This window comes from Janthinobacterium sp. LS2A (assembly GCF_036543145.1).
Taxonomy (GTDB): domain Bacteria; phylum Pseudomonadota; class Gammaproteobacteria; order Burkholderiales; family Burkholderiaceae_D; genus Janthinobacterium; species Janthinobacterium aestuarii.
The window spans coordinates 227,075-271,901 of the sequence record NZ_JAZHPB010000009.1 but is presented as its reverse complement, the minus strand read 5'-3'; the positions used below and the strand labels follow the sequence as shown (position 1 = coordinate 271,901).

Annotated in this window: 48 protein-coding genes and 1 rRNA gene (1 of these 49 only partly in view); 29 read left to right on the top strand and 20 right to left on the bottom strand. The window is 63.0% G+C overall.

Annotated elements, in window-relative coordinates; genetic code table 11:
• Positions 1–303: 303 nt before the first annotated feature.
• Positions 304–416, top strand: a 5S ribosomal RNA gene (gene rrf / locus V3C40_RS23835).
• A 62-nt stretch (positions 417–478) separates the two neighbouring features.
• On the opposite strand, the gene V3C40_RS23830 is transcribed toward rrf, so the two are convergent.
• The 4 genes from V3C40_RS23830 to V3C40_RS23815 form a co-directional block, all read right to left on the bottom strand.
• Positions 479–823, bottom strand: a complete 345-nt coding sequence (locus V3C40_RS23830; RefSeq protein ID WP_034749443.1) for a DUF1840 domain-containing protein — start codon at positions 821–823, stop codon at positions 479–481.
• Positions 824–1,004: 181 nt separating this feature from the next.
• Positions 1,005–1,550 (bottom strand): hypothetical protein, encoded by a 546-nt coding sequence (locus tag V3C40_RS23825; protein ID WP_034749440.1) that lies wholly within the window; start codon positions 1,548–1,550, stop codon positions 1,005–1,007.
• A 63-nt stretch (positions 1,551–1,613) separates the two neighbouring features.
• Positions 1,614–3,134, bottom strand: a complete 1,521-nt coding sequence (locus V3C40_RS23820; RefSeq protein WP_331778686.1) for a YifB family Mg chelatase-like AAA ATPase — start codon at positions 3,132–3,134, stop codon at positions 1,614–1,616.
• Positions 3,135–3,245: 111 nt separating this feature from the next.
• On the bottom strand, positions 3,246–3,494 hold the full coding sequence (locus V3C40_RS23815; RefSeq protein ID WP_331778685.1) for an accessory factor UbiK family protein: 249 nt from the start codon (positions 3,492–3,494) through the stop codon (positions 3,246–3,248).
• A gap of 270 nt (positions 3,495–3,764) precedes the next feature.
• Here V3C40_RS23815 and V3C40_RS23810 point away from each other — a divergent pair, with 270 nt between their 5' ends.
• The 13 genes from V3C40_RS23810 (at position 3,765) to V3C40_RS23750 (ending at position 16,539) form a co-directional block, all read left to right on the top strand.
• Positions 3,765–4,532 carry a TorF family putative porin gene (locus V3C40_RS23810; RefSeq protein WP_034749431.1) on the top strand — a complete coding sequence of 256 codons (768 nt, stop codon included), beginning with the start codon at positions 3,765–3,767 and terminating at the stop codon, positions 4,530–4,532.
• A gap of 11 nt (positions 4,533–4,543) precedes the next feature.
• Complete coding sequence (locus V3C40_RS23805) at positions 4,544–4,882, top strand: P-II family nitrogen regulator (protein WP_010393464.1); 339 nt, start codon at positions 4,544–4,546, stop codon at positions 4,880–4,882.
• A gap of 11 nt (positions 4,883–4,893) precedes the next feature.
• Complete coding sequence (locus tag V3C40_RS23800; protein WP_034749427.1) at positions 4,894–6,429, top strand: ammonium transporter; 1,536 nt, start codon at positions 4,894–4,896, stop codon at positions 6,427–6,429.
• Between the two features lie 203 nt (positions 6,430–6,632).
• On the top strand, positions 6,633–7,931 hold the full coding sequence (gene gshA / locus V3C40_RS23795; protein WP_034749425.1) for a glutamate--cysteine ligase: 1,299 nt from the start codon (positions 6,633–6,635) through the stop codon (positions 7,929–7,931).
• A 97-nt stretch (positions 7,932–8,028) separates the two neighbouring features.
• Positions 8,029–8,985, top strand: a complete 957-nt coding sequence (gene gshB, locus V3C40_RS23790) for a glutathione synthase (RefSeq protein WP_070301591.1) — start codon at positions 8,029–8,031, stop codon at positions 8,983–8,985.
• Between the two features lie 14 nt (positions 8,986–8,999).
• Positions 9,000–9,404, top strand: a complete 405-nt coding sequence (locus V3C40_RS23785; protein WP_070301592.1) for a PTS sugar transporter subunit IIA — start codon at positions 9,000–9,002, stop codon at positions 9,402–9,404.
• Between the two features lie 90 nt (positions 9,405–9,494).
• A complete protein-coding gene (locus V3C40_RS23780; protein WP_034749416.1) occupies positions 9,495–9,764 on the top strand; it encodes an HPr family phosphocarrier protein in 270 nt (89 codons plus the stop codon).
• A 44-nt stretch (positions 9,765–9,808) separates the two neighbouring features.
• Positions 9,809–11,551, top strand: coding sequence for a phosphoenolpyruvate--protein phosphotransferase (gene ptsP, locus V3C40_RS23775; protein ID WP_219330371.1), 1,743 nt, complete (start codon positions 9,809–9,811; stop codon positions 11,549–11,551).
• Positions 11,552–11,685: 134 nt separating this feature from the next.
• Positions 11,686–12,885, top strand: coding sequence for a homoserine O-succinyltransferase MetX (gene metX / locus V3C40_RS23770; RefSeq protein WP_331778684.1), 1,200 nt, complete (start codon positions 11,686–11,688; stop codon positions 12,883–12,885).
• Positions 12,882–13,493, top strand: coding sequence for a methionine biosynthesis protein MetW (gene metW / locus V3C40_RS23765; protein WP_034749410.1), 612 nt, complete (start codon positions 12,882–12,884; stop codon positions 13,491–13,493). Before metX ends, metW begins: the two co-directional genes overlap by 4 nt.
• Positions 13,493–14,752, top strand: coding sequence for an AmpG family muropeptide MFS transporter (locus V3C40_RS23760; RefSeq protein ID WP_034749407.1), 1,260 nt, complete (start codon positions 13,493–13,495; stop codon positions 14,750–14,752). The genes metW and V3C40_RS23760 overlap by 1 nt, the downstream gene beginning before the upstream one ends.
• A complete protein-coding gene (locus V3C40_RS23755; RefSeq protein ID WP_070301595.1) occupies positions 14,733–15,635 on the top strand; it encodes a M48 family metallopeptidase in 903 nt (300 codons plus the stop codon). Before V3C40_RS23760 ends, V3C40_RS23755 begins: the two co-directional genes overlap by 20 nt.
• Position 15,636: 1 nt before the next feature.
• On the top strand, positions 15,637–16,539 hold the full coding sequence (locus V3C40_RS23750; protein ID WP_070301596.1) for a pseudouridine synthase: 903 nt from the start codon (positions 15,637–15,639) through the stop codon (positions 16,537–16,539).
• Between the two features lie 136 nt (positions 16,540–16,675).
• Here the strand turns inward: V3C40_RS23750 and V3C40_RS23745 are convergent, their stop codons facing one another.
• The gene (locus tag V3C40_RS23745) at positions 16,676–17,452 is read right to left on the bottom strand and encodes an exodeoxyribonuclease III (protein WP_100875496.1); all 777 of its coding nucleotides are present in this window, start codon (positions 17,450–17,452) and stop codon (positions 16,676–16,678) included.
• A 109-nt stretch (positions 17,453–17,561) separates the two neighbouring features.
• On the opposite strand from V3C40_RS23745, the gene pyrE reads away from it, so the two are divergent.
• Positions 17,562–18,224 carry an orotate phosphoribosyltransferase gene (gene pyrE / locus V3C40_RS23740; RefSeq protein ID WP_010393161.1) on the top strand — a complete coding sequence of 221 codons (663 nt, stop codon included), beginning with the start codon at positions 17,562–17,564 and terminating at the stop codon, positions 18,222–18,224.
• Here the strand turns inward: pyrE and V3C40_RS23735 are convergent.
• Together V3C40_RS23735 and V3C40_RS23730 are read right to left on the bottom strand one after the other, a co-directional pair.
• Positions 18,221–18,463, bottom strand: coding sequence for a GNAT family N-acetyltransferase (locus tag V3C40_RS23735; protein WP_157808878.1), 243 nt, complete (start codon positions 18,461–18,463; stop codon positions 18,221–18,223). The two genes, pyrE and V3C40_RS23735, sit on opposite strands and share 4 nt — an antisense overlap.
• On the bottom strand, positions 18,463–19,206 hold the full coding sequence (locus tag V3C40_RS23730; RefSeq protein WP_331778683.1) for a sulfite exporter TauE/SafE family protein: 744 nt from the start codon (positions 19,204–19,206) through the stop codon (positions 18,463–18,465). The genes V3C40_RS23735 and V3C40_RS23730 overlap by 1 nt, the downstream gene beginning before the upstream one ends.
• A 124-nt stretch (positions 19,207–19,330) precedes the next feature.
• Between V3C40_RS23730 and V3C40_RS23725 the strand changes: the two genes are divergently transcribed.
• From V3C40_RS23725 to V3C40_RS23705, 5 genes are all read left to right on the top strand, one after another.
• Positions 19,331–20,224, top strand: coding sequence for a LysR substrate-binding domain-containing protein (locus V3C40_RS23725; protein WP_034749390.1), 894 nt, complete (start codon positions 19,331–19,333; stop codon positions 20,222–20,224).
• A gap of 21 nt (positions 20,225–20,245) precedes the next feature.
• Positions 20,246–21,112: an alpha/beta fold hydrolase gene (locus V3C40_RS23720; protein WP_331778682.1), complete on the top strand. Its 867-nt coding sequence runs from the start codon at positions 20,246–20,248 to the stop codon at positions 21,110–21,112.
• A 95-nt stretch (positions 21,113–21,207) separates the two neighbouring features.
• Complete coding sequence (locus tag V3C40_RS23715) at positions 21,208–21,399, top strand: YqaE/Pmp3 family membrane protein (protein ID WP_034749384.1); 192 nt, start codon at positions 21,208–21,210, stop codon at positions 21,397–21,399.
• Between the two features lie 65 nt (positions 21,400–21,464).
• Positions 21,465–21,935: a carboxypeptidase regulatory-like domain-containing protein gene (locus V3C40_RS23710; RefSeq protein ID WP_331778681.1), complete on the top strand. Its 471-nt coding sequence runs from the start codon at positions 21,465–21,467 to the stop codon at positions 21,933–21,935.
• On the top strand, positions 21,935–22,264 hold the full coding sequence (locus tag V3C40_RS23705) for a hypothetical protein (protein ID WP_319993447.1): 330 nt from the start codon (positions 21,935–21,937) through the stop codon (positions 22,262–22,264). The genes V3C40_RS23710 and V3C40_RS23705 overlap by 1 nt, the downstream gene beginning before the upstream one ends.
• Positions 22,265–22,272: 8 nt before the next feature.
• Here V3C40_RS23705 and V3C40_RS23700 read toward each other — a convergent pair whose 3' ends face one another.
• From V3C40_RS23700 to gatC, 6 genes are all read right to left on the bottom strand, one after another.
• Positions 22,273–23,310, bottom strand: coding sequence for an oxidoreductase (locus V3C40_RS23700; RefSeq protein ID WP_331778680.1), 1,038 nt, complete (start codon positions 23,308–23,310; stop codon positions 22,273–22,275).
• A gap of 97 nt (positions 23,311–23,407) precedes the next feature.
• Positions 23,408–24,655: a M56 family metallopeptidase gene (locus V3C40_RS23695; protein WP_331778679.1), complete on the bottom strand. Its 1,248-nt coding sequence runs from the start codon at positions 24,653–24,655 to the stop codon at positions 23,408–23,410.
• Complete coding sequence (locus tag V3C40_RS23690) at positions 24,652–25,035, bottom strand: BlaI/MecI/CopY family transcriptional regulator (RefSeq protein WP_319993444.1); 384 nt, start codon at positions 25,033–25,035, stop codon at positions 24,652–24,654. Before V3C40_RS23690 ends, V3C40_RS23695 begins: the two co-directional genes overlap by 4 nt.
• 190 nt (positions 25,036–25,225) lie before the next feature.
• Positions 25,226–26,701, bottom strand: a complete 1,476-nt coding sequence (gene gatB / locus V3C40_RS23685; protein ID WP_331778694.1) for an Asp-tRNA(Asn)/Glu-tRNA(Gln) amidotransferase subunit GatB — start codon at positions 26,699–26,701, stop codon at positions 25,226–25,228.
• A 38-nt stretch (positions 26,702–26,739) separates the two neighbouring features.
• Positions 26,740–28,224, bottom strand: a complete 1,485-nt coding sequence (gatA, locus tag V3C40_RS23680) for an Asp-tRNA(Asn)/Glu-tRNA(Gln) amidotransferase subunit GatA (RefSeq protein WP_331778678.1) — start codon at positions 28,222–28,224, stop codon at positions 26,740–26,742.
• A gap of 53 nt (positions 28,225–28,277) precedes the next feature.
• Positions 28,278–28,580 carry an Asp-tRNA(Asn)/Glu-tRNA(Gln) amidotransferase subunit GatC gene (gene gatC / locus V3C40_RS23675; protein WP_034749369.1) on the bottom strand — a complete coding sequence of 101 codons (303 nt, stop codon included), beginning with the start codon at positions 28,578–28,580 and terminating at the stop codon, positions 28,278–28,280.
• A gap of 351 nt (positions 28,581–28,931) precedes the next feature.
• Between gatC and V3C40_RS23670 the strand changes: the two genes are divergently transcribed.
• The 6 genes from V3C40_RS23670 (at position 28,932) to V3C40_RS23645 (ending at position 35,795) form a co-directional block, all read left to right on the top strand.
• Complete coding sequence (locus V3C40_RS23670; RefSeq protein WP_010393186.1) at positions 28,932–29,975, top strand: rod shape-determining protein; 1,044 nt, start codon at positions 28,932–28,934, stop codon at positions 29,973–29,975.
• Positions 29,976–30,083: 108 nt separating this feature from the next.
• A complete protein-coding gene (gene mreC / locus V3C40_RS23665; protein WP_331778677.1) occupies positions 30,084–31,130 on the top strand; it encodes a rod shape-determining protein MreC in 1,047 nt (348 codons plus the stop codon).
• Positions 31,127–31,639 carry a rod shape-determining protein MreD gene (gene mreD, locus V3C40_RS23660; RefSeq protein WP_034749354.1) on the top strand — a complete coding sequence of 171 codons (513 nt, stop codon included), beginning with the start codon at positions 31,127–31,129 and terminating at the stop codon, positions 31,637–31,639. The genes mreC and mreD overlap by 4 nt, the downstream gene beginning before the upstream one ends.
• Positions 31,640–31,651: 12 nt before the next feature.
• Positions 31,652–33,619, top strand: coding sequence for a penicillin-binding protein 2 (gene mrdA, locus V3C40_RS23655; RefSeq protein WP_034749351.1), 1,968 nt, complete (start codon positions 31,652–31,654; stop codon positions 33,617–33,619).
• 8 nt (positions 33,620–33,627) lie between these two features.
• Positions 33,628–34,743 carry a rod shape-determining protein RodA gene (rodA, locus tag V3C40_RS23650; RefSeq protein ID WP_034749348.1) on the top strand — a complete coding sequence of 372 codons (1,116 nt, stop codon included), beginning with the start codon at positions 33,628–33,630 and terminating at the stop codon, positions 34,741–34,743.
• A complete protein-coding gene (locus tag V3C40_RS23645) occupies positions 34,743–35,795 on the top strand; it encodes a septal ring lytic transglycosylase RlpA family protein (protein WP_051990990.1) in 1,053 nt (350 codons plus the stop codon). The genes rodA and V3C40_RS23645 overlap by 1 nt, the downstream gene beginning before the upstream one ends.
• A gap of 196 nt (positions 35,796–35,991) precedes the next feature.
• Here the strand turns inward: V3C40_RS23645 and V3C40_RS23640 are convergent, their stop codons facing one another.
• From V3C40_RS23640 to argS, 7 genes are read right to left on the bottom strand one after another with little or no spacing between them, the layout of a single operon-like run.
• Positions 35,992–36,687: an SPOR domain-containing protein gene (locus V3C40_RS23640; RefSeq protein WP_331778676.1), complete on the bottom strand. Its 696-nt coding sequence runs from the start codon at positions 36,685–36,687 to the stop codon at positions 35,992–35,994.
• Positions 36,681–37,439, bottom strand: coding sequence for a type III pantothenate kinase (locus tag V3C40_RS23635; protein ID WP_331778675.1), 759 nt, complete (start codon positions 37,437–37,439; stop codon positions 36,681–36,683). Before V3C40_RS23635 ends, V3C40_RS23640 begins: the two co-directional genes overlap by 7 nt.
• A gap of 4 nt (positions 37,440–37,443) precedes the next feature.
• Positions 37,444–38,238 carry a biotin--[acetyl-CoA-carboxylase] ligase gene (locus V3C40_RS23630; protein ID WP_331778674.1) on the bottom strand — a complete coding sequence of 265 codons (795 nt, stop codon included), beginning with the start codon at positions 38,236–38,238 and terminating at the stop codon, positions 37,444–37,446.
• Positions 38,239–38,248: 10 nt separating this feature from the next.
• Positions 38,249–39,010 (bottom strand): SDR family oxidoreductase, encoded by a 762-nt coding sequence (locus V3C40_RS23625; RefSeq protein ID WP_331778673.1) that lies wholly within the window; start codon positions 39,008–39,010, stop codon positions 38,249–38,251.
• 37 nt (positions 39,011–39,047) lie between these two features.
• Positions 39,048–39,719: a thiol:disulfide interchange protein DsbA/DsbL gene (locus tag V3C40_RS23620; RefSeq protein WP_034749335.1), complete on the bottom strand. Its 672-nt coding sequence runs from the start codon at positions 39,717–39,719 to the stop codon at positions 39,048–39,050.
• A 9-nt stretch (positions 39,720–39,728) separates the two neighbouring features.
• Entirely contained in the window at positions 39,729–40,439 is a 711-nt protein-coding gene (locus V3C40_RS23615; protein ID WP_331778672.1) for an SPOR domain-containing protein, read from the bottom strand.
• 20 nt (positions 40,440–40,459) lie between these two features.
• Complete coding sequence (gene argS / locus V3C40_RS23610; RefSeq protein WP_139091763.1) at positions 40,460–42,169, bottom strand: arginine--tRNA ligase; 1,710 nt, start codon at positions 42,167–42,169, stop codon at positions 40,460–40,462.
• A 376-nt stretch (positions 42,170–42,545) separates the two neighbouring features.
• On the opposite strand from argS, the gene rsmB reads away from it, so the two are divergent.
• The 3 genes from rsmB to V3C40_RS23595 form a co-directional block, all read left to right on the top strand.
• A complete protein-coding gene (gene rsmB / locus V3C40_RS23605; RefSeq protein ID WP_331778671.1) occupies positions 42,546–43,967 on the top strand; it encodes a 16S rRNA (cytosine(967)-C(5))-methyltransferase RsmB in 1,422 nt (473 codons plus the stop codon).
• Positions 43,968–44,064: 97 nt separating this feature from the next.
• Positions 44,065–44,571, top strand: a complete 507-nt coding sequence (locus tag V3C40_RS23600; protein ID WP_331778670.1) for a DUF4390 domain-containing protein — start codon at positions 44,065–44,067, stop codon at positions 44,569–44,571.
• On the top strand, positions 44,571–44,827 hold the 5' end (the start) of the coding sequence (locus tag V3C40_RS23595; RefSeq protein WP_070301613.1) for a sensor histidine kinase. It continues 2,041 nt past the right edge of the window; only the first 257 of its 2,298 coding nucleotides appear in the window; its start codon is at positions 44,571–44,573; its stop codon lies off the right edge, out of view. Before V3C40_RS23600 ends, V3C40_RS23595 begins: the two co-directional genes overlap by 1 nt.

Sequence of the window (44,827 nt, the reverse complement as noted above, 5' to 3'; positions counted from 1 at the left end):
TAGTAAGAGAAAAACCCGTCAAGCAATTGGCGGGTTTTTTTTCGTCTGGGGGTTTTGTTTGGCGCCGCGGGTGTTTGTCGGCTTACGCGCGCAGCGCTAAGCCGACCTACGTTTATTGGATGGCCGGTAGGTCGGATTAGCGGGGCCGCCGAGGTGCGTAGCGCGTAATCCGACAACATTGTTGACATTCGCGTGGTGATTGCTGGCTTACGCTTGTGCGTCAAGCCGACCTGGGGTATAATTCGCCTCCTCAGATCAGACGACTTGCTGCCCCGCTGGGAGCAGGTTGTTGAAAAAGTTATGCCTGATGACCATAGCAAGTTGGTACCACCCCTTCCCATCCCGAACAGGACCGTGAAACAACTTTGCGCCGATGATAGTGCTGCAACCAGTGTGAAAGTAGGTTATCGTCAGGCTTGTTATATAAAAAAAACCCCGCTAGGTGCGGGGTTTTTTTTCGTCTGCGGCATTCATCGGATCAGATGCCCCAGGTGATGCTTTCATTTTCCGCCTTGGCCGAGCGCAGCATTTCCATCAAAGGATAGGCGCGCTGCGAGAAATGCACTTTTTGCGCGCGCGCATGGGCACCCGTTTCGCCATCTTCCAGGGTTTCCGGCGTATGTGCGTCGTGTTCGATGTCATTTTCCGGATGCAATTTGCTTTCCGCGACTTCTTTTTCCAGCAGGGCCAGGGCATCGCCCGCTTCGGCTGGCGTGATGACGCCGCGCGTGGGGTTCTTGTGCAGGATGTCGAGGATACGCTGGGCATGTTCCTGGTACATCAGCACTTCAGGGGAAGATTTGGATTTGAATGAGATCAACATAAGCGCTTTCTGAAACTTGTTGTTAGTGTCGAAACAATATCACGACTTGAAATGTCGCACAGGCCGTCCGTTTGTCCCGGATTGCATATTTGCAAGCCGGATAGAGCCATCTGTTGGACAACGCACGTATTTACAAGAGCTCGCTTACCGTGAAAACACCCGTTTAAGCGATCGTTAAGTCTTAATCCAGTTTCACCGAGTCCATGAAGGTGTCGATGGTGTCACGCGACAGCTTGCTTTCCTCACCGAGAATGATGATCTGGAAGATGCGTTTGTCCTGCGCCACAAAACGCCCGACCAGCAAGACAGGCTTGCCTTGTTGCGTGCCTTTGGCCTCGATGCTGAGCGAACTGCGCTGGTGCGTTCCCGCAGCCGTGCTGCTGGCCGCCGATGCCGATTTTTCGCTGCGCACGGTCCCGTTGATATTTTTCAACAGGGCAGTCTGCATGGCGGGCAGGGCCGCTTGTGCCTGTTCCGTGCTGTCGAGCACGGCGCTGCCGATGGCGAAGGTATTGCCATCGACTTCGCTGGCCGTCATGGTCAGGCTGACTTTCTTGCCATCGAGATCGATCTCGCGTGTCAGCACGGCCGGCTTGCCTGGAAACAGGGCCGTGAACTGGGCGTCGGGGCTGCGATAGTCGCGCCAGTCGAACTTCGGACTGCAGGCGGACAGGACGCTGGCGGCCGCGAGCGTAGCCAGAAAGAAGGCAAGTGATGGTTTTTTCATCAGCAGATGGTAGCAGCGCCGCCGATCACGCGCAATCGCGCACGTGTGGGGCCACCGGCCGGCTCATATTTCACGCAGCACGCGCCGGTACTGGATCGCTTCGGCGACATGCGCTTGCGTGATGCCGGTGCTGCCCGCCAGGTCCGCGATGCTGCGCGCCACGCGCAGTACCCGGTGATACGTGCGCGCCGACCAGTGCAATCGCGCCATGGCGCCATGCAGCAGCTGTTCGCCATGCGTTTCCAGACGACAATGCTGTTCAATTTCCGTGCTGCTCAGGCGCTGGTTCGCTTTGCCCTGGCGTGCCAGCTGCAGGGCAAAGGCTGCCGCTACCCTTGTGGCGATGGCTTGCGTGCTTTCGCCGGCGCCTGCGTGCCGCCCCAGCGCCGCGGGCGGCATGGCGGCCACTTCAATCTGCAAGTCGATACGGTCGAGTAGCGGGCCGGACAGGCGACTGTGATAGCGGAGCACGGCGTCCGGCGTGCAGCGGCAACGGCCCGAAGCGTGGCCCAGATAGCCGCATGGGCAGGGATTCATGGCGGCGATCAGCTGAAAGCGGGCCGGAAACTCGGCCTGGCGGGCCGCGCGTGAAATGCTGATCACGCCCGATTCCATGGGCTGGCGCAAGACATCGAGTACCCGGCGCTGGAATTCGGCGATTTCATCGAGAAACAGCACACCGCAGTGTGCCAGCGAGATTTCTCCCGGGCGCGGCACGTTGCCGCCGCCCACCAGGGCCACACCGGACGCCGTCTGGTGCGGGGCGCGATAGGGGCGCCGTTTCCAGTGTTCCACCTTGAAGTGCCCGCCCAGCGAATGCACGGCCGCCGATTCCAGCGCTTCTTCATCGCTCATGGGCGGCAGCACGCCGGGGAAGCGGCTGGCCAGCATGGTCTTGCCCGCACCCGGCGGCCCTACCATCAAGACATTATGGCCGCCCGCAGCGGCCACTTCCAGGGCGCGTCGCGCCTGCTGCTGTCCTTGCACGTCGGCAAAGTCGGGATACGCAAAAGCGGAGACAGCCAACATGGGCTGATGGCGTTGCAGGGCGGTGTGGCTGGCGTGCGCGGCAAAATGCGCGCAGACCTCGAGCAGGCTGTGGGCGGGGTAGATGCAGGCATCGCGGACGAGAGCCGCCTCGTCCGCGTTCGCCTGCGGCAAGATGAAGGCGCGTGGCGCGCCCGACTGGCTGCGCTGCATGGCAAAGGTCATTGCCAGGGCACCGCGGATGGGGCGCAACTGGCCCGACAGCGACAGTTCGCCCGCGAATTCGTAGTGGTGTAATTGGTCGCCTGGCAACTGGCCGGAGGCGGCCAGGATGCCCAGCGCGATGGGCAAGTCGAAGCGCCCCGATTCCTTGGGCAAATCCGCCGGCGCCAGGTTGGCCGTGATGCGCCGCGCCGGCATCTCAAAGCCGCAGTTTTGCAGCGCGGCACGGACGCGGTCGCGCGATTCCTTCACTTCCGTATCCGGCAGGCCGACAATCGTAAACGAAGGCAAGCCATTGGCAAGGTGGACTTCGACACTTACCTCGGGCGCTTCCATGCCGGCCAGGGCGCGGCTTTTCAGGACGGCCAGACTCATCAGACTCCCCTGTGGCGCGGGCGCGGGCAGGATCAGTCTAGCGCGTGGAAGGCCGCCGGGCTTGAGCTATGCCAGCAAGGCCGTCAATATCGGCGCCTGGCTGGCGGCACCTTACACCTTGCTATCGTTCAGGCGCGTTTCCAACTCGATCAGGCGCAGTTCCAGTGCGTCCAGCTTGGCGCGGGTCTTGGCCAGCACTTGCGCCTGGATATCGAATTCCTCCCGCGTGACGAGGTCGAGGCGGGCGAAGCCCTGGGTCATCATCGATTTCACGTTTTTCTCGATATCCTTGGCAGGCGAGTTTTCGATGGCTTGATGGATCTTGCCTTGCAAGTCGTTAAAGAAGGTATTCATGTCCATGGTCAGTCCTTTTATGGTGCGGCCTGTGCATCGCACCATTGCGGTGCACAGCGGCGTTAATCTGGTGCGAAACTGGGCAAATTCACAATGCTTCAGCAGCCCGTACCCGCATGCCCAGAGGCTTGCAGGGTATGTATGGCCGGAAACGCACCTGTCAAGGTGGCAAGAGAGCTGGCACGTATTCTGCTAAAGAAGGTATGAACGCTTTGTGATCTCCAGCCAAGATTTTAAACCTCAACCGCTTTAAAAGTTCAATAAAAGGGAATCGCCATGAAGAATCTGTCCAAGAACATGACTTTAGCTGCAGCGTTGACGCTGGCCATGGCCGCCTTGTGCGGTAGCGCCATGGCCCAGGATGCAGTGGCGGCGCCTGCTGCAGCCGAAGCCGTACCTGATAACGTGGTGAGCTACAACGTGGCGCTGACCAGCGACTACCGTTACCGCGGCATCTCGCAAAGCCGCTTGAAACCGGCCATCAGCGGCGGTGCCGACTATACCCACAACCCGACGGGTTTGTACGTCGGCACCTGGCTGTCGAGCATCAAATGGATCAAGGACGGCGGCGGCGATACCAACCTGGAATGGGACATCTACGGCGGCAAACGGGGCGAGATCAGCAAGGATTTTACCTATGACGTAGGCGGCCTGTACTACTTCTATCCCTCGAATGGGCTGAGCACCAATGCCAACACCTTCGAGCTGTATGGCCAGCTCGGCTATGGCCCGGCCTACATCAAGTACTCGCACTCGACCACCAATCTGTTCGGCGTGGCCGACAGCAAGAACAGCGGCTACCTCGACGTGGGCGCGAATATCGATGTGCACGAAGGCTATCTGCTGAACCTGCATGTGGGCCGCCAGAAAGTCGAGCACAACGATTCCCTCAGCTACACCGATTACAAACTGGGCGTCACCAAGGATTTTGGCATGGCAACAGTCGCCCTGGCCTATGTCAAAGCCAACATCACGTCGCTGGCACCGAATGGCAAGAATCTGGCGAAATCCGGTCTCGTGCTGACCGTATCCAAAACCTTTTAAGCGAGACTGCCATGAAAATGATTACTGCAATCATTAAACCGTTCAAACTGGACGAAGTACGCGAAGCCTTGTCGGCTATCAATGTGCAAGGCATTACCGTTACCGAAGTCAAAGGTTTCGGCCGCCAGAAAGGTCACACGGAACTCTACCGTGGAGCCGAGTATGTCGTCGACTTCTTGCCAAAAACCAAAATCGAAGCGGCCGTCGATGACGCCATTGTCGACCAGGCCATCGAAGCGATCGAAGGTGCCGCGCGTACCGGTAAAATCGGCGATGGCAAGATTTTCGTCTACAACCTGGAACAAGTCATCCGCATCCGTACCGGTGAAACCGGCAACGAAGCGCTCTAAGGGGAATATTGATGCGTAAAAATATAACAAAATTGCTAGCTGGGTTTGCCTGTCTGTGTGCGTTTGGCGTCGCCGCGCCGAGCTTTGCCGATGCCCCCGCCAAGACGGAGGCGGCCACGACTTCGGCCGTCGCCGCTCCCGCCGTCACGCCGGTGCCTGACGCAGCAGCTCCGGCCGCCGCTCCGGCCCCGGCCGCTGCCGCGCCAGCCGCCGCGCCCGTTGCCAACAAGGGCGATACCAGCTTCATGATGATCAGCACCCTGCTGGTGATCCTGATGACCATCCCCGGCCTAGCCCTGTTCTACGGCGGCCTGGTGCGCTCGAAGAACATGCTGTCGGTGCTGATGCAAGTGTTCATGGTGTTCGCGCTGGTCATCGTGCTGTGGTGTATCTACGGCTACTCGATCGCCTTCACGGAAAAAACCGCCTTCTTCGGTGGCTTCGACCGCCTGTTCCTGAACGGTATCTGGGATCCGGCCAAGGGCACGTTTGCCGCCGCCGCCACCTTCAGCAAGGGCGTCGTCATTCCCGAGTTCGTCTTTGTCGCCTTCCAGGGCACGTTTGCCGCCATCACCTGCGCGCTGATCGTCGGCGCCTTTGCCGAGCGCGCCAAGTTTTCCGCCGTGCTGGCCTTCGTCGTGCTGTGGTTCACGTTCGCCTACCTGCCAGCGGCCCACATGGTGTGGTTCTGGACCGGTCCTGACCTGATCACCAACGCCGCCACTTCGGCCAGTGAAGCCCTGAAGGCTGGCTGGATCTGGCAAAAAGGCGCGCTGGACTTCGCCGGCGGCACCGTGGTGCACATCAATGCCGCCGTCGCCGGCCTGGTGGGCGCGATCATGATCGGCAAGCGCGTCGGCTACGGCCGCGAATCGATGGCGCCGCACTCGCTGACCATGACCATGATCGGTGCGTCGCTGCTGTGGGTGGGCTGGTTCGGTTTCAATGCCGGTTCCTCGCTGGAAGCGGGCGACGTGGCTGCCCTGGCCTTCGTCAATACGCTGTTGGCCACTGCCGCCGCTACCCTGTCGTGGGTATTTGGCGAGTGGATCAGCAAAGGCAAGCCATCGATGCTCGGTGGCGCATCGGGTGCCGTGGCCGGCCTGGTGGCGATCACCCCGGCGGCCGGCTTTGTCGGCCCGATGGGCGGCCTGGTCATCGGCTTGCTGGCCGGTGTCGTCTGCCTGTGGGGCGTGAATGGCTTGAAACGCCTGATCGGCGCCGACGATTCGCTCGACGTGTTCGGCGTGCATGGCGTGGGCGGTATCCTCGGTGCCTTGCTGACGGGCGTATTCGCTGCACCACAATTGGGCGGCCAGGGCATCTTCGATTATGTCACCAACAAGATGTCGGCGGATCCGTACTCGATCGGCCACCAGGTGTGGGTGCAGGCGCAAGCGGTCGGCACCACCATCCTCTGGTCTGCCATCATTTCCGTCATCGCCTATAAACTGGTCGACATCGTCATCGGCCTGCGCGTACCGGAAGAAGAAGAGCGCGAAGGCCTCGATATCACCAGCCACGGCGAGCAAGCGTATCATGGCTAAATAATCACTATCTGGCATGCCAGCGTCCCGGCGCGGCATGTCCGGTGGAAAAGGCGCCTCATTGAGGTGCCTTTTTTTCGTTGTGGGAATGTAAAAGGTCTTTAAAACAAGGCTTTTGCCCCGATTTGGGGTACTTACACGGTAATATAGTCGGCAGTTCTGTGTGCTTTTTTGAATACTGCACATAATTTAAGGATGTAACTATGGTTCCCCATCTCGTCACGGCCCTGACCGGACCGCTGCTCGACCTCGAAAAAAAGATTCTGGCCGCGACGCCGGCCATTGAGCGCTGGTTTCGCATGGAGTGGCAAGAGCACACGCCGCCCTTCTATTGCTCGGTAGACTTGCGCAACGCCGGCTACAAGCTGGCGCCCGTCGATACCAATCTGTTCCCTGGCGGTTTTCATAACCTGGCCACGGAAATGCTGCCCCTGTCCGTGCAAGCGGCCATGGCCGCCATCGACAAGTATTGCCCGGACGCCCGCAACCTGCTGATCGTGCCGGAATTGCACAACACTACGCCGCAGTACCTGCAAAACGTGGCGCGATTGATGCAGATCTTCCGCCAGACGGGGCTGCACGTGCGCTTTGGCTCCTGGTCGCCCGAGATTACCCAGCCGACACCGCTGGCGTTGCCAGATGGCAACATGCTCGTCATCGAGCCCCTCGTGCGCCTGAACAATGGCCGCCGCCTGGGCTTGAAGGATTTCGACCCTTGCACGATTCTGCTGAATAACGACTTGTCGGACGGTATCCCCGATATCTTGCAAAATATTCATGAGCAAAGCCTGTTGCCACCCTTGCATGCGGGCTGGGCCTTGCGCCGCAAGAGCAACCACTACACGGCTTACGATGAAGTGGTGAAAAAATTCGGCAAGATGATCGATGTCGACCCGTGGATGCTCAACCCCTTCCACGCCAAGTGCAGCGATGTGAATTTTCAGGAAGGCGAGGGCGAAGATGCGCTGGCCGCCAGCGTCGACGTGCTGCTGGCCAAGATCCGCAAGAAATACAAGGAATACGGCATCAAGGAAAAGCCGTTCGTCATCGTCAAGCCCGATGCGGGCACGTATGGCACGGGCATCATGACGGTGCGCGACGCCAGCGAAGTGCGCGACCTGTCGCGCAAGCAGCGCGAAAAAATGTCTATCGTCAAGGATGGCCAGCTGGTGACCGACGTGATCATCCAGGAAGGCGTGCCCACGTTTGAAAGCATCAAGGATGCCGTGGCCGAGCCCGTCGTCTACATGATCGACCGTTACGTGGTGGGCGGCTTCTACCGCGTGCATGCTGAAAAAGGCGTGGACCAGAACCTGAACGCGCCCGGCTCGCAGTACGTGCCGCTGGCGTTTGCCCAGCAGCATGCGGTGCCGGACTTGAAGGCCAAGCCGGGCACGGCCGCGCCGAACCGCTTCTATGTGTACGGTGTGGTGGCGCGCCTGGCCTTGCTGGCAGCGTCGCTGGAAATGGAGCGCACGGACCCGAATCCTGAGGTGTATTGATCCGTCAACGAGACTTGCCGGGCGCGGCGACTACCGCGCCTGGCGATCTCGGCTAGAATCAAGCATTCCTTATCCAGGCTCCCCGATTGGACGCACCATGAAAATTGCATTCCTTGCCGACCCGCTGGCAGGCTTCAAGACTTACAAAGACTCCACCTTCGCCATGATGCGCGAGGCGGCCAAACGCGGCCATGCCGTGTATGCCTTTGAACAGAAGGATATGGCGCTGGAAGAGGGCATCGTCACGGCACGGGTCAAACACATCGAGCTGACCGGCGACGAGCACGACTGGTACAAGGTCGTCTCCACCGAAGAAGTGCGCCTGTCTACCCTGGACGCCATCATCGAGCGCAAGGACCCGCCGTTCGACATGGAATACGTGTACGGCACGTATCTGCTGGAACTGGCGGAAAAGCAGGGCGCTTGCGTCTTCAACAAGCCGTCCGCCATCCGCGACAACAATGAAAAGCTGGCCATTGCCCAGTTTTCCGAATTCACTTCGCCGACCCTGGTGACGTCGGACGAAGCGCGCCTGCGCGCCTTCCACGCCAAGCACCAGGATGTCATCTTCAAGCCGCTCGACGGCATGGGCGGCACGGGCATCTTCCGCGTCAAGGCCGATGGCCTGAATTTGGGCGCCATCATCGAGACGCTGACGGACAACGGCGCGCAGACCATCATGGCGCAGCGTTTCATCGCCGACATCGCCAAGGGCGACAAGCGCATCCTCGTCATCGGCGGCAAGCCGGTGCCGTTTTCGCTGGCGCGCATCCCGCAGGCGGGCGAAGTACGGGGCAACCTGGCCGCCGGCGGCACGGGCGTGGCGCAGCCATTGACGGCACGCGACCTGGAAATCGCAGAAAAGCTGGGCCCTATCCTGGCCGCGCGCGGCCTGATGCTGGTAGGATTGGACGTGATCGGCGACTATCTGACGGAAGTCAATGTCACCAGCCCGACCTGCTTCCAGGAAATCATGCAGCAGACGGGTTTTGACGTGGCGGCCATGTTTGTCGACGCCGTCGAGCATGGCGTTGCGCAAGCGCAGCAGCGCTAGAAGGTGAAATGACTATGGTAGGGATTTTGCTCATGACACATGCACCGCTGGGACAGGCGTTCATCGCCGCCTGCGCGCATGTGTTCCGGGGGCCAACGGAACGGTTTGAAGCCATCGATGTCGTCGCCGACCAGGACCTGATGGAAGTGCAGAAACTGGCGTCGGAAGCCATCTGCCGCCTCGACGACGGTTCCGGCGTACTGGTGATTACCGACGTGAAGGGCGGCACGCCGTCGAACTGCTGCAACAAGCTGGCCGATGCGGGCAGGGTGGAAGTCATCGCCGGCATCAGCCTGCCGATGCTGCTGCGTGCCATCACGTATCGCCGCGACACGCTCGACGTGGTGGTGGAGATGGCCCTGGCCGGTGCGCAAAGCGGCGCCGTGCGCGTCGATAACCGTATTCGCGTGGGCGAGTAGAGAGTGACATGGCCGCCGCCCTGAAGGCGGCGGGTTTTATAGCAGGGCTGGCAACAATGCAGTGCATTCAGGGATAGAGACCATACAAAAATGATTCAAAGAGAACTCGAAATCATCAACAAGCTGGGACTGCACGCACGCGCCTCCGCCAAATTTACCCAGCTCGCCGCCAAGTTCAAGAGCGACGTCTGGCTGACCCGCAACGCGCGCCGCATCAACGCCAAGTCCATCATGGGCGTGATGATGCTGGCCGCCGGCAAGGGCGCGAAAGTGACCCTGGAAGCAGAGGGCGATGATGAGCAGGCATGTGTCGATGCGTTGACCGCCCTGATTAATGACAGGTTTGGCGAAGGCGAGTAATGCCCGCCGAACGCAGCCGCAGCCGCATTCCGACAGGTCAACCCATGGCATCTTTCACGCTCCACGGCATCCCGGTTTCCCGCGGCATCGCCATTGGCCGCGCGCATCTGCTGGCGCCGGCCGCCCTTGACGTCAAACATTACCTGGTCGCCCAGGAGCAGATCGAAGCCGAAGTGCAGCGCCTGCAAAGCGCCATCGCCACCGTCCACAAGGAACTGCAAACCCTGTGGAACGAGCTGCCCAAGGATGCGCCCACGGAGCTGGGCGCCTTCATCGACGTGCATGCGCTCATCTTGTCCGATCCGATGATTTCCGAAGCGCCGCTCGACATCATCCGCAAGCGCCACTACAACGCCGAATGGGCGCTGCTGACGCAGATCGATGAATTGTCGGCCCAGTTCGACGAAATCGAAGACCCGTACCTGCGCGAGCGCAAGGCCGATATCCAGCAGGTGGCCGAACGCGTCTTGAAAGTCTTGCTGGGCACGGAGCAGCTGCTGCCCAAGGCGGCCGCCGAAGATGAATTGATGGCGCAGATGATCGTCGTCGCGCACGACATCTCGCCGGCCGACATGCTGCAGTTCCGTGACCGCTCCTTCATCGGTTTCATTACCGACGTGGGCGGACAGAACTCGCACACGGCCATCGTCGCGCGCAGCCTCGATATTCCCGCCGCCGTCGGCATGTCGCAGGCATCGATGCTGATCGACCAGGATGACTGGCTGATCATCGATGGCGACGCCGGCGTCGTCATCGCCAACCCCAGCGCGCTGGTGCTGGAACAGTACCGCGAGCGCCAGGTGGCCATGCAGCGCGCGCGCAAGAAGCTGGGCAAGCTGAAAAAGACGCCGGCCGTCACCAAATGCGGCACGCCCGTCACCTTGCTGGCGAATATCGAATTACCCGAAGATTGCCCGTTTGCGCTGGAGTCGGGCGCCAGCGGCGTGGGCCTGTTCCGTTCCGAATTCCTGTTCATGGGCCGCGCCCACAAGATTCCCACCGAGGACGAGCAGTTCGAGGCCTACCGCAACACGGTGCAGTCGATGAAGGGCCGCGTGGTGACCATCCGCACGCTCGATATCGGCGCCGACAAGCCGCTCGACCAGGCCGACCATACGGCCTTGAATCCCGCGCTGGGCTTGCGCGCCATCCGTTACTGCCTGGCCGAGCCGCAATTGTTCCTGACGCAGCTGCGCGCCATTTTGCGCGCCTCCGCCTTCGGCAAGGTGCGCATTCTGATTCCGATGCTCGCGCATGCGTTCGAGATCGACCAGTCGCTGGCCATGATCGCGCAAGCGAAGGCCAGCCTGCGCGAGGAGGGCATCAAGTTCGACGACGAAGTCGAAGTGGGCGCCATGATCGAGATTCCCGCCGCCGCGCTGGCCTTGCCCATGTTCGTCAAGCGCATGGATTTCCTGTCGATCGGCACGAATGATCTGATCCAGTACACTTTGGCCATCGACCGGGTCGACTACGAAGTGGCGCATTTGTACAATCCGCTGCACCCGGCCGTGCTGCAACTGATCTCCATGACGATCGCCGCCGGCCACAAGGCGGGTATCGACGTGGCCGTCTGCGGCGAAATGGCGGGCGACGTGAAGCTCACGCGCCTGTTGCTGGGCATGGGGCTGCGCGAGTTTTCCATGCATCCGGCCCAGCTGTTGGCGGTCAAGCAAGAGATCCTCAACAGCGACCTGGGCCTGATTGCGCCACAAATGCGCAAAATTATGCGTTCCATGGAACCAAATGTGATCGCGGAAGCCGTCCAGCAGCTGCAGCTCATGTAAACTGTCACCTATCAGCATCAGGACACGTCGCGCGCGGCAAGAGGTGCCCTGATGCTAAAGTTGCAGCACCTATCATCGCGGTGCTGCATCGACCATGGCCCGTGGGGCCGCCCCCCTTTTATAAACCGACACACATGTCATCCATTGGAATCGTTTCGCCGCAAACCATGTATTTTGCGCAACCCCTGCAGCTGCAAAGCGGAGCATCGCTGCGGGACTATATGTTGATGTATGAAACCTACGGCACCCTGAACGCCGACAAATCGAACGCGGTGCTGGTCTGCCACGCCCTGAACGCCTCGCACCACGTGGCCGGCGTCTACGCGGACCAAGCAAAGAGCACGGGCTGGTGGGACAATATGGTCGGTCCCGGCAAGCCGCTCGACACGGACAAATTCTTCGTCATCGGCGTCAACAACCTCGGCTCCTGCTTCGGCTCGACGGGCCCCATGCACACCAATCCCGCCACCGGCAAGCCGTATGGCGCCGCCTTCCCCGTCGTCACGGTGGAAGACTGGGTCAGCGCGCAAGCGCGCCTGGCCGATGAACTGGGCATCACCGAGTTCGCTGCCGTGATGGGGGGATCCTTGGGCGGCATGCAGGCGCTGGCGTGGAGCATCATGTTCCCCGAACGGCTGCGCCACTGCGTGGTGATCGCCTCGACGGCCAAGCTGTCGGCGCAAAACATCGCCTTCAATGACGTGGCGCGCCAGGCCATCCTGTCGGACCCCGATTACCATGGCGGCGACTTCTATGCGCACGGCGTGGTGCCGAAAAACGGCTTGCGCGTGGCGCGCATGGTGGGTCACATCACCTACCTGTCGAATGACGACATGGCGGAAAAATTCGGCCGCAAGCTGCGCGACGCGACGCAGACGGGCGACTACAAATTCGGCTTCGGCATCGACTTCGAGATCGAATCGTATCTGCGCTACCAGGGTGACAAGTTTTCCGAATACTTCGACGCCAACACGTATCTCTTGATTACCAAGGCGCTCGATTATTTCGACCCGGCGCGCGCGCATGGCGGCGACCTGGCCAAGGCCCTGTCGGGCACGAAGGCCAAGTTCTTCCTCGCCTCGTTTTCCACCGACTGGCGTTTTTCGCCCGAGCGCAGCCGCGAAATCGTCGAAGCGCTCGTCTGCAACCGCCGCCAGGTCACGTATGCGGAAATCGACGCGCCGCACGGCCACGACGCCTTTTTGCTGGAAGACGCGCGCTACATGAACATGGTGCGCGCCTATTATGGCCAGGTATGGAACGACATCGGGGCGGGCGCGCCCGCCGCAGTACAGAACACAGCCGTCCGCCAGGGCGCGAAGGAGACCGCATGACTTTTGACGAATTGAGCGCGCTGCGCCCCGACCTGGCCTTCATCGCCCACTGGGTGCCGAACAACGCGCACGTGCTGGACGTGGGTTGCGGCGAAGGCGTGATGCTGCAGTACCTGCAAAGCGACAAGGAGTGCAGCGGCTACGGCATCGAGATCGCCGACGACAAGGTGCTGGCCAGCACCCGCCGTGGCGTGAACGTGATCCAGCAGGACATGGAAAAGGGTTTGTCGATTTTTGGCGACAACAGCTTCGACACGGTGCTGTGCCTGTCGTCGCTGCAGATGATGAAGCAGGTCGAGCCGCTGCTGCGCGACATCGTGCGCGTGGGCGCCGAGGCCATCGTCTCCTTCCCCAACTTCGCCTACTGGCCGCACCGCGTGGCGCTGCTCAAAGGCCGCATGCCCGTGTCGAAATCGCTGCCGTACCAGTGGTACGACACGCCGAACGTGCGCTGCGCCACCATCAACGACTTCCGCGAACTGGCCGAGGAATGCGGCCTGGAAGTGATCGAATGCGTGGCCCTGGCCGAAGGCAAGATGGTCTCCGTGCTGCCGAACCTGCGCGGCGACCTGGCCGTCTTCCGCCTGCGTAAAAAAGCGGTGCATTGATGAGCAAAAGCCCGGCGCCTGGCTGGCGTTCCTATGCCAACGGCCGCATGCTGGCCGTGCTGGTGCTTGGCTTCAGTTCCGGCCTGCCCCTGTTCATCCTGCTGTACCTGCTGCAGGCATGGCTGGCCAAGTCGGGCTTGAACGTCAAGGCGCTGGGGCTGTTTGCGCTGGTGCAGTTCCCGTACATCTGGAAATTCCTGTGGGCGCCCCTGATGGACCGCTACCGCATCCTGGGACTGGGACGGCGGCGCGGCTGGATGGCGCTCACGCAAGTGGCGCTGTTCTTTGCCATCGGCGGCATGGGCATGCTGGACCCGCTCACGCAGATCGGCCTGATCGCGGCGGCTGCCGGCGGCGTGGCCTTCCTGTCTGCCAGCCAGGACATCGTCATCGACGCCTACCGGCGTGAAATCCTCAGTGACAACGAGCAGGGCCTGGGCGCCGCCGTCATCGTCAACGCGTATAAAGTGGCGGGCATGGTGCCGGGCGCGCTGTCGCTGATCCTGGCCGACCGCATGCCGTGGCAACCCGTCTTCTGGATCACGGCCGCCTTCATGCTGCCGGGGTTTGTCTGCACCCTGCTGATCAAGGAGCCGACCGTGTACGGCTCGCCGCCGAAGACCATGCGCGAAGCGATCATTCTGCCGTTCCAGGAATTCATCGCGCGCGATGGCTGGCGTAACGCAATGTGGATCCTTGCCTTCGTACTACTCTACAAAATCGGCGACAGCATGGCCACGGCGCTGGCGACGAAGTTCTATCTGGACCTGGGTTTTTCCATGACGCAGATCGGCCTGGCCGCCAACACCACGGGTTTCTGGGCCAGCCTGGCCGGTGGCGTGGTCGGCGGCATATGGATGCTCAAGCTGGGCATCAACCGGGGCCTGTGGGTGTTTGGCGCGCTGCAGGCGGTCGCCATTCTCGGATTCGCCTGGCTGGCGCAGGTGGGGCCGAATACCATGCTGCTCAGCGCCGTGATCGGTTTTGAAGCCTTTGCCAGCCTGGGCCTGGGCGCGGCTGCCTTTGTCGCGTTCCTGTCGCGCAGCACGGACCCGCGCTACACTGCCACGCAATATGCCTTGTTTTCCAGCCTCAGCGCCGTGCCGCGCACCCTGATCAATGCCTCGGTGGGCTTTCTGGTCGCCGAGCTGGGCTGGTTCTCGTTTTTCATCGTGTGCTTCTTCCTGGCCTTCCCGGCCATGATGATGCTGCCTAAAATCGCTCCATGGAGGTCTGCCAATGGCACCAATATCCCTTAAACGTTACGCCGTCCTGGCCAGCCTGTGCGCGGCCACCGCGCTGTCGTCCCTGTCTGCCCACGCCCAGCAGGCGACGGTCCAGGATGGCATCAAGGTACGCCCCCTGTCGACTTCGCGCATCTTTGCCGGCGGCGCCGACTTCAATGAACAATCGAAGCAGCAATATACGCAGCTGGTCAACGAGGCGAAGGAAAAAAATGCGCTGGTGCCCGACAGCGATCCGCAAGTGAAACGCCTGCGTGCCATCGCCCAGCGCATTATCCCGTTCGCCACGCGCTGGAACGAGGCGTCGGCCAACTGGAACTGGCAGGTCAACCTGCTCAATTCCGACCAGGTCAATGCCTTTTGCATGCCGGGCGGGCAGATCGCTTTTTACAGCGGCATCATCACCAAGCTGAATCTGACCGACGACGAAGTGGCCATCGTCATGGGCCATGAGATTTCCCACGCCTTGCGCGAGCACTCGCAGGCGCAGGCCGGCAAGGGCAACCTGGCCGCCGTCGGTGCCAAGCTGGCCGGTGCCGGCCTGTCGGCCTGGCTCGGCGTCGATCCGAGCATCACCAGTACCGCCACGAATATGGCGGCGCAGGGCGTGATGCTGAAGTTTTCGCGCGACGATGAACGCGAGGCGGACCTGATCGGCATGGACCTGGCCGCGCGCGCCGGCTTCGACCCGCGCGCCGGCGTCATCCTGTGGCAGAAGATGGCCGCCGTGAGCAAGGGCGCGCCGCCGGAATTCCTCTCGACGCACCCGTCTGGCAAGGACCGCATCTCGCAGATGAACAGCCACATGGCGCAAGTGCTGCCGCTGTACGCGCGCAGCAAGGGCGTCAGCATCGACGCTTTGCCGCCTTACCGCAGCAACGCCATCGCGCAGCGCTAGGATGCCGGCCCGTCACGCCGCCGCACCCTTGCCCATGCGCGACGGCGTGGCGCCCAGCTATCTGTGGCTGCCCGAAGGGCAGTGGCCGGACATGCTGTCCTTCCTGCTCGAGCGCTATCCGCAGATCAGCGCCGCGCAATGGCTGGACCGCATGGCGCGCGGCGAAGTGGTCAACGGGGACGGCGCCGTGCTGGCGCCCGATAGCGCATACCGGCGCGGCATGCGCATTTTTTACTACCGCGAGCTGGAACGGGAAACACCGATCCCCTTCCAGGAAGAGATACTGTTTCAGGATGAACACCTGGTGGTGGTCGACAAGCCGCACTTCCTGCCCATGACGCCGGCCGGGCGCTTCGTGCAGGAGACCTTGCTGACGCGCCTGAAGAAAAAGCTGGACTGCGCCGAGCTGACGCCGATCCACCGCCTGGACCGGGAGACGGCCGGCGTGGTGATTTTTTCGCGCCAGGTAGCCAGCCGCGGCGCCTATCAGTCGCTGTTCCAGCGCCGCGAAGTGCGCAAGACCTACGAGGCGCTGGCGCCCGTGCTGGCGGGGCGCGATTTTCCATTTACCTACCGCAGCCGCATGGTCGAGGGCGCGCAGTTTTTCCTCATGCGCGAGGAAGCGGGCGAGCCGAATTCGGAAACCATCATCGAGCTGATCGAAGAGCGCGGCATTGTCGCCCTGTACCGGCTGCAGCCGCACACGGGCCGCAAGCACCAGCTGCGCGTGCACCTGGCTGCGCTGGGCATCCCCATCGTCAACGATGCGTTTTATCCCGTGGCCCTGCCGTGCAAGGAAGATGACATGTCGCAGCCCTTGCAACTGCTGGCGCGGGCCATCGATTTCACGGACCCGTTGACGGGCGAGATGCGCCATTTTGAAAGCCGGCGCATGCTCGGGTAAGCCGATGCCACCACTGGCGTATCAACCATGTTGTCGGATTACGGCCCTGCGGTCCTAATCCGACCTACGATAGAGCAGGCGTAGGTCGGCTTAGCGCGCAGCGCGTAAGCCGACACCACCCGCGACGTGTCAAAGATCAGCCCTTGATCGTGTAATCGATGATCAACGGCGCATGGTCGGAAAAACGCTCGTCCTTGTAGACGCTGACCGTGTGCGCCTGGGCTGCGATGCCGGGGGTGGCGACGTGGTAGTCGATGCGCCAGCCCACGTTTTTCGCGTAGGCTTGTCCGCGGTTGCTCCACCACGTGTACTGGTCTTCGCGCTTGTCCAGGCCGCGGTGCACGTCGACAAAGCCCACTTCGTCGAAGACGCGCGTCAGCCATGCCCGTTCCTCGGGCAGGAAGCCGGAGTTCTTCTTGTTGCCCTTCCAGTTCTTCAGGTCGATTTCATGGTGGGCGATGTTCCAGTCGCCGCAGATGACCACTTCGCGGCCCAGCGCCTTCAATTCGAGCAAATGCGGCAGGAACAGTTCCATGAAGCGGAACTTGGCTTCCTGGCGTTCGGGGCCGGACGAGCCGGACGGGCAGTACACGGAAATGACGGAGAGGTTGCCAAAATCGCAGCGTACGTAGCGGCCTTCGGCATCGAATTCAGGGCTGCCGAAACCGATGTGCACGGCGTCCGGCTCGGCCTTGCTATACACGCCCGTGCCCGAATAGCCTTTTTTCTCGGCATAGTGGAAATGGCCATGGTAGCCGTGCGGGTTGAGGAATTCCGGCGTCATGTCGGGCAGCTGCGCCTTCAATTCCTGCACGCAGATGAAATCGGCCGTCTGCGTGCCCATCCAGTTGAAAAAGCCTTTTTTGGCGGCGGAACGGATACCGTTCAGATTGGCGGAAATAATTTTTGGCATAGGTCGAGAGTGAAAAGGGCGTTGTACGGGGCCGGCGGGCGCGGCATGGCGATTGTCTCGCCGGTGCGCGCGGATTAAAATACAGGCACTTTTAAAAAATGAGGCTAATGTGAATAATTTACGCCAGCAGTTTATCGCGTTTTCAGTATCCAAGGGAGTCTTGCGGTTTGGCGAGTTCACGACCAAGGCCGGACGTCAGTCGCCGTACTTCTTCAATGCGGGCCTGTTCCATGACGGCGCCACCCTGGCCGAGCTGGCGCAGTTCTACGCGCAGACCCTGCTCGACTCGGGCGTGGAATTCGACATGCTGTTCGGCCCCGCCTACAAGGGCATCACGCTGGCGTCGGCCACCGCCGTGGCACTGGCCGGCAAGGGCCGCAACACCTCGTTCGCCTTCAACCGCAAGGAAGCCAAGGACCATGGCGAAGGCGGCACCATCGTCGGCGCCAAGCTGCATGGCAAAGTCGTCATCATTGACGATGTGATCTCGGCGGGCACTTCGGTGCGCGAATCGGTGGACATGATACGTGCCGCCGGCGCCGAACCATGCGCCGTGCTGATCGCCCTGGACCGCATGGAGCGTTCCGGCCCGGACGGCCAGCTGTCGCCAAGTTCGGCCGTGCAGGAAGTGTCGAAACAGTATGGCATTCCCGTCATCTCGATCGGCAACCTGGACGATCTGTTCGGCTACCTGAATGGCGCGGGCGCTGATCCGGAACTGCTGAAATATAAAGAAGCCGTCTCCGCATACCGCAATCGGTATGGTATTTAAGTAGTTCTCTCCAGCAGCGCCCGCAGCCGCGGGTCGCTGCAGGCAGTGGCAGCTTGCGGGTGGCATTGCAACAGCCGCCGCAACAGTGCGCCGCCGATGCCGCGCCGGCGGAATGGCGGTTTCACGAACAGCATGTTCACCGTCACTTCATCGGCGTGTCGGCTGATGTCGAGCATGGCCACCTGCTGGCCGTCGATCCACGCGCACAGCGCGCTGTCTCCTTGCCAGTCGATCTGCATCACGCCAGCCATGGTTTCAACGCCGCATGCAAGCCCAGGGCGAACAGCCCCGCAAAAAAGCACCGCTTGAATACCTGCTGCGCGATGCGCCCGCGTAGCCATTGACCGGCCAGCATGCCGGCCAGCGCGGGCAGCAGCGCATACGCGGAAGCGCCGGCCGCACCGAGGCTGAAGTCGCCGTGCAGGGCCAGGCTGGCCGCCAGCGCCACGGTCGATGCCGTAAACGCCAGGCCCAGGGCCTGCACCAGCGCATCGCGCGCCAGCCCCAGTCCCTGCAGATACGGCACGGCGGGGATGACGAAGACGCCCGTGGCGGCCGTCACCAGTCCCGTCACGGCGCCCGCCACGGGCCCCAGCCACGCTTCGTGCCGCGCCGGCACGCGCAACTGCGGCGATAACAATCCCGCCAGCGCATACAGCATTAGCGCCACGCCCAGCGCGACGACGGCCCAGGCGCCGCTGTCTTGCGGCAGCAACGCGCCGCCCGCCAGAGTGCCGGCCATGACGGCGGCCAGCATGGGCCACAAACGGTGCAGCAGGGCGCGCAGGCCGGGGCCGGCCGCCAGCTGCCAGACATTCGTCACCATCGATGGCACGATCAGCAGGGCGGCCGCCTGCACGGGCGGCATGACAAGGCTGAGCGTGCCCATGGCCACCGTCGGCAAGCCCAATCCGACTACGCCCTTGACGAAGCCAGCGGCGAGGAAGCTGGCGCCGACGGCCAGCAGGAATGAGGTCTCCATCTTTTTTATCCACAGTGAACTGCGTGGATTCTGCGCTTGCCAGACACTTTCGCCAAGGCGGATTATTTTGAGTCAGCCTTAGTCAAATACGAAGGCTGGTAAGATGGCGAAAAGGAGAGCCGCCATGCGCTTTGATCTCGTCGATTTGCAGCTGTTTGTCAACGTGGTGGAGGCGGGCAGCCTGACGGCGGGCGCCGCGCGCAGCCACCTGGCATTGGCGTCGAGCAGTGCGCGCGTGCGCGGCATGGAAGAGATGCTGGGCATGCCCTTGCTGCTGCGCGGGCGGCGCGGTGTGGAGCCGACACCCGTGGGCCAGACCTTGCTCCATCACGCGCGCCTGGTGCTGCTGCAAATGGAGAAAATGCGCGGCGAACTTGGCGAATTTGCGCGCGGCTTGAAAGGGCAGTTGCGCCTGTTGTGCAATACGGCCGCGCTCAGCGAATTTTTGCCCGAGGCGCTGGGCGCTTTTCTCGACCGCCATCCGAACCTGACCATCGACCTGGAAGAGCGCCTCAGTTACGATATCGTCAAGGCCGTCTCGGAAGGGCTGGCCGACATGGGCATCGTGTCCGACTCGGTCGACATGCGCGGCTTGCAGACGTTTTTGTTCCGCCCCGACCGGCTGGTGGTCATCGCGGCGGCCGACGGCGTGCACCACCGCGCGCTGGGCCAGGATGGCGTGGTCGACTTTGCCAGCGTGCTCGATCACGATTTCATCGGTCTGGCCGACGACAGCGCGATGCAGCAATACCTGGGCATGCATGCGGCGCGCCTGGGGCGCCCATTGAAGGTGCGCGTGCGCCTGCGCAGCTTCGATGCCGTCTGCCGTATGGTGGCCAGCGGCGTGGGCATCAGCGTGGTGCCGCTGGCGGCGGCCAGCCGCTGCCAGCAGACGATGGCGCTGCGCTGCCTGGAATTATCCGATCCCTGGTCGGTACGCAATCTCACGATCTGCGTGCGCCAGTTCAGTGAATTACCCCTGTATGCGCGCCAGTTGATCGATCATCTGAAGGCGTGACAGGGCATGACAGGAGCAGCGATGCGTTTTTCAGAAGACAAGATGGCCAGCCTGCTGTGCAGCGACCAGGTCGAGCGGCCGATCCACATCTGGCAGCCCGAGCATCCACGTGCCGTGATCCTGGCGATCCACGGCGGCATGGCGCACGCAGGTGACTACGTCACACCGGCGCTCTACTTCCGCCAGCACGGTATCGCCACCGTCAGCTTCGACATGGTGGGCCATGATGGCCAGCGCAAGGTGGACATTCCCTCGTTTGACGCCTTCCTCGACGACGCGGAGCTGTTCCTCGCCTGGGTCAAACAGACGTATCCGGGCATGCCCGTATTCGTCATGGGCCATTCGATGGGCGGCCTGATCGCCACGCACCTGGGGCTGCGGCGCTTTGCGGGCGATGCGGCCATCAAGGGGTTTGTGATTTCATCGCCGTATTACGTGAATGCGATACCCGTGCCGAAGGTGCTGCAGATGCTGTCGGGCTGGCTGGCGCGGCGCTTCCCCACGATGAAGGTGCCGCTGGGGAACCTGACCATGCTGCTCACGCACGATCAAACCATCACCGCGCGCCATTTCCAGGATGAGCGCGACGGCATCCGTGCCAGTGCCGCATCGGTGCGCTTTGCCCATGCCTTGACGTCGGCGCAAAAGGAACTGGCGGGCGGCTTGTCGGACTGGCGCTTCCCCCTGTTCGCCGTGGTGGCGGGCGACGACAAGCTGGCCGACAGCCGCGCCACGGAAAGCCTGCTGCGCAGCGTGCCCGATGGCTTGCTCGACTATCACTACTATCCGGCCAATTATCACGAGAACTTCAATGAAGTGAACCGCGATGTCATCTTCGCCGCCATCCTGGCCTGGATGGAAAAACTGCTGGCACCCGTGCCGGCGTGAGACGCCAGTATCGTTATAATCGGCTAGACTGAATTTACCGCCGGCGCATGCCGGCCCGGTCCCCGCGGCACAGGGGAATACTCAAGGAACGAACGATGCGCTTGCTGATTGCCCTGTTACTCCCGTGGCTGACCTTTTTCACGATCGGCCGTCCGATCGCCGGCATCATTTGCCTGATCCTGCAAATCACCCTGATCGGCTGGCTGCCAGCGACGATCTGGGCCGTGTACGCGCTGAGCCAGTACAAGACGGACCAGAAGATCGCCGAGGCCATGCGCCGGCGCTAACGCTGTTCTAAGGCTGTCCTAAGCTGCGCTTCCTATCTTGATTCAACCGACATGAGGAGAGTGAGATGGCATCAAACAGACGCAGACGCGGTACCCTGGGCTTGGCGGCGGCAATGCTGGCCGCCGGGCTGTTGCTGGGAAGTGCGGCGCAGGCCCAAACCGACAGCGCGCTGCCGCCCGTGCAGAAGAGCGGGGCGGTGGAATACCTGAGCGGCGGCATCGGCCTCGACGAGTCGACGGCCATCAAGAGCGCCAGCCGGCATTGGCCCTTGAGTCTCGTGTTTTCCGTGCAGGCGGCGGGCAAGGCGGAATTTGCCTCCGACGTGAAGCTGGAAATACGCGACGCCAAGGGCGCGCCGGTGCTGGAAACGACGGCCAGCGGACCGTTCCTGCTGGCGAAACTGGCCCCGGGCAGCTACAGCCTGCGCGCCACCCTGGCTGGCAAGACGCTGGAACGCAAGCTGCAAATCAAGGCTGGCAGTTCCGCGCGGGTAGAACTGATCTGGCCGGCCGGAACGAATCAAGGTAAATCCTGATGCCTGGCGACGGCAAGGCGCCTGAACAGGGCTTGTCGGCGCGGGGTTTGTCGGCGCATATCCTGCCCACGTCGGCGACCATGGTCGGCGTCTGCATGACGGTGCTGTCGATCGGGCACCTGGCGCCGCGCGGCGAGGTGCGCGTGGCCATCGACAAGCTGCTTGCTGTCGACGCCATCGTCTTTCTCGTCAGCGCCGTGCTGTCGTTCATGTCGCTGCGCCCCGGCCAGTCGCGCTTGCGCTACGAATGGTGGGGCGAGCTGCTGTTCATCTGCGGCCTGGCCCTGCTGGCGCTGGGCGCCGTGGTGCTGGCCTTTGTCATCAACTGAACCCGAGATCAACTGACCTTGAGCACGCGCCCTTCGGCGGCGCTTTGCAGCGCCAGTTCGATCAGGCGTATCGTCGCCGCCGCATCTTCGGCTGCCACGGGCGCCGCTGCGCCGTGGCGGATGGCGTCGGCCATGCCCTGGTAAAAGTCCTGGTAGCGGCCCGCCTGCATCTCCAGGTGCTCACAATGTCCGTCCGGCTGCGTGCCCAGGTGCAGCGCGCCGCGCACGGGATCCACGCCCCAGCCGGGCTGGCCCGGCCTGCCGCCCGCCTTCAGGGCGTCTTCCTGCGGGTCGAGGCCAAACTTCACGAAACTGCCCTTGTCGCCATGCACGGCGAAGCGCGCCGTCGGCGCCTTCACCAGGCAGCCCGCTTGCAATACCACGCGCAGCCGGTCGTAGTACAAAACGATGTGCATGTAGTCGACGGCTTGCGCGCCATCGCGCTGCAGGACGATATCGGCGTACAGCTTTTCCGGCTGGCCGAACAGTTGCATGGCCTGGTCCAGCATGTGCGGGCCCAGGTCGTACAGCAAGCCGCCGCCCGGCGCGGCGGACTCGCGCCAGCGCTGGCGGATCTCGGGGCGGAAACGGTCGAAGTGCGATTCGACGCTGGCGATGCGGCCCAGGGTGCCCTGCGCCAGCAGTGCTTTCAGGGTCAGGAAGTCGCCATCCCAACGGCGGTTGTGGTACACGCTGAGCACCAGCTTGCGTTCTTTCGCCAGCGCGATCAGGCTCTGCGCCTCGGCACTGGAAATGGTGAATGGCTTGTCGACCACCACGTGCTTGCCAGCCTGCAGGGCCGCCTGCGCCAGGCTGAAATGCGCTTCGTTGGGTGCGGCGATGACGACCAGTTCGATGGACGGATCGGCAAACAGCTGCGCGGGCTGTGCATACACGGTGGCGTGCGGCCAATCCTTGTGCACGAGCTCCGGCTTGCTCGAAGCGACGGCCGTCAGTTCCAGGGCATCGATGGTGGACAGGACGGGAGCGTGGAAGGTGGAGCCGGCAAAGCCGTAGCCGACGAGGCCGGTTTTGATCTTGTTCATGGCGTGTTCACAGGTGCGTGGAAGAATCCATGATCATACCCGCAAGCGGGCGGCGGCAGCGCTGCTGCGATGTTGCCGCGCTGCCGCCGCCCGGACATTACTTCAGACTCCAGACGTATTGCACCTTGACGCTGGCGCCGACAGGCTTGCCGCCAGCGAGGGCCGGCTTGAACGTGCACTTGGCGATGCCGCTGCGCGCCGCTTCGTCGAGGGCCGGATGGCCGCTGCTTTTGACCACGCTCGAGCCCATTACCTTGCCGGTGGCATCCACGTCGAAGGACATGTTGACCGTGCCCTCTTCCTTCGCCTGCCGCGATGAGGCTGGCCAGACCGGTTTGCCGCAGACGCCAAAGTCGACGATGGGGCGGCGCTCGAGCACGGGCGCGCTGTCGGCGGCGACGGCCTGGCCGTAGATGCCGAGGCAGGCGCCGGCCAGGGCCAGCAGCGGCACGGCCGCCTTCCAGTTCAGGGTTTGTGGTGCGGGGCGCAGCAATCGTTTGATACGTGACATGAGATCTCCTCCGTTGGCCGCCTGGGCCAGGTGGTGGGTTGAGAACTGGAGACGTTCCAGTTCCGAGAGTGCAAGAGCCAGACGCCGCGGTTCGCCCAGTTGTCTTGCTGCGAAATCATCTGCAATATGTTCGCGTTCGAGGCGCACGCCGCGTGAAATCCACCAGACGGCAGGGTGGAAGAACAGCAGCGCCTCGATGGCGTTTTGCAGCAGGTTGATCAGATAATCGTGGCGCCGGATGTGTGCCAGTTCGTGCGCCAGCAGCGCGTCGAGCAGGTGCGGCGGCATGCCGGTCAACAGCGCGGCGGGCACCAGCACCATGGGTCGCCAGATGCCGGCCGTGAGCGGGCTGGCGATGCCGTCGAGCACGCGCAGCCGTACGGGCCGCGTCAAGCCCGCATCGTGCGCCATGCGCGACAGCCTGGTCTGCAGTGGTCCATGCGTGGCACCCGTGTTCCTGGCGCTGCGCTCTATCCACAGCATGCCCAGTGCCATGCGCACGGCCAGCACGGCGGCGCACAGCGCCCACACGCCGACGACGGTGCGCAGCATCAGGTCCAGGTCGGGCAGGCTGTCGGGCGCCAGCAGGGCGGCCGGCAGCAAGGCGCTGGAGTACAAGGCGCCCGTGATATCGCCGCCGGCCAGGCGCAGATACAAGCCCGCCGCCGGCCATGCCAGGCATGCCAGCAGGGCGCCGCAACCGACGGCGTAGCGCGCTTCAGGACGCGCATTTCGCAGGGCTGTCCACGCCAGCGCCGTGGCGCAGCCGATCAGCAAGCCTTGCCACAGGAAGTGCAGCAGGGTCCAGCCCAGCGCCGGCACGAAGCCGCTCATGACTGGTCGTCCTTGAGCATTTTTTCGATCTCCTCGCGTTCGGCACGTGACACGCCCGTGCGCAGCGCCGCCAGCACCAGCGCCTTGGCCGAACCGGCAAAGGCCTTCTGCATCAATTCCTTGAGCAGATTCGTCTGCAGGCTGTCCTGCGCCTGGGCCGGCGCATACACGTGCGAGCGCTGGCTTTCGTCGCGGATCAGCAAGCCCTTGCCGTGCATGATCTGCATCAGGCGCAGCACGGTGCCATACGTGATGGCCGGCTTGGCCATCGCCATCGCCTCGTGCACCTGCTTGGCCGTGGCGGCGCCCAGCGGCCACAGCGCCTGCAGCAGATCGAGTTCGGCTGCCGTCGGTTTCGGGATGTCGTGCGTCTTGGCCATGCGGTTTTCCTCTTGCCTGAAATTCAATATGGCTAGATTAAACCGTGTAGACAAAAATGTATACTTTAATTTTAATAGGCCTTCAAACGCCTTTCAGCGCGGAGGAAAAGTCTAGACAAGGCTGTTTATGCGCGATGTGTACAGGCGAAAAAAAAGACGCCGCAGCGTCTTTTTTTTTTGGGCAGGTGAATTATCCCGCCAGCTTGGCCTTCAGCAGTTCCGTCAGCTGGGCCGGGTTGGCCTTGCCTTTGGAGGCTTTCATGGCCTGGCCGATCAGCGCGTTGATGGCCGCTTCCTTGCCGGCGCGGTACTGCTCTACCGACTTGGCGTTCGCCGCCAGCACTTCATCGACGATGGCTTCCAGGGCGCCAGTATCCGAAATCTGTTTCAGGCCCTTGGCGTCGATGATGGCGTCGACCAGGTTCTCGTCGCTGGACTTCGCTTCCCACATGCCGGCGAAGACTTCCTTTGCCGCCTTGTTCGAGATCGTGCCGTCGGCGATGCGCTTGAGCATGGCGGCCAGCTGCGCGGCGGAGACGGGTGCGTCGTCCAGGTCCACGCCTTCGCGGTTCAGGGTCGACGACACGTCGCCCATCAGCCAGTTGGCGGCGGCCTTGGCGTTTTCCTTGCCGGCCTTGTCGACCACGGCGACGAAATAGGTGGCCATGGCTTTCGACTGCGTCAGCACCAGCGCATCGTAGTCAGGCAGCGCGTATTCGCTGATGAAACGGGCGCGCATGGCGGCCGGCAGTTCCGGCATCGAGGCCTTGACGGTGTCGATCCACGCTTGCGAGATGACCAGCGGCGGCAAGTCAGGGTCCGGGAAGTAGCGGTAATCCTGCGCGTCTTCCTTGCTGCGCATTTCGCGCGTTTCCTTGCGGTCCGGATCGTACAGGCGCGTCGCTTGCACGACCTTGCCGCCGTCTTCGATCAGCTCGATCTGGCGGCGCACTTCCACGTGCACGGCTTCTTCGATGAAGCGGAAGGAGTTCAAGTTCTTGATTTCGCAGCGGGTGCCGAATTCCTTCTGGCCGACAGGGCGCACGGAGACGTTGACGTCGCAGCGGAACGAACCTTCCTGCATGTTGCCGTCGCAAACGCCCAGCCACATGACCAGCGAGTGCAGGGCCTTGGCGTAGGCCACGGCTTCGGCGGCGCTGCGGATTTCCGGTTCCGAGACGATTTCCAGCAGCGGCGTGCCGGCGCGGTTCAAGTCGATGCCGCTCATGCCCGCGTAGTCTTCATGCAGCGACTTGCCGGCGTCTTCTTCCAGATGAGCGCGCGTCAGGTTGACCGTCTTGGTGACGAATTCGCCATCCTTTTCATAGCCGAAGGTCAGGGCGCCGCCGATGACGACGGGGTCTTCGAACTGGCTGATCTGGTAGCCCTTGGGTGAATCAGGGTAAAAATAGTTTTTGCGCGCGAAGACCGAGTGCGGCGCGACGGTGGCGCCCACGGCCAGGCCGAAGCGGATCGCGCGGTCGACGGCCTGCTTGTTCATCACGGGCAGTACGCCTGGCAGGGCCAGGTCGACGGGACTCGCTTGTGTGTTGGCGTCGGCGCCGTACTTGATCGGCGAACCGCTGAAAATTTTGGATTCGGTCGTGAGCTGCACGTGGTTCTCAAGACCGATGACGACTTCCCATTGCATAGTGTTCTCGCTTATTTTTTGGTGGCGCCGCCTGGGCGGCGCGTCTGTTCTTATTAAATACCGGCAGGGCTGCGCGTATGCCAGTCCGTCACTTGCTGGAACTGGTGGGCGACGTTCAGCAGCCTGGCTTCGCCAAAATAATTGCCGATGATTTGCAGGCCGACGGGGCGCTTGCTGTTTTTCTCGCCTTCGCCGAAGCCGCAAGGGATCGACATGCCGGGCAGGCCGGCCAGGCTGGTCGACAAGGTGTAGATGTCGGCCAGGTAGTTCGCCACCGGGTCGTCCGTCTTGTCGCCCAGGTCCCAGGCGACGGTCGGCGCGACCGGTCCCATGATGACGTCGCAGACGGCGTTCGGGCCATTCAGGACGGCGTCGAAATCCTGCGCGATCAGGCGGCGGATCTTTTGCGCTTTCAGGTAGTAGGCGTCGTAATAGCCGTGGCACAGCACATAGGTGCCGACCATGATGCGGCGCTGCACTTCTGGGCCGAAGCCCTGGGCGCGCGACTTCTTGTACATGTCCTGCAAATCCTTGTACTCGGTGGCGCGGTGGCCGTAGCGCACACCATCGTAGCGCGACAGGTTCGACGACGCTTCGGCCGGGGCGATCATGTAGTAGGCGGGAATCGACAAGGCCGTATTCGGCAGCGAGATGTCGACCAGAGTGGCGCCCAGCTTTTCATACTGCGCCAGCGCGCCGCGCACGGCCGCTTCCACGTCCTTGGCCAGTCCTTCGCCGAAGTATTCGCGCGGCACGCCGATGCGCAAGCCCGTGAGGGGTTGATCGAGGTCGCGCGAAAAATCTTCCGCCACGCCGCCCTGTTCCGGCGACAGGCTGGTCGAATCGCGTTCGTCGAAGCCGGCCATGGCACTCAAGAGCAAGGCGCAGTCTTCGGCCGAGCGGGCCATCGGGCCGCCCTGGTCCAGCGACGAGGCAAAGGCGATCATGCCGAAGCGCGAGACGCGGCCATACGTCGGCTTGATGCCGGTGATGCCGCAAAACGCGGCCGGCTGGCGGATCGAGCCGCCCGTGTCGGTGCCGGTGGCCGCCGGCGTCAGGCCGGCCGCCACGGCGGCGGCCGAGCCGCCCGACGAGCCGCCGGGCACGGCGTGCTTGTCCCACGGATTCTGTACGGCGCCGAAGGCGGAGTTCTCATTGCCGGAGCCCATGGCGAATTCATCGCAATTGACCTTGCCCAAGGTGACCATGCCGGCCGCCTGGAATTTTTCCACCACGGTGGCGTCAAACGGGCTGGCGTAGTTGGCCAGCATTTTCGAGCCGGCCGTCGTGCGCCAGCCTTTGGTGACGAACAAGTCCTTGTGCGCGATCGGCACGCCGGTCAATGGTGTGGCCGTGCCGGCGGCGATGCGCGCGTCCGCTTCGGCCGCTTGCGCCAGGGTCAGGGCACGGTCGACGTGCAAAAAGGCGTTCGAGTTGTCCGCTTCGATGCGGTCGAGGAAATGCGTCGCCAGCGCAACGGCGGAAATTTCCTTGTTCTGCAAAAGCGTGGACAGCTGTTTGATGGATTTTGTATGCATGGCGTTTCTATTTTGATATTCGGCAAAAAGGCGGGAACAACGCAGCGGCGTGTTTATTCGATGACCTTGGGGACCAGATACAAGCCATCTTGTACCTTCGGCGCCACGGCCTGATAGGCGTCGCGGCGGTTCTGTTCCGTGGCCAGGTCTTCGCGCAGGCGCAGGGCGATATTGTCCATGTGGGCGGCCAGCGGGTGGCTCAGGGGCGCCACGCCATCGGTATTGACGGCTTGCATTTGTTCTGCCAGTGCAAAAATCTTGTTCAATTGGGCCAAAGACGTGACGGCCTGGTCGTCGGCCATTTCAAGTTGGGCCAGGTGGGCGATGCGTTTTACGTCGGAGAGTGTCAGGGACATGGCGAATGGCGCGGAGTGCCGCGCATTAGTATTAAGTTGGCGTTTTGATAAAACGCGGGTATTTACTGCTATTTTGCTCACAAAAATCGAGGAATGCCGCGTAACTCGCGGCTGCAAGAGTCGCACTTTTCCATGGTTTTTGAGCAAATCGCATTCAAATTATAAGGTAGAATGGCGGGTTAATGCGTTGCCGGCGCTGATGGACCGCTGCCGCAGCATAGAAAAGATTGCGCAAGCGCCAAGCGAAACCCGAAAAAATCGCCTCCACGGATTTTCAGGGTGCCTGAAAGCGCCCGCTTTGAAACTCCCCATAAACAGCTTTTGCGCAGCTCGATGCGCTACAGGACACTCATGTTTGGTTTTTTACGCAGGTATATCTCCACCGATCTGGCCATTGACTTGGGCACGGCCAACACCCTTATTTATGTACGCGGCCTCGGTATCGTCCTGGACGAGCCATCCGTCGTCGCCATCCGTCAGGAAGGCGGTCCGAATGGCAAGAAGACCATTCAGGCAGTCGGCAAGGAAGCCAAGCAGATGCTGGGCAAGGTGCCGGGCAATATCGAAGCAATCCGTCCGATGAAAGATGGCGTGATCGCCGACTTCACCGTGACCGAGCAGATGCTCAAGCAATTCATCCGCATGGTGCACGACTCGAAATTCTTCCGTCCATCGCCGCGCATCATCATTTGCGTGCCTTGCGGTTCGACCCAGGTCGAACGCCGCGCGATCCGCGAATCGGCCCTGGGCGCCGGCGCTTCGCAGGTGTACCTGATCGAAGAACCGATGGCAGCGGCCATCGGCGCGGGCTTGCCCGTGTCGGAAGCGACCGGCTCGATGGTGGTCGACATCGGCGGCGGCACCACGGAAGTGGGCATCATCTCGCTGGGTGGCATGGTCTACAAGGGTTCCGTGCGCGTGGGCGGCGACAAGTTCGATGAAGCCATCGTCAACTACATCCGCCGCAACTACGGCATGCTGATTGGCGAACAGACGGCCGAAGCCATCAAGAAAGCCATCGGTTCGGCTTTCCCTGGTTCGGAAGTGAAGGAAATGGAAGTCAAGGGCCGCAACTTGTCCGAAGGCATCCCGCGCTCGTTCACCATTTCCAGCAACGAGATTCTCGAAGCGCTGACCGACCCCCTGAACAACATCGTCTCGGCCGTGAAAAACGCGCTGGAACAGACGCCGCCGGAACTGGGCGCCGACATCGCCGAAAAAGGCATGATGCTGACGGGCGGCGGCGCACTGCTGCGCGACCTGGACCGCCTGCTGATGGAGGAAACCGGCCTGCCGGTGCTGGTGGCCGAGGACCCGCTCACCTGCGTGGTGCGCGGTTCCGGGATGGCACTGGAACGTATGGACAAGCTCGGCTCGATCTTCTCCTACGAATAATCTGACAGAAGGGCCGGAAACCAATCCGGCCTTTTTTTGGTTTTGGCGCCGGCGTTTGACCGGGGCCTGCACGTTGGCGCACTGCGCCTGGCCTGATCATTGGAAGTCATGGAATACAGTCCTCCGCCACTTTTCAAACAAGGCGCCTCTGCCCGCGTCAAGATGATGGTGTTCGCCGGCATTTCTATCGCCCTGCTGCTGGTCGATTCGCGCATGCACGCGCTGACGGCCGTGCGCCAGGCAGTCGGCACCGTGCTGTATCCGGTGCAGATGGCGGCCCTGGTGCCGCGCGATGTGGCGCTTGGCGTCGGCAATTACTTTTCTTCGCTGTCCGCCCTGGAAAAACAGGTGCGCGACCTGAAGCACGAACAGATCGCCTCGGCGCAGATCCTGCAGCAGGCGCAGCTCAACATCGTTGAAAACAACCACCTGCGCAAGCTGATGGAAGCGCGCGAGCGCGTCCCCGTCAAGACCATGATGGCCGAAGTGCTGTACGACACGCGCGATTCGGCCACGCGCAAGATCGTGCTCGATCGCGGCATCCAACATGGCGTGGAACTGGGCCGCCCCGTGATCGACAACCTTGGTGTGGTGGGACAGGTCACGCGCGTGTTCCCGTTCACCTCCGAAGTGACTTTGCTGACCGATGAAGAGCAGGCCATTCCCGTGCAGCTGCTGCGCAATGGCGTGCGCAGCGTGGCCATCGGGCGCGGCAAGTCCGGCACCATGGAGCTGCGCTTCACGGCCCCCAGCGCCGACATCCAGATCGGCGACATCGTCATTACCTCGGGCCTCGACGGCCTGTACCCGGCTGGCCTGGCCGTGGCGCGCGTGACCCTGGTCGAGCGCAATGCGCATGGCCCGTTCGGCCGCGTCGTGTGCCAGCCGCTGGCCGGCATCGAACGCAACACCCAGCTGCTCATTTTGATGACGTCGCCCGAGATTCCGCCGCGTCCGCCCGCTGAAGATATCAAGACGGGCCGCAAGATTGCCGGCAAGATGGCGCCGATCAAGGACCCTGCCAAGGAGGCTGCCGCTGCGGCAGCGCCTGCCGCCAAGCCGCCTGCCGCCAACGCGGCTGCGCCCGTGCCCGCAAAACCTGCGACGCCAGCGCCCGCACCTGCCGCCGTGCCACCGAAGGAAGCGACACGATGAACCGCCCGCATTACATCCTGCTGCCGGTCAGCCCCCTGTTCATCGGCTTTTCCCTGCTGTGCGCTTTTCTGCTGAACCTGCTGCCATGGGGGCAGTTCGTCGGCGTACCCGATTTCGTCGCGCTGGTGCTGGTCTTCTGGGGCATCCACCAGCCGCGCAAGGTCGGCATCGGCGTGGCCTTCTTCATGGGCCTGATGATGGACGTGCACGACTCGACCCTGCTGGGCGAGAATGCGCTGGCCTATACCTTGCTGTCGTATTTCGCCATCATGATGCACCGCCGCGTGCTGTGGTTCCCCATCATGACGCAGGCGCTGCACGTGCTGCCGCTGCTGCTGCTGACGCAGGCACTGCAATTGCTGACGCGTTTGATCGTCTCGGGCCGCTTCCCCGGCTGGCTCAATTTCATCGAGAGCTTCGTCGCCGTCGCCCTGTGGCCCATCGTCACGTGGATCTTGCTGGCACCGCAGCGCCGCGCCGTGGACCGCGACCATAACCGGCCGATCTAACGAGCGCCTGCCATGACTGAACTCAAGAACACCGAGCGCGAACTGCATTTTTTCCGCATGCGCCTGACCATTCTGGGCGCGCTCGTCTTCGTCTGCTTTTCGCTGCTGCTGGCGCGCTTCATCTGGCTGCAGGTGATCAAGCACGAGGACTATGCGACCAAGGCTGAAGACAACCGCATCGCCGTGGTACCCATCGTGCCCACGCGCGGCCTGATCCTCGACCGCAACGGCGTGGTCCTGGCGCGCAATTACTCGGCCTATACGCTGGAGATCACGCCGTCGAAACTGAGCGCCAGCCTCGATTCCGTGATCGACGAGCTGTCGACCCTGGTGCAGATCGACATCAAGGACCGCCGCCGCTTCAAGAAGCTGCTGGAAGAATCGAAGAACTTCGTCAGCGTGCCGCTGCGCACGCGTTTGACGGACGAGGAAGTGGCGCGCTTCACGGCGCAGCGTTTCCGCTTCCCAGGCGTCGAGGTGCAGGCGCGATTGTTCCGCCAGTATCCGATGGGCGAAGTGGCCTCGCACGTGGTGGGCTTCATCGGCCGCATCAACCGCAATGAAGCCAAGGGGCTGGAAGAGGGCGAGGACGCGGCCAACTACAACGGCACCGACCATATCGGCAAGGAAGGCCTGGAAAAAAGCTACGAAAAGCAGCTGCACGGCACCACCGGCTACGAAGAAGTGGAAGTGTCGGCCGGCGGGCGCGCCATGCGCACCCTGTCGCGCACGGCGGCCACCCCCGGCAACAACCTGATCCTGTCGATCGACATCGAACTGCAAAAAGTGGTCGAGGAAGCGTTCGGCGAATGGCGCGGCGCGGCCGTGGCCATCGACCCGGCCACGGGCGACATCCTCGCCTACGTGTCCAAGCCCGGCTACGACCCGAACCTGTTCGTCGACGGTATCGACCAGCAAAGCTGGAACGAACTCAATACCTCGCTGGACCGGCCGATGGTCAACCGTCCCCTGTCGGGCACCTACGCGCCCGGCTCGACTTTCAAGCCTTTCATGGCGCTGGCCGCGCTGGAACTGGGCAAGCGTACGCCGAGCCAGTCGATTTCCGATCCTGGTTTCTTCATGCTGGGCGGGCATATGTTCCGCGACGATAAAGTCGGCGGCCATGGCACGGTGGACATGCACAAATCCATCGTCGTCTCGTGCAACACCTATTATTATCAGCTGGGCCGCGACATGGGCATCGATGCCATTCACGACTTCATGAAGCCGTTCGGCTTCGGCCAGCTGACGGGCATCGACCTGAATAACGAAAAGACGGGCGTGCTGCCGTCGACGGAATGGAAGCGCAACCGCTTCAAGACGCCGCAGCAGAAAAAATGGGTGGGCGGCGACACGATTTCGGTGAGTAACGGCTCCGGCTACAATTCCTACACGCCGCTGCAGATCGCCCACGCGACGGCCAACCTGGCCAACAACGGCGTGGTGATGAAGCCGCATCTGGTGAAGATCATCGAAGACGCCGCCACGCGCGCGCGCACCCTGACGGTGCCGAAGGAAAGCTACCGCATTCCGCTCAAGCAGGAAAACATCGACACCATCAAGCGCGCCATGGTGGGCGTGACCAGCGAGCAGGGCGGCACGGCCGCGCGCATCTTCACCGGCGTGCAGTACACGGTGGGCGGCAAGACGGGTACGGCACAGGTGGTGGGCATCAAGAAAAACGAGAAGTACAATGCCAAGCTGCTGGCCGAGCGCCTGCGCGACAACGCCTTGTTTACGGCCTTCGCGCCGGCCGACAAGCCGCGTATCGCGATCGCCATCGTGGTGGAAAACGCGGGCTTCGGCGCCGGCGTGGCCGCACCGATCGCGCGCAAGGCGCTCGACTACTACCTGCTGGGCAAGCGTCCGAGCGACAAGGAAAGGGACACCACCAAGGTGCCCAAGGAAGATGTCGACGAAGTGCGCACCCTGGAAGAAATCACGGACGAGCAGGCCGCCCCGGCACCTGCCAGGCAATAAGGAAGCACATGCCCATTAACGAGAGGCGCTCGCTGTGGCGGCGCGCCAAACCCTACCTGGCGGTGTTCGATCCGCCGCTGATGATCATCATTCTGATGCTGCTCAGTACCAGCTTGCTGACCCTGTATTCGGCCAGCATCGGCATTCCCGGCAAGATCGAGGACCACTTGCGCAACATCCTGCTGTGCTTTTTTGTCATGTGGGTGGCGGCCAATGTCACGCCGCAGATGATGATGCGCATCGCCGTGCCCGTGTACACGGTATCGGTGATCCTGCTGGTGGCCGTGGCGCTGTTCGGCACCATCAAGCTCGGTGCGCGGCGCTGGCTGCATATCGGCGTGATCGACATCCAGCCGTCCGAATTCCTGAAGATCGCCACGCCGTTGATGCTGGCCTGGTTCTTCCAGCATAATGCGGGCGCCCTGCGCTGGAAGTCGTTCCTGATGGCGGCCGTGCTGCTGCTGGTGCCAGTCTACCTGATCGCGCGCCAGCCCGACCTGGGCACGGCGCTGCTGGTGGTGGCGGCCGGCTTTACCGTCATCTTCCTGGCCGGCCTGTCGTGGAAGGTGCTGGCCGGCTTGCTGATCACCTTTGTGTCCTGCCTGCCGATCGCCTGGTCGCACCTGCATGATTACCAGCGCGACCGCGTGATGATGCTGATCGACCCGACCAAGGACCCGCTGGGCAAGGGCTTCCATATTATCCAGTCCATCATCGCCATCGGTTCCGGCGGCATGACGGGCAAGGGTTGGACGCACGGCACGCAGGCCCACCTGGAATTCGTTCCGGAGCGCACGACCGATTTTATTTTTGCCGTATATTCCGAGGAATTCGGCCTGGTCGGTAACTTGATCCTGATGCTGATGTATTTGCTGCTGGTGGGACGGGGGATGATGATCGCCGCCAACGCCCCCAGTTTTTTCACTCGCCTGCTGGCAGGAGCGATAACTATGATTTTCTTTACGTATGCCTTTGTAAACATGGGCATGGTCAGCGGCATCGTGCCGGTGGTCGGCGTCCCCCTCCCATTCCTCAGCTATGGCGGCACCGCGCTGCTGACCCTGGGCGTGGCCACCGGTATCCTGATGAGTATTCAGCGCCACCGCAAGCTGGTGCAGACCTGATGCGGGCGCCTTTCGACACCTTCGCCATGCGCGGATTGAGCCTGGCGGTCTTGCTGACCCTGGCCGCCTGCGGCACCACGCCGCAAAAGTCCGCATCGAATAACGTGCCGCTGCCGTCCGGCGGCAAGGTCAAGGTGCCCGTGCGCCAGGATCCCACCTTGCCGGTATTGCCGGCGGCCGGCTCCGGGCGCGGCGGCTACTACAAGGATGACGGTCCCGGCGACAATCCGCCGGCCAACCTGCGCGACGTACCCGACGCGGAAGTGCGCAACGAGCCGTATTCGACGCGCTCGAACCGCCCGTATGTCGTCTTCGGCAAGACCTACACGCCGATCACCGACAACGAACCGTTCAAGCAGAAGGGCACGGGCACCTGGTATGGCAAGAAGTTCCATGGCCAGCGCACCTCGTCGGGCGAAATCTACGATATGTACAAGATGACGGCGGCCCACCCGACCTTGCCGATTCCATCGTATGCGCGCGTGACGAGCATCGACAGCGGCCAGCAGGTGATCGTGCGCATCAACGACCGCGGCCCGTTCCACGCCACGCGCGTCATCGACGTGTCCTATACGGCGGCGCTGAAACTGGGCTTCCTTGGCAAGGGCAGCCACCAGGTGGTCGTCGAACGCCTGCTGCCGGCCGATATCGACGCCATCCTGGCCGCTCGCGCGGCGCCGAAGCCGGTGCCGTCGGTGGTGGCCAGGTCGATCGATACGCCGGCCGACAGCGAACCGGAAATGCGCGCCGTGGTGCAGCCTGAAATCACCGCGCTGTCAGCGGTCGATGCCACCGTGGCCGCGCCCGCGCCAGCGGCGCTGGCCACCGGCTTCTACCTGCAGCTGGGCGCCTATTCGCGTGCGGACAATGCGGAAGCGGGCCGCGCGCAACTGGCGCCGTATGCGCAAACGCTGGGCAATCTCGATGTGGTGCCGGCCGGCCCGTTGTTCCGCCTGTACGGCGGACCGTTTACGAGCCGCACCGATGCGGCGCGCGCGGCGGCCAGCCTGCCGGCGTCGGCGGGTGTCAAACCGATCGTCATTGAGAGGTAAGCGTAGGTCGGATTAGCGGGGCCGCCGAGGTGTGCAAGCGCGTAATCCGACACTATGGTTGGCGTCGCTGGCGTCGTCGGATTACGCGCAAGCGCTAATCCGACCTACCTGGCTGGCATCAAGCTGATCGTCATTGAGAGATGAGCGTAGGTCGGATTAGGCGCAAGGCGCCGTAATCCGACGCGATTGTCAGCAGTTATTTACAGGAGCGCAGTTCCTGCTCCGGGAACTGCGTTTTGATTTTTTCCAGCCGCGCGCGCGTGGCCGCGTCGAGGTCGCGGAACTGGTAAGCGAATTGCTTGCTGGCGCTGTAGCGCGGCGCGATGCGGGCGCTGTGCACGCCCTGTTTGTTGAGCATTGCCAGCTGGCTTTGCGCGCTCGTTTCCGACTTGAACACGCCCAGTGAAATGCCCCAGCGCAGCGGGCTGCTTTCATTCATGATGAAGTAGTTCGTCACGCCCAGCTGCTTCAATTCGCCGGCCTTGCGGTCGGCGCCTTCCTTGCTTCCCTGCGGCGGGATATACACCATGTAGCTGGAAATGTCCTGGCCGGCCACGTTGCGGCGCGACTGGCGGTCGCCCAGGTCCAGCGCGGCCAGTTGCGCTTCGAAGCGGCGGCCGTCGGCCAGCAGGAAATTGCCCACTTCCGTACACGCATACGATGGCGGCGCCGCTGGTGCGGCCGCTGCCGGTGCCGCGCCGTCGGTGGCTGGCGGTGCGGCAGGCGCCGTGGCCTGCTCCTGCGTCAGCAAGGTGAGCTTGCTCGCCTGAAGCTGGTTTTTCAGGCGCGCCGGTTCGCGCATCTCGGTGCGAAAACTGCCCAGATAACCCTGGCCGATGGCCAGCACCAGCAGGTTGACGCCGGCCAGCAGCCAGAAGACGAATTTCAGCATACGTGGTTTCCTTGTGTTCCTGCGGCCCCGGCGCGCGCGGCCGCCTGCAGGCCGATCATGACGATATTGTCGACCAGGTGCAGCGGCACCGCCAGCGCCAGGGCCGGTGCGATGCGCGGCGCGGCGCCGCCCGACAGCAGGCAGGCGCTGGCGCCGTGCATGCGCACGGCCCGTTCGATGGCGCCCGCCTGGGCCGCCAGGCAGCCGGAGAGGATGGCGTCGTCCGTGTTGTCGGCAAAGCCGGCCGGCAGCATGGCGTCGCCGGCGATTTGCGGCAGCTGCGCCGTATTGCGCGCCAGCGAACTGGCCATCAGTCCCAGTCCCGGCAAGATCATCCCGCCGAGGAAAACGCCGTCGGCGGTGACGGCGTCGATGGTGGTGGCGGTGCCGCAATTGGCGACGATGACGGCCTGGCCAGGCGCCAGCGCCTGCGCACCGATGGCGGCGGCAAAACGGTCGCAACCCAGCTGCGACGGCGCGCGGTAGCCATTCGTCAGGCCCGCCAGCTGCGGCAGCGAGACAAAGTCACGCGGCGCGACCGGCAGCATGGCGCGCAGGCGCGTGCCGATATTGGTGCCCGCCACGTTCGACAGCAGCGCCTCATGGATGGCCAGTTGCGCCCATTGCGCGGCCAGGGTATCGATCTGCGCATGCGCGACGGCGCCGCTGGCCAGCCAGCCTCCGGCGGCACTGTCGGCGGCCACGAGTGCCCATTTGATGCGCGTATTGCCAGCGTCGATCAGCAGCAGCATGTGCTTACTCCCCCAGCAGGCGCAAGGACACGTCGCCGGACATGACTTCCTGCAGGCCGCCATCGGTGCGCAGCAGCAGCCGGCCCAGGTGATCCACGCCGGCCGCCACGCCTTGCTGCAGCAGCTGGCCGTTGTCGAGGATTTTCACGTGCTGGCCCTGCCAGGCATGCAGCAGGTTCCAGCGCTCCGTAAACGGCGCAAAGCCCGTGTCGTCGAATTCTGCCAGCACGCCGGCCAGGCGGCTGAGCAGCGCGGCCACCAGGGTATTGCGTTCCATCTGCGCCAGCCAGGGCACGGCCGAGACGCTGCGGCCGATTTGCCGTTCCAGCGCATCGGGCATCAGCAGATTGATGCCGCAGCCGATGACGGCCCACACGCCGCCGTCGGGCGCCTGCTGCGTTTCGACGAGGATGCCGGCCAGTTTATGGCCATCCTTGAGCATGTCGTTCGGCCACTTCAGCTGCACCGGCACGCCCAGCGAGGACATGGTTTCGGCCAGCGCCACGCCGACGGCCAGCGGCAATCCCACCAGTTGATGCAGCGGTCCCTTGAAGCGCCAGGCCAGCGAGAACATCAGGCTGGCGTCCGCCTGCGACACCCACGGCCGTCCGGCGCGCCCCCGTCCGGCAGTTTGCTGGCCGGCGATGCGCAGGGTGGGGCCTGCCAGGGTGGCGCAGCGCGCCAGCAAGTCGGCGTTGGTCGATCCCGTTTCGTCGACCACCTCTATGCATACGTGGGCGGCGCCCGTGGCGCAATGGGCGGCGATGGCCGCGCTGTTCAAGTCTGAGTGCTTCGTCATGGTGATAGGGTCAGTTGCGCGCCTTGTGCGGCGCATTCGCGAAGGCCCGGTCGTAGACGGCATTGGGCAGCGCGCGCAGCAGCTTGGCGACGACGCCCATCTGCCACGGGATCACGCGGTAGCTGTCGCCGTCGGCGATGGCGCGCGCGGCGCGCACGGCGAATTTTTCGGCCGGCATCAAAAAGGGCATGCGGTAGGCGTTGTGGCGCGTCATCGGCGTGTCGATGTAGCCGGGCGTGATGGTGACGACCTTGATGCCCGCCGGTTTCAATTCCAGGCGCAGCGATTCGCAGTAGCTGATGACGGCCGCCTTCGAGGCGCTGTAGGCTTCGGCGCCGGGCAGGCCGCGGATGCCGGCCACGCTGCCGATGCCCACCAGGTGTCCGCTGCCCTGGCTTTTCATGGCGGCGATGAAGGGCGCGAAGGTGGCGACGGTGGCCGTGACGTTGATGGCGATGAGGCGCGCGAAGGCGTCGAGGTCTTCCGCGTGTTCGCTCAGGGTGCCGTACGACACGCCGGCGCTGGCGATGACGATGTCGATGCCGCCGGCATGGGCGATGAAGTCATCTGCCGCGCTTTTCAGGGCGGCGTGGTCGCACACGTCGACGGCATAGGCGCGGTGGCGTTCAGGGTGGGGCAGGGAAGCGATCAGTTGCCGCAGCGTGTCGCCGCGGCGGGCCAGCAAGCCCAATTGGGCGCCCTGGCGCGCGTACTTCAGCGCCAGGGCGGCGCCCAATCCGCTCGACGCGCCCGTGATGAAAACGCGTTGCATCAGGCGATGCCCGGGCGCGCCAGGGTAGTGGCCATGCTTATTTCTTTTCCGCTTTGGCTTTCGCGACCAGCACGTCCATCACGGTGAGCGCCTGGGCGTTCAACTGCTCTTCGTTCTTGGCCGACTTGCTGCCTTGATCGGCTTGCGAAGGCGACGTGATGTAGCGGCCGTCGATGGCGATCATGGGCCAGAACGTCACGTTATAGCCCTGCATCATGGCATCCGCACGGCGCACGCGGGCCGAGATGCCCATCGAACGGTAGGTGTCGATGAATTTCTGGCGGTCCACGCCCTGCTTGGCGACGAAATCGAAGACGGCATCGTCGGTGTTCAGGCGGTTGCGTTCCACATGCATGGCGTGGAAGACGCTGGTGTGCAGCTTGTCGACCAGGCCCATGGCTTGCAGGGTGAAGAACAGCCGCTGCTGCGGCGCCACGCTCTCGTCGCGCGACACGTGCACGCGCTTGAAGACGATGTTGTCGCCCTGTTTCTTGACCCAGGCCGCCAGTTGCGGCTCGAGCACGTTGCAATGCGGGCAGTAATAGGCGAAGAATTCCGTCACTTCGATTTTCTTGCCCGATTCCGTCGCCTGCGGCGTGGGCAGGGTTTCGTATTCGACGCCGTTCTTCGGGTCGGCCGGCGAGGCCGATGCGCCCATGGCGGCGGTGCACAGTGCGGCGGCGATCAGGATGTTCTTCAGAAAACGCATGCTGGTTCCTTATTTTTGGTTGCGGACGACGGCGACGTCGATACCGTTTTCAGACAGTTTGGTGCGTGCGCGGTTCATCGCTTCGAGCTGGTTGAACGGCCCGATGCGCACGCGGTGCAGCACGCCGGCGTCGGTGCTGCGGTCGCTGATGGCCGCTTCGAAGCCGAGCAGCGCCAGTTTGCCGCGCGTGCTTTCGGCGTCCGACATGTCGTGGAAGGCGCCGGCCTGCAGATAATAAATCCATTTGTCGCTGGCTGCATCGGCCTTGGCCTCTTTCACGTCGGCCTTCGCTTGCGGTGCTGGCGTCGCTGGTGCCGCCGCTGGCGTTTTCGGCGCCGGCTTGTCTTTCAACGTACCGATCAATTCCTGCAGCGCATCCGGTGGCGGCGCCTTCGGCTGCTGCGCTGGCGCGGGCGCCGGTGCTGCCGGCTGCGTCGGCGTGACGATCTCGCGTGGCTCCTTGGAGAAGTCGCGCGCCGCTTCCTTGGCCGCTTCCTTGTTGCCGTACATCGGCTTGTTCGGGTCGGCGATCTGGCCGGCCGTCGGTTCGGCCGATTTGCCGGCCTTGCCCGACTTGTCGGTGAACGGCGAGGCGCCCTTGGTGATCACCAGGGCGACCACGACGGCGATGCCCAGGCCGATGACCAGGCCGATGATGATGCCGACCAGGGTATTGCCCTGCTGGCGCCGGGACGAAGAGAAGCGGGAAACATGATTCATTGACTGTTTGACCTTCGCGATTACATTTTGTTTGGCGCGGACACGCCGATCAGTGCCAGGCCGTTGCGCAGTACCTGGCGCGCGGCGATGACGAGAGCCAGGCGGGCCATCTTGACGGCTTCGTCCTCGACCAGCACTTTTTCGGCGAAGTAGAAGCTGTGCAGGTTGGCGGCCAGGTCGCGCAGGTAGAAGGCGACTTGATGCGGTCCCAGTTCCGCTTGCGCGCGCGCCAGCATTTCCGGATAGGCGGCCAGGGTCGCCAGCAGGGTCGCTTCCGTCGGCGCCGTCAGGGGAGACAGGTCAACGCCGGCAACCGTGCTTTCATCGCCGCCCCAGTTTTCCAGGATGCGGCAGATGCGCGCATGCGCGTACTGCACGTAATAGACGGGGTTTTCATCGGTGGTTTTCAGCGCCACGTCGACGTCGAAGACGAATTCCGTGTCGGCCTTGCGCGAGATCAGGAAGAAGCGCACGGCGTCGCGGCCCTTGGCGATGTCGCCGCCGCCCGACCATTCGATCAGGTCGCGCACGGTCACGTAGGAGCCGGCGCGCTTCGAAATCTTGACTTCTTCGCCGTCTTTCATGACGGTGACCATCTTGTGCAGCACGTAGTCGGGGTAGCCTTGCGGGATGCCCATGTCGACGGCCTGCAGGCCGGCGCGTACGCGTGCGATGGTGCCGTGGTGGTCGCTGCCCTGGATATTGATGGCCTGCACGAAGCCGCGCTGCCATTTCACCAGGTGGTACGCGACGTCCGGCACGAAATACGTGTAGGTGCCGTCCGTCTTGCGCATCACGCGGTCCTTGTCGTCGCCGAAGTCGGTGGTGCGCAGCCACAGCGCGCCATCCTGCTCGTAGGTGTGGCCGGCCTTGATCAGGGTTTCGACGGCGCTGTTGACCTTGCCGTCCGCGTACAGCGACGATTCCAGGTAGTAATTGTCGAACTTCACGCCGAACGCCTGCAAGTCGATGTCCTGTTCGTTGCGCAGGTAGGTGACGGCAAACGGGCGGATCGAGTCGATGTCTTCCACGTTGCCATTGGCCGTGGCAGGCTGGCCATCGCTGGCCGAGACGGTCTTGCCGGCCTTGAAGTCGTTGGCGATATCGGCGATGTAGTCGCCGTTGTAGGCGGACTCGGGCCATTCGGCGTCGCCGGGCTTGAAGCCGCGCGCGCGCGCCTGCACGGAATTGGCCAGGGTCTGGATCTGCACGCCCGCATCGTTATAGTAGAACTCGCGCGTCACTTGGTAGCCTTGCGCGTCGAACAGCGAGGACAGGGCGTCGCCCAGGGCCGCTTGGCGGCCGTGGCCCACGTGCAGCGGACCGGTCGGGTTGGCCGAGACGAATTCCAGGATGACTTGCTTGCCGGCGCCTGCCGTGCTGCGGCCATAGCTGTCGGCCTCGCCCAGGATGGTTTTCACGACGGCCTGCTTGGCGGCGTTTGACACGCGCACGTTGATGAAGCCGGGACCGGCTATTTCCACTGCCTCGACCAGGCCCTTGCCGGCCGGGTTGGCCAGCACGGCCGTCACGATGGTTTGCGCCAGTTCGCGGGGATTCTGTTTCAGCTGCTTGGCCAGTTGCATGGCGATATTGCAGGCGACGTCGCCATGCGATGCATCGCGTGGTCGCTCGAGCACCACGGTAGGCTCGAGCGTAGTGCCGGCCAGGACGGGAGCGAGGGCGGCCTGGAACAGGGCGATGATTTCTTGTTTCTGTTGGGCGAGCATGAGCAGGATGGCGGTGGAACCGCGTTAAGAATGAATAGAATGAATCAAAAAGCAAAACGGACGGCAAGTACACAAGCCGCCCAGACTGCGTTAATTATACTGGTTTGCCGCCGGGAACAATACGCCAGCCGGCAGTGTTCCCGTGCTGGCGCGTTTCACGATATTATCAGGACAGCATGCCCATGTTGGTGCGCGAAAACATCAGCATGGTGCATTCTGCTTGTATATATGCAGTTTTTTGCCGCAATTTACAGGTATCGCTGCAATCGCTTGGGCCAGAGGGCGCCACAAACGCTACAATCGACCCTTTATTGATGACGCGCGGCCGCGACTTTGCCTCCATGCAGCCCGCCGCGCGCAGCCACACCGGATAACTATGAACAAGCGCCCCACGCTGAAATTGAAAACCAAGCCGGCGCCAGGCCAGGCTCCTGCCGTACCGAAATTGCGTCCCAGCTACCATCCCGACCTGAAACCGGTCTTGCAGCCAGGCTTCCAACCCGATTTGCGCGCCGACTCGCTGGCGTTTTGCCTGCTGGGCGCGGCCAATGCCGTAGCGCAAGTGCGCACGGGCACGGCCCTGCCGCAGGCGCTGGCCAAAGTGTTTACGCAATCGAACGCCAGCCCGCAGGCGCGCGGCGCCATCCAGGATATTTCCTACCGTACCATGCGCCAGCTGGGCCGCAGCGAAACCCTGGTCGGCCTGATGACGTCGAAGGCGCCCGAGCCGCCGATGCTGGCCGCCTTGCTGTGCTGCGCGCTGTCCTTGATGTCGGCCGAGCCGGGCGAGCAGCCATACGAAGAATTCACGGTGGTCGACCAGGCCGTCACGGTCGCCACGTCGCACCCTGACCTGGCGCACGCCAAGGGCATGGTCAACGCTGTCTTGCGCCGTTTCTTGCGCGAGCGCAAATCCTTGCTGGAAGCGGCCCTGCAGCAACCGTTGGCGCAATGGAATTATCCGCAGTGGTGGATCGACTCGCTGCGCCTGGCCTATCCGCGCGACTGGCAAGCCATTTTGACGGCCGGCAATGCCGTGCCGCCATTGACCCTGCGCGTGAATCGCCGCAAGAGCACGGTCGAAGCGTATCTGGCCGTGCTGGCGGAAGCGGGCATCGCCGCGCGCCAGGTGGGACCGTTCGCCGTGCGCCTGGACAAGCCGATCGGCGTGGCCCTGATCCCCGGCTTCGAGCAGGGCGTCGTTTCCGTGCAGGATGCTGGCGCGCAACTGGCCGCGCCGCTGCTGGACTTGCAGGACGGCATGCGCGTGCTGGACGCTTGCGCGGCGCCGGGCGGCAAGACCTGCCACATCCTGGAACTGGCCGACGTGCAAGTGACCGCCATCGACGCGGACGCCAAGCGTTTGCCGCGCATCGCGGAAAATCTCGAGCGCCTGGGCCTGGACGCCACCCTGAAGGCGCAGGATGCGCAATCGAGCGCGTGGTGGGACGGCCAGCAGTACGACCGCATCCTGGCCGACGTGCCGTGCACGGCCTCTGGCATCGTGCGCCGCCATCCCGATATCCGCTGGTTGCGCCGCAAGGGCGACGCGTTCCAACTTGCAACACTTTCATCCAAAATTCTGGACAACCTGTGGCAGATGCTGCGCCCCGATGGTAAATTGCTGTTCGTGACATGTTCATTGTGGCCGCAGGAGTCCGAGGCACAGGCGGCGGCATTTGCGGTGCGCAATAATGCGACCCGATTGACAGCGCCTGGCCAGCTGTTGCCGACCGGCAGCGCGGAGCAGGACCACGACGGTTTGTTCTATGCGCTATTCCAAAAAAATGCGGCTTGAGCGATTCGTCGAACCTTATCCTACGGACTACACCGGCACACCTGTGACAACACGACTCTTCCGACTCCTGGCCCTGCTGCTGATGCTGGCATGTACGATGCCACGCGCGCATGCCGCCGATATGGTCGAGATCACCCGTGCCTACATCGAGGCTAGCGAAGAGGGCTACAAGCTGGCCGCCACATATTCCTTCGAGCTCAATCACGACCTTGATGATGCCGTGCAGCATGGCGTGCCGCTGTTTTTCACGACGGAAATCGAACTGACCCGGCCCCGCTGGTACTGGTTCGATGAAAAGGCCATCGTGGCGCGCCAGACCAGCCGGCTGTCGTACAACGTGCTCACGCGCCAGTACCACGTGTCGGGCGGCGGCTTGCAGCAAAGCTTTGCCACGCTCGACGATGCGCTGTTCCTGATCCGCCGTCCCAGCCGCTGGCTGGTGGCGCGGCGCGGCGAACTGAAAGTGGGGCAGACGTATAACGTCACCTTGCGCATGGGCATGGACCGCGACTACCTGCCCAAGCCGATACAGGTCAATGCCTTCAATAACAGCGACTGGCGCCTGGCTTCGAATAAAAAAACCTTTTTGTATACGGCGGAGTAGTGAGTCAAGCATTGCGCTATCTGCTGGTGGTGGGCGGCGGCATTGTCAGTATCCTGCTGTTCCTGCTGGCGTCGGCTTCCGACAATTCCGGCTTTTTCGACCGTTACTACACCTGGCTGCTGGGCCTGAACGCGGCCGTCGCCGTCTCCCTGCTGGCGCTGGTGGGCATTTCCCTGGCCCGCCTGTACGCGCGCTACAAGAGCGGCAAGTTCGGCTCCAAGCTGATGACGCGCCTGGTGATGCTGTTCGCCGCCGT

What these genes read in the sequence shown, in the direction of transcription:
- gatA (WP_331778678.1), bottom strand. Translation starts at nt 28,224, where the DNA reads ATGCATACAAAATCCATCAAACAGCTGTCCACGCTTTTGCAGAACAAG.
- mreD (WP_034749354.1), top strand. Translation starts at nt 31,127, where the DNA reads ATGAACCGCCCGCATTACATCCTGCTGCCGGTCAGCCCCCTGTTCATC.
- V3C40_RS23745 (WP_100875496.1), bottom strand. Translation starts at nt 17,452, where the DNA reads ATGCCAAAAATTATTTCCGCCAATCTGAACGGTATCCGTTCCGCCGCC.
- V3C40_RS23635 (WP_331778675.1), bottom strand. Translation starts at nt 37,439, where the DNA reads ATGCTGCTGCTGATCGACGCTGGCAATACGCGCATCAAATGGGCACTC.
- mrdA (WP_034749351.1), top strand. Translation starts at nt 31,652, where the DNA reads ATGACTGAACTCAAGAACACCGAGCGCGAACTGCATTTTTTCCGCATG.
- V3C40_RS23640 (WP_331778676.1), bottom strand. Translation starts at nt 36,687, where the DNA reads ATGCTGAAATTCGTCTTCTGGCTGCTGGCCGGCGTCAACCTGCTGGTG.
- gatC (WP_034749369.1), bottom strand. Translation starts at nt 28,580, where the DNA reads ATGTCCCTGACACTCTCCGACGTAAAACGCATCGCCCACCTGGCCCAA.
- mreC (WP_331778677.1), top strand. Translation starts at nt 30,084, where the DNA reads ATGGAATACAGTCCTCCGCCACTTTTCAAACAAGGCGCCTCTGCCCGC.
- V3C40_RS23695 (WP_331778679.1), bottom strand. Translation starts at nt 24,655, where the DNA reads ATGAGCGGCTTCGTGCCGGCGCTGGGCTGGACCCTGCTGCACTTCCTG.
- V3C40_RS23820 (WP_331778686.1), bottom strand. Translation starts at nt 3,134, where the DNA reads ATGAGTCTGGCCGTCCTGAAAAGCCGCGCCCTGGCCGGCATGGAAGCG.
- V3C40_RS23615 (WP_331778672.1), bottom strand. Translation starts at nt 40,439, where the DNA reads ATGAATCATGTTTCCCGCTTCTCTTCGTCCCGGCGCCAGCAGGGCAAT.
- V3C40_RS23725 (WP_034749390.1), top strand. Translation starts at nt 19,331, where the DNA reads ATGCGCTTTGATCTCGTCGATTTGCAGCTGTTTGTCAACGTGGTGGAG.
- V3C40_RS23750 (WP_070301596.1), top strand. Translation starts at nt 15,637, where the DNA reads ATGCCGGCCCGTCACGCCGCCGCACCCTTGCCCATGCGCGACGGCGTG.
- V3C40_RS23760 (WP_034749407.1), top strand. Translation starts at nt 13,493, where the DNA reads ATGAGCAAAAGCCCGGCGCCTGGCTGGCGTTCCTATGCCAACGGCCGC.
- V3C40_RS23800 (WP_034749427.1), top strand. Translation starts at nt 4,894, where the DNA reads ATGCGTAAAAATATAACAAAATTGCTAGCTGGGTTTGCCTGTCTGTGT.
- rodA (WP_034749348.1), top strand. Translation starts at nt 33,628, where the DNA reads ATGCCCATTAACGAGAGGCGCTCGCTGTGGCGGCGCGCCAAACCCTAC.
- V3C40_RS23630 (WP_331778674.1), bottom strand. Translation starts at nt 38,238, where the DNA reads ATGACGAAGCACTCAGACTTGAACAGCGCGGCCATCGCCGCCCATTGC.
- V3C40_RS23715 (WP_034749384.1), top strand. Translation starts at nt 21,208, where the DNA reads ATGCGCTTGCTGATTGCCCTGTTACTCCCGTGGCTGACCTTTTTCACG.
- ptsP (WP_219330371.1), top strand. Translation starts at nt 9,809, where the DNA reads ATGGCATCTTTCACGCTCCACGGCATCCCGGTTTCCCGCGGCATCGCC.
- V3C40_RS23755 (WP_070301595.1), top strand. Translation starts at nt 14,733, where the DNA reads ATGGCACCAATATCCCTTAAACGTTACGCCGTCCTGGCCAGCCTGTGC.
- V3C40_RS23730 (WP_331778683.1), bottom strand. Translation starts at nt 19,206, where the DNA reads ATGGAGACCTCATTCCTGCTGGCCGTCGGCGCCAGCTTCCTCGCCGCT.
- V3C40_RS23720 (WP_331778682.1), top strand. Translation starts at nt 20,246, where the DNA reads ATGCGTTTTTCAGAAGACAAGATGGCCAGCCTGCTGTGCAGCGACCAG.
- V3C40_RS23690 (WP_319993444.1), bottom strand. Translation starts at nt 25,035, where the DNA reads ATGGCCAAGACGCACGACATCCCGAAACCGACGGCAGCCGAACTCGAT.
- gshB (WP_070301591.1), top strand. Translation starts at nt 8,029, where the DNA reads ATGAAAATTGCATTCCTTGCCGACCCGCTGGCAGGCTTCAAGACTTAC.
- metX (WP_331778684.1), top strand. Translation starts at nt 11,686, where the DNA reads ATGTCATCCATTGGAATCGTTTCGCCGCAAACCATGTATTTTGCGCAA.
- V3C40_RS23785 (WP_070301592.1), top strand. Translation starts at nt 9,000, where the DNA reads ATGGTAGGGATTTTGCTCATGACACATGCACCGCTGGGACAGGCGTTC.
- V3C40_RS23625 (WP_331778673.1), bottom strand. Translation starts at nt 39,010, where the DNA reads ATGCAACGCGTTTTCATCACGGGCGCGTCGAGCGGATTGGGCGCCGCC.
- V3C40_RS23670 (WP_010393186.1), top strand. Translation starts at nt 28,932, where the DNA reads ATGTTTGGTTTTTTACGCAGGTATATCTCCACCGATCTGGCCATTGAC.
- V3C40_RS23825 (WP_034749440.1), bottom strand. Translation starts at nt 1,550, where the DNA reads ATGAAAAAACCATCACTTGCCTTCTTTCTGGCTACGCTCGCGGCCGCC.
- argS (WP_139091763.1), bottom strand. Translation starts at nt 42,169, where the DNA reads ATGCTCGCCCAACAGAAACAAGAAATCATCGCCCTGTTCCAGGCCGCC.
- metW (WP_034749410.1), top strand. Translation starts at nt 12,882, where the DNA reads ATGACTTTTGACGAATTGAGCGCGCTGCGCCCCGACCTGGCCTTCATC.
- V3C40_RS23815 (WP_331778685.1), bottom strand. Translation starts at nt 3,494, where the DNA reads ATGGACATGAATACCTTCTTTAACGACTTGCAAGGCAAGATCCATCAA.
- V3C40_RS23810 (WP_034749431.1), top strand. Translation starts at nt 3,765, where the DNA reads ATGAAGAATCTGTCCAAGAACATGACTTTAGCTGCAGCGTTGACGCTG.
- V3C40_RS23600 (WP_331778670.1), top strand. Translation starts at nt 44,065, where the DNA reads ATGCCACGCGCGCATGCCGCCGATATGGTCGAGATCACCCGTGCCTAC.
- V3C40_RS23645 (WP_051990990.1), top strand. Translation starts at nt 34,743, where the DNA reads ATGCGGGCGCCTTTCGACACCTTCGCCATGCGCGGATTGAGCCTGGCG.
- V3C40_RS23805 (WP_010393464.1), top strand. Translation starts at nt 4,544, where the DNA reads ATGAAAATGATTACTGCAATCATTAAACCGTTCAAACTGGACGAAGTA.
- gshA (WP_034749425.1), top strand. Translation starts at nt 6,633, where the DNA reads ATGGTTCCCCATCTCGTCACGGCCCTGACCGGACCGCTGCTCGACCTC.
- V3C40_RS23780 (WP_034749416.1), top strand. Translation starts at nt 9,495, where the DNA reads ATGATTCAAAGAGAACTCGAAATCATCAACAAGCTGGGACTGCACGCA.
- V3C40_RS23705 (WP_319993447.1), top strand. Translation starts at nt 21,935, where the DNA reads ATGCCTGGCGACGGCAAGGCGCCTGAACAGGGCTTGTCGGCGCGGGGT.
- V3C40_RS23735 (WP_157808878.1), bottom strand. Translation starts at nt 18,463, where the DNA reads ATGCAGATCGACTGGCAAGGAGACAGCGCGCTGTGCGCGTGGATCGAC.
- V3C40_RS23830 (WP_034749443.1), bottom strand. Translation starts at nt 823, where the DNA reads ATGTTGATCTCATTCAAATCCAAATCTTCCCCTGAAGTGCTGATGTAC.
- V3C40_RS23710 (WP_331778681.1), top strand. Translation starts at nt 21,465, where the DNA reads ATGGCATCAAACAGACGCAGACGCGGTACCCTGGGCTTGGCGGCGGCA.
- rsmB (WP_331778671.1), top strand. Translation starts at nt 42,546, where the DNA reads ATGAACAAGCGCCCCACGCTGAAATTGAAAACCAAGCCGGCGCCAGGC.
- V3C40_RS23700 (WP_331778680.1), bottom strand. Translation starts at nt 23,310, where the DNA reads ATGAACAAGATCAAAACCGGCCTCGTCGGCTACGGCTTTGCCGGCTCC.
- V3C40_RS23620 (WP_034749335.1), bottom strand. Translation starts at nt 39,719, where the DNA reads ATGCGTTTTCTGAAGAACATCCTGATCGCCGCCGCACTGTGCACCGCC.